This window comes from Mesorhizobium sp. B2-6-2, from assembly GCF_006440615.1.
GTDB lineage: Bacteria > Pseudomonadota > Alphaproteobacteria > Rhizobiales > Rhizobiaceae > Mesorhizobium.
The window spans coordinates 1-56651 of the sequence record NZ_VFUG01000021.1 but is presented as its reverse complement, the minus strand read 5'-3'; the positions used below and the strand labels follow the sequence as shown (position 1 = coordinate 56651).

Below are 56651 nucleotides of genomic sequence, written 5' to 3'. Positions count from 1 at the left end.
CAGGCGCTCGCAGCCAGCTTTCGGCAAGGGTGGGGCAATCGCATGAAGACAATTCTCTGTTATGGCGACTCGCTGACCTGGGGCTACGACGCCGCCAATCTCGGCCGCCATGCGCTCGAGGACCGTTGGCCGAGCGTGCTTGGGGCTGAACTCGGCAACGACGTCGAAGTCATCGCCGAAGGCCTCAACGGCCGCACCACCGCCTTCGACGACCATCTGGCCGGCGCCGATCGCAATGGCGCTCGCATTCTGCCGACGATCCTGACCAGCCATGCGCCGCTCGATCTCGTTATCGTCATGCTCGGCTCCAACGACATGAAGCCTTGGATTCACGGCAATCCGGTCGCGGCCAAGCAGGGCATCCAGCGGCTGATCGATATCGTGCGCGGCCATGACTATCCGTTCGAATGGCCGGCGCCGCAGATCCTCATTGTCGCGCCGCCTGTCGTGACACGCACCGACAACGCCGAATTCAAGGAAATGTTCGCCGGCGGTGACGACGCCTCCAAGCGACTTGCGGCCCAATATTCGGCGCTGGCCGACGAGGCCGGCTGCGGCTTCTTCGACGCCGGCACGGTCGCTACCACCACGCCGCTCGACGGCGTCCATCTCGATGCCGAGAACACGCGAAACATCGGCAAGGCTCTGGCGCCGCTCGTGCGCGTCATGCTCTCGCTCTAACCCTCAGAAAGATCAGGGAGAAAACCCGTGGCTGAATCCTACGACGTCATCATCATCGGCTCAGGCCCCGGCGGCTATGTCACGGCGGTGCGTTCCGCCCAGCTCGGCTTCAAGACGGCGATCGTCGAGCGCGAGCATCTTGGCGGCATCTGCCTGAATTGGGGCTGCATTCCGACCAAGGCGCTGCTGCGCTCGGCCGAGATCATGCATTATTCGGATCATCTGAAGGATTACGGGCTGAAGCTTGAAGCGGGTAAAATCATCCCCGACACGGCCGCCGTGGTCGACCGCTCGCGAAAAGTCTCGCTACGGCTGAACACCGGCGTCGGCTTCCTGATGAAGAAGAACAAGGTCGACGTCATCTGGGGCGAGGCGAAGCTTTCCAAGGCTCCTGCCGGTGACAAGCCGGGCGAGGTCGTCGTCTCGAAGACCGCGAAGAAGGCGATGGAGCCGCAGCCGCCGGTGCCGAAAGGCGTCAAGGGCGAGGGCACCTACACGGCCAAGCACATCATCCTGGCGACCGGCGCCAGGCCGCGCGCGCTGCCCGGCATCGAGCCGGACGGCAAGCTGATCTGGACCTATTTCGAGGCCATGGTGCCGAAGGAAATGCCGAAGTCGCTGCTGGTCATGGGCTCGGGTGCCATCGGCATCGAATTCGCCTCCTTCTACCGCACCATGGGCGCCGATGTGACGGTGGTCGAGCTGCTGCCGGCGGTGATGCCGGTCGAGGACGCCGAGGTCTCGAAATTCGCGCAAAAACAGTTCGAGAAGCAAGGCATGCAGATCCTCCTCGAGGCCAAGGTGACCAAAGTCGAAAAGGGCGTCAATTCGGTCACCGCGCATGTCGAGATGAAGGACGGCAAGGTCGAGAAGATCACCGCCGACCGCATGATCTCGGCCGTCGGCGTGCAGGGCAACATCGAGAATCTCGGCCTTGAAGCGCTTGGTGTGAAGACGGATCGCGGCTGCGTAGTCGTCGACGGCTACGGCAAGACCAATGTGCCCGGCATCTACGCGATCGGCGACGTCGCCGGCCCGCCTATGCTCGCCCACAAGGCCGAGCATGAAGGTGTGGTCTGCGTCGAGAAGATAGCCAATTTCCCGGGCGTGCACCCCGTCGACAAGTTGAAGATCCCCGGCTGCACCTATTGCAGCCCGCAGGTCGCTTCCGTCGGCCTGACCGAGGCGAAGGCCAAGGCGGAAGGCAAGGATATCCGCGTCGGCCGCTTCCCGTTCAGCGCCAACGGCAAGGCCATCGCGCTCGGCGAGGACCAAGGCTTCGTCAAGACCATTTTCGACAAGAAGACCGGCCAGCTGCTCGGCGCGCATATGGTCGGCGCCGAGGTGACCGAGCTCATCCAGGGTTTTGTCGTGGCGATGAACCTGGAGACCACCGAGGAAGAGCTGATGCATACGATCTTCCCGCATCCGACACTGTCGGAGATGATGAAGGAGAGCGTGCTCGACGCCTATGGCCGCGTTTTGAACGCATGATGAGTCACCAATCGGTGATCAGTCATCACCCGGTGATCGATGGCCAATCCGTGCTAACGTTGTCGGGCGAGACTCACACGCGGCAGCCGGAGAAAGCTGACGGCAAGGCGGTTCGTATCCGGATGCATTTTCACCTGATCGAGGAGGAATTGGCACATGCATATGAATGGTGTCGGCTGGATCGCAGCCATCATCGTCGGCGGCTTGGCGGGCTGGCTGGCCGAGATGGTCATGAAGAGCAACACCGGTATCTTCATGAACATCATCATGGGGATCGTCGGTGCGATAGTGCTGAACGCGATCCTGCAGGCTCTCAACATCCAGTCGTTCGGCGTCGGCTGGGTCGCCTATCTGATCACCGGCTTCATCGGCGCCTGCCTGCTGATCTTCGTCGGACGGCTCGTGCGTCGCTGACCCGAAGCCGCCGTTATGCGAAAATGGCCGTGGCGGCATGCGCTGCCGCGGCCTTTTTCTTTGTCCCGAAAAGTCCTAGATGACGCAAGACAGGCGGCAGGCGAAATCGCGGCCGCGAAGGGTTTGAGATGGTCACAGTCGTAGACACGATCGCCAACCGGCCGCGCCCGCGGCATCCCGAAAAGGCGCACCGGCCCGACCAGGAGGTGCTGCGCAAGCCCGACTGGATCCGCGTCAAAGCGCCGGTTTCCAAGGGCTATGCCGAAACGCGCGAGATCGTGAAGTCGCACAAGCTGGTGACGGTGTGCGAGGAGGCCGGTTGCCCCAACATCGGCGAATGCTGGGACAAGAAGCACGCCACCTTCATGATCATGGGCGAGATATGCACGCGCGCCTGCGCCTTCTGCAATGTCGCGACCGGCATCCCGACCGCGCTCGACCAGGATGAGCCGGTGCGCGTGGCGCAGGCCGTCAAGCAGATGGGGTTGAGCCACGTCGTCATCACCTCCGTCGACCGCGACGATCTTGACGACGGCGGCGCGCAGCATTTCGCCGACGTCATCCGCGCCATCCGCAAGGCAACGCCTTCGACGACGATCGAGATCCTGACGCCCGACTTCCTGCGCAAGGACGGCGCGCTGGAGATCGTCGTCGCGGCCAAGCCCGACGTCTTCAACCACAATCTTGAAACCGTGCCGTCGAATTACCTGACGGTTCGCCCCGGCGCGCGTTATTTCCACTCGATCCGGCTTTTGCAGCGGGTCAAGGAACTCGATCCGTCGATCTTCACCAAATCCGGCATCATGGTCGGGCTCGGCGAGGAGCGGAACGAGGTGCTGCAGTTGATGGACGATCTGCGTTCGGCCAATGTCGACTTCATGACCATCGGCCAGTATCTGCAGCCTTCCAAGAAGCACCATCCGGTGATCCGCTTCATCCCGCCGGACGAGTTCAAATCCTACGAGACCATTGGCAAGACGAAGGGTTTCCTGCTGATGGCGTCGAGCCCGCTGACGCGCTCCTCGCACCATGCCGGCGAGGATTTCGCCAGGCTGCGCGCGGCGCGCGAGGCGCAGCTCGCGAAGGCCAGCTGACCTTCGATGCCGAAATTCGAGGCGACACGCCGCGTCGCGCATACGCCCGACGAGATGTTCGCGCTGGTGGCGGACATCGAGGCCTACCCGCAATTCCTGCCGCTCTGCGAATCGCTCACCGTACGCTCGCGCAAGGAGCGTGACGGCCGCACCATCCTGGTTGCCGATATGAGCATCGGCTACAAGGCCATCCGCGAGACCTTCACGACTCAGGTGCTGTTGAAGCCCGACGAGAAAGCGATCGACGTCAAATACATAGACGGCCCGTTCAAATATCTCAGCAACATATGGCGCTTCGATCCCGCGACCAGCGGCTGCGAGGTGCATTTCTTCATCGACTACGAGTTCAAGAGCCGAATCCTCGGCGCGGTGATGGGTACGATGTTCGACCGCGCCTTCCGCATGTTCTCGGAAGCCTTCGAGAAACGGGCAAACGTGATTTACGGTGTAAAGCCCGTCTAACGTTCGCCGAGCGCGCGCAAGCCGAGTTGCAGCGCGTGCCTCACCGTCTCGTGCCGGATGAATTCGCGGCCCTTGTGACCGAACAGCTGCCGCTCGGCGATTACCGGTTGTCCGGCAAGCGCTATCCCGAACCAGACAAGGCCGACCGGCTTGTCGGCCGAGCCGCCGCTGGGGCCGGCAATGCCGGTGACGGCGAGCGACAGACTTGCCTGCGAATGCGTCAGCGCCCCCGCCGCCATTTCCAGAACCGTCTCGCGCGAGACTGCGCCATGCGCGTCGAGCGTGGCAGCGGAGACGCCGAGCATCTCCATCTTGGCTTCGTTGGAATAGGTGACGAAGCCGCGATCGACCACGGCGGAAGACCCGGCGATATCGGTGAGCGCCGCGATGATCAGGCCGCCGGTGCAGCTTTCGGCCGTGGCCAGCATGATGCCGCGCTGTTGGCAGGCCTGGAGCAGGGCATTTGCGAGTTCGGCGTTGCTCATGCCGGCACCTCGCCCGGATAGACGACGCTGGCGGTGGCGATCGCGGCGATACCTTCGCCGCGCCCGACAAAGCCGAGCTTCTCGTTGGTTGTCGCCTTGATCGAAATGCGCTCGGGCGCGATGCCGAGCATGGCTGCGAGCGCTTGCGTCATTGCCGCGCGATGCGGCCCGACGCGCGGCGCCTCGCAGATCAGCGTGATGTCGGCATTGGCGATACGGCCGCCGCGCTCGCGCACCAGCCTTGCCGCGTGCTCAACGAAGATCTTCGAGGCAGCACCCTTCCATTGCGGGTCCGATGGCGGGAAATGCGTGCCGATATCGCCGGCGCCGCAGGTGGCGAGCAGCGCATCGGTCAGCGCATGCAGCCCGACATCGGCGTCCGAATGGCCGGAGAGTTTTCGATCATATGGAATGGCGACGCCGCAGAGCGTTACATGGTCGCCGGGCTCGAACGCGTGCACGTCATAGCCATTGCCGGTGCGAATATCCGGGAAGCGCTGCTGCGCGCTCGAGAGCCGCTGGTCGGCCAATGCAATGTCCCTTGCCCAGGTGAGTTTGACGTTGTCCGGCGATCCGGGAACGATCCTGACCGGTATCTGCGCCCATTCGGCGATCGCCGCATCGTCGGTGAACTCCGTCTTGCCCAGACGATGCGCCTTCTCGTGCGCGGCAAGCAACGGCCAGAACGGAAAGCCCTGCGGCGTCTGCGCGGCATGGAGGCCGGCTCTCGACACCGTCTCGTCGATCATGCCGGCGGCCGATTCCCGCTTCAGCGTGTCGGCGACAGGCAGCGCCGGCAACGCGCCCTGGCGCTCGCCGATGGCTTCGATGGTGCGGTCGATCAGCCCGGCGTCGACGAAGGGTCGCACGGCGTCATGCACCAGCACTTTCGCCGGTGCCTGGTCCCTCAGCGCCAGGAGGCCGAGCCGGACGGATGCCTGGCGTGAAGGGCCGCCGATAACGGCGACAAGACGATTGCCATGCGCTTCGGCCGCGCGTTGGAAAAGGTCGGCGTCGTCGGCATGGATGGCGACGACCACGGGACCGATCATCGGATGGGAGAGGAAGATATCCAGCGTATGCGCGATGACGGCACGGCCGCCGATACGCTGATATTGCTTCGGACCGTCGGCCTGTCCGGCGCGCGCGCCGCGGCCGGCGGCAACGATCACCACCCCGATCCCGCCGTTCAGGCCTGCCGCTTGCTTTTCGCTTGCCTCGCTCATTCCGATCGGTCCTAGAGCCGGATGATTTCAGGTCGATTCGACCTGAAATCTGAATCCGTCTCTAATCAAAGAAGTAGAGCATGATGTCGGCCGAAAACCGCTCACACTTTTCGGCATCATGCTCTAGTCGGGGTGATGGCCGAAGGCCAGCTTTTTCCAAAATGCGCCTTAATGTGACGTCATTGCGCGTTGCACAATGCCACACTTCTGGCTAGAGAATGTGCAACGATCGAGCATGCTTGGTTTTTGTGCATGGCTGAACTGACCACATTGGCATCGCCTCTTGATGTCGCCGGCGTGAAAATCCGTAATCGGGTTTTCCTGGCGCCGATGTCGGGCATCACCGACGAGCCGTTCCGGCAGCGCGCGCACGCGCATGGCGCGGGATTGGTCGTTTCGGAAATGGTGGCGAGCGGCGAACTGGCCAAGGGCAGGGCAGGCTGCGACCTTCGCATCCGTCATTCCGGCCTGCCGGTGCATATGGTGCAGCTTGCCGGCCGCGAGGCCGTGCACATGGCCGAGGGCGCGCGAATCGCGGCGGGCGAGGGCGCCGATATCATCGACATCAATATGGGCTGCCCGGCGAAGAAGGTGACCGGCGGCTATGCCGGCTCGGCGCTGATGCGCGACCTCGACCATGCGCTGTCGCTGATCGAGGCGGTGGTCGGCGCCGTTTCGGTGCCGGTGACCGTCAAAATGCGGCTCGGCTGGGACGAAAGCGCGCTCAACGCGCCGATGCTGGCGCGGCGCGCCGAACAGGCCGGCGTCAGCATGGTGACCGTGCATGGCCGCACGCGCTGCCAATTCTATCAGGGCAAGGCCGACTGGCGCGCCATCGCGCGCGTCAAGCAAGCCGTCTCGATCCCGGTGGTGGCCAATGGCGATGTCGGTTCGCCGGAAGAGGCGGCGACAATCCTCGAACAGTCCGGCGCCGACGCGGTGATGATCGGCCGCGCACATTACGGCGCCCCCTGGGTCGCGGGCAGCATTGCGGCTGCCGGAACTGACGCATCCGCTCAAGGCATTCCGCACACGCCGCAGGCGCTCGCCGACTATGTCGTCTCGCATTACGAGGACATGCTCTCGCTCTACGGCATAGAAAGCGGCCTGCGCCAGGCGCGCAAGCATCTCGGCTGGTATCTCGACCGCCATGCTCCCGATGTTTCAGCCGAGCGGCGCAAACGCATTCTCACGTCCTTCGAGCCGGATGAAGTCGTGGCCGAATTGTGCCGCGTCTTCGCCGATGGCGCGCAACCGACCAGCCTGCGGAGCGCGGCATGAAGGCGGACGTGCCACAGCAGCCCGATATGGCCGATGCCGCCAACATCGTGCTCAACACCATCCGCCGCCCGGTGATCATGGTCGATCCGGATGGCTTCATCACATTCGCCAACGCCGATGCCGAGGACTTCTTCCGCTCCAGCGCGAATATGCTTGCCCGCAACACGCTGTCCAAGCTGGTGCCCTTCGGCAGCCCGCTGCTGACGCTGGTCGACCAAGTGCGCGAACGCCGCGCGCCGGTCAACGAATACCGCGTCGACGTCTCGTCGCCGCGGCTAGGCATCGAAAAGATGGTCGATCTCTATGTCGCGCCGGTGCCGGAATTTCCGGGCTCGGTCGTCGTCATGTTCCAGGAACGGTCGATGGCCGACAAGATCGACCGCCAGATGACGCATCGCGGTGCGGCGCGCTCCGTCACCGGTCTTGCCGCGATGCTGGCGCATGAGATCAAGAACCCGCTCTCCGGCATCCGCGGCGCCGCCCAGTTGCTCGAGCTTTCCGCCTCCGATGAAGATCGCGCGCTGACCCGCCTGATCACCGACGAGACCGACCGCATCGTCTCGCTGGTCGACCGCATGGAAGTGTTCTCCGACGAGCGGCCGATCGAACGCTATCCGGTCAACATCCATGTCGTGCTCGACCATGTGAAGGCGATTGCCAAGAATGGTTTCGCAAGACGGATCAAGATCTTGGAGGAATATGATCCATCATTGCCTCCGGTCTTCGCCAACCGCGACCAGCTGATCCAGGTCTTCCTCAACCTGGTCAAGAACGCCGCCGAGGCGATCGGCGCCGATCCGCAAGGTGAGATCGCGCTCTCGACGGCCTTCCGCCCAGGCATCCGCGTCTCGGTGCCGGGAACCCAGGACCGGGTCTCGTTGCCGCTGGAATTCTGCGTGCATGACAATGGTCCCGGCGTTTCCGAGGACATCCTGCCGATCCTGTTCGATCCGTTCATCACCACCAAGCCGAACGGCTCCGGACTTGGCCTTGCGCTGGTCGCCAAGATCGTCGGCGAGCATGGCGGCATCATCGAATGCGATTCGACGCCGCGCGGGACGACATTTCGCATCCTGCTTCCAGCCTGGAAGGAGGCCGCACCAAGCGCCGGCGATGAAGCTGAAGGAGACCGCACATGACCGCTCGCGGCAATATTCTCGTCGCCGATGACGATGCGGCCATCCGCACCGTGCTCAACCAGGCGCTGTCGCGGGTCGGCCACGAGGTGCGCGTCACCTCCAATGCCTCGACGCTGTGGCGTTGGGTGGCTGCGGGCGAGGGCGATCTCGTCATCACCGATGTGGTGATGCCCGACGAAAACGCCTTCGACATGCTGCCGCGCATCAAAAAGGCACGGCCCGAGCTGCCGGTCATCGTCATGAGCGCCCAGAACACGTTCATGACCGCTATCCGCGCCTCCGAGACCGGCGCCTACGAATATCTGCCGAAGCCGTTCGACCTGACGGAGCTGCTCAACATCGTCAGCCGGGCGCTGGCCGAGCCGAAGCGGCCGAAGCTCGATGCCCGCGCGGAAGACCAGCCGGAGACAATGCCGCTGGTCGGCCGATCCGCCGCCATGCAGGATATCTACCGCATGCTGGCGCGCATGATGCAGACCGACCTCACTGTCATGATCAGCGGCGAGTCCGGCACCGGCAAGGAGCTGGTAGCGCGCGCGCTGCACGAATATGGCCGCCGTCGCGGCGGCCCGTTCGTGGCCATCAACATGGCGGCGATCCCGCGCGACCTGATCGAATCGGAACTGTTCGGCCACGAGAAGGGCGCCTTCACCGGGGCACAGAACCGCTCCAGCGGCCGGTTCGAACAGGCCGAGGGCGGCACGCTGTTCCTCGACGAGATCGGCGACATGCCGATGGAAGCGCAGACCCGGCTGCTGCGCGTGCTGCAGCAGGGCGAATACACCACGGTCGGCGGCCGCACGCCGATCAAGACCGACGTCCGCATCGTCGCGGCCACCAACAAGGACCTGCGCACGCTCATCAACCAGGGCCTGTTCCGCGAGGACCTGTTCTATCGTCTCAACGTCGTGCCGCTGCGACTGCCGGCGCTGCGCGAGCGTTCCGAGGACATTCCCGACCTGGTGCGGCATTTCTTCAAGCAGGGCGCCAGCGAGGGCCTGCAGACCAAGCGCATATCCTCCGGCGGCATCGAGCTCATGAAACGCTATCCTTGGCCAGGCAATGTGCGCGAGCTTGAAAACCTGGTGCGCCGGCTGGCCGCCCTCTACTCGCAGGACGAGATTTCGTCGGAAATCATTGAATCGGAGCTGAAAACCGGCGAAAGGCCGGTCGTGCCCGATGGCGGCGCGCTCATCCCCGACGATCTGTCGATCGGCCAGGCTGTCGAGCATTTCCTGCAGCGCTACTTCGCCTCCTTCGCCGGCGAATTGCCGCCGGCCGGGCTCTACCAGCGCATTCTTGCCGAGGTCGAGTATCCGCTGGTGCTGGCTTCGATGACGGCGACGCGCGGCAACCAGATCAAGGCGGCGGAGCTTTTGGGGCTCAACCGCAACACGCTGCGCAAGAAGATCCGCGAGCTCGGCGTCAACGTCTACAAATCGGCCAGGCAGCCGTAACGTCACCTCGTCCCGTCGGTGAATTTTGTCTGGGAAAGATTATCTTCCCGGCCACACTTGTTGCATAATCGCCACAATGCGTTGCATACATCCGACGCGATGACCGACTCTGTACCGCGACATGGCAGCTGAGGCTCCGACCCTGACCCAACCGCTTTTCAACCAGACCGGCACGCGTGACGGGCGACGGTTGCTGGCGTTGCCCGGCGTGGTCGCCATTGCCGGCGCGGTGATCACCGCGGCCATCTCGTTTGCGATCCTGGTCGGCGCGACGCCGATCGCGCCGACCGCCGACGCGACCTGGGCCCTGATCGCGGCCAATGCCGTCTTTGTGCTGTTCCTCATCGCCTTGATCGCGCGCGAGGTGCGACGCATCGTACTGGCGCGGCGCCATGGCAGGGCTGCCTCGCGGCTGCATGTGCGTATCGTCGCCATGTTCGCTCTGGTCGCCGCCATCCCGGCCATCATGGTGGCGATCATCGCCTCGATCACGCTCGACATCGGCCTCGACCGCTGGTTTGAAATCCGCACCAAGACGATCGTCAACTCGTCGCTGTCGATCGCTGACGCCTATGTGCAGGAGAACGCGCGCAACCTGCAGGGCACGACATTGTCGATGGCATACGATCTCGATGCCTCGCGCACGCTTTACGGTCTCGACAAGGGCGGTTTCCTCGATCTGTTGAACAAGGAAGCCGTGGGGCGCGGACTGGCGCATGCGGCCCTGATCAAGCCGGACGGCTCGTTCGTCATGAACGCCAAGACCGACGCCGATTTCCCCATGCCCGAGCCGCCCTCGGGCGCCGTCGACACCGCGGCCGACGGCAAGCCGGTGCTGATAGAACCGCGCACCCGCAACATCATGGGCGCCATCATCAAGCTGCGCGAGATCGAAGGGCTTTATCTGTACACGATCCGGCTGGTCGATCCCGACGTGATCAAGGCGCGCCAGATCGTCAGGGGCAACACCGACGAATACCGCAATCTGCAGGACAATCGCCGGACCTCGCAGGTCGCCTTCGCGTTGCCTTATCTGTCGCTCACGCTGATCATCACGCTCTCGGCGATCTGGACCGGCATCGCGGTCGCCGACCGGATCGTGCGGCCGATCCGGCAGCTGATCGGCGCCGCCGACGAGGTGGCGACCGGCAATCTCGACGTTGCCGTTCCAGTACGCCAGTCCGATGGCGACGTCGCCTCGCTCGGCGAGACCTTCAACAACATGATCCTGGAGCTCAAGTCGCAACGCAACGAGCTGCTCTCGGCCAAGGATCTGATCGACGAGCGCCGGCGTTTCTCCGAGGCGGTGCTTGCCGGCGTCACCGCCGGCGTCATCGGCGTCGACCCCTACGGCATCATCACCATCGTCAATCGCTCGGCCGAGACCATGCTGACGATTTCGGCGAATGCGACGCTCGGCCAGAACCTTTCGACGGTCCTGCCGCTTGTCGGTCGCGTGTTCGAGATCGGGCGCCAGTCCGGCAAGCCGGTCTATCGCGAGCAGGTGACCTTCTTCCGCACCGGTCTGGAGCGCACGTTCAATGTCCAGGTGACGGTCGAGTCCGGCGACGACGGCGAGGAAGAGAAATCCTATGTGGTGACGGTCGACGACATCACCGATCTCGTCCAGGCGCAGCGTTCGTCGGCCTGGGCCGATGTGGCGCGGCGCATCGCGCATGAGATCAAGAACCCGCTGACGCCGATCCAGCTTTCGGCCGAGCGCATCAGGCGCCGCTACGGCAAGGTCATCACCGAGGACCGCGAGGTCTTCGACCAGTGCACCGATACCATCATCCGCCAGGTCGAGGACATCGGCCGCATGGTCGACGAATTCTCGGCCTTTGCCCGCATGCCGAAGCCGGAGATGAAGGCGATCGACCTTCGTGAGTCGTTGCGCGAGGCGTCCTTCCTGGTCGAGGTCAGCCGCTCGGACATTGCCTTCCAGCGCGATTTCGGCAGCGAGCCGTTGAAAGGCACTTTCGACAGCCGCCTGATGGCTCAGGCCTTCGGCAACGTCATCAAGAACGCGGCCGAGGCGATCGACGGACTTGATGCGCAGGACCGTTCGGGCGGCACAATCCGGATTCAGGCCGGACGGCAAGATGGCGCCATACGAATCGACGTTATCGATAACGGCAAGGGGCTGCCGCGCGAGAATCGCCAAAGGCTTCTCGAGCCCTATATGACGACGCGCGAGAAGGGCACCGGGCTTGGCCTCGCTATCGTCAAAAAGATCGTGGAGGACCATGGCGGCCGTCTCGAATTGCACGACGCGCCAGCGGATTTCCATGGCGGCCGGGGCGCGATGATCTCGATCATCCTGCCCCCGGCCACGATCGTAGCCGCGCCGCCACGCGGTGAAGGTCGAAGCGAACACGAACGAGAAACTGAAAAGGTCGGTAATGGCGTCTGACATTCTCATCGTCGATGACGAGGAAGACATCCGCGAACTTGTCGCCGGTATATTGAGCGACGAGGGTCACGAAACCCGCACGGCCCATGATGCCGACAGCGCGCTTGCGGCGATTGCCGATCGCGCGCCGCGGCTGATTTTCCTCGATATCTGGCTGCAGGGCTCGCGCCTCGATGGCCTGGCGCTGCTCGACGAGATCAAGACCATGCATCCGAACATGCCGGTGGTCATGATCTCCGGCCACGGCAACATCGAAACGGCGGTGTCGGCCATCCGGCGCGGCGCGTATGATTTCATCGAGAAGCCGTTCAAGGCCGATCGCCTCATCCTGATCGCCGAGCGCGCGCTGGAGACGTCCAAGCTGCGGCGCGAGGTCTCCGACCTCAAGCAGCGCAGCGGCGAGACCTTCGACCTGATCGGCATGTCGTCGGCGATGAGCCAGCTGCGGCAGACCATCGAGCGCGTCGCGCCGACCAACAGCCGCGTCATGATCATCGGCCCCTCCGGCTCAGGCAAGGAACTGACGGCGCGGGCCATCCACACGCTGTCGTCGCGCAAGTCCGGTCCGTTCGTCACGCTGAGCGCGGCCACCATCACGCCCGAGCGCATGGAGATCGAGCTGTTCGGCACCGAATCGAACGGCACCGAGCGCAAGGTCGGCGCGCTGGAGGAGGCGCATCGCGGCATCCTCTACATCGACGAAGTCGCCGATATGCCGCGCGAAACGCAAAACAAGATCCTGCGCGTGCTGGTCGAGCAGCAATTCGAGCGGGTAGGCGGCACCAAGCGCGTCAAGGTCGATGTCCGCATCATTTCCTCGACCTCGCAGAACCTGGAAGCAATGATTGCGGACGGCCGCTTCCGCGAGGACCTTTACCATCGCCTGGCCGTTGTCCCGGTCATGGTGCCGGGGCTCGCCGAGCGGCGCGAGGACATTCCCTACCTCGTCGACAACTTCATGAAGCAGATTGCGCGCCAGGCCGGCATAAGGCCGCGCCGCATCGGTGACGATGCGCTGGCCGTGCTGCAGGCGCACAACTGGCCGGGCAATGTTCGCCAATTGCGCAACAATGTCGAGCGACTGATGATCCTGGCGCGCGGCGAAGAGGCCGATGCGCCGATCACCGCCGACCTTCTGCCGTCCGAGATCGGCGATGTCATGCCGCGCACGCCCAACCAGTCGGACCAGCACATCATGGCCCTGCCGCTGCGCGAGGCCCGCGAGCAATTCGAGAAGGACTACTTGATCGCCCAGATCAACCGCTTCGGCGGCAACATCTCGAAGACCGCCGAGTTCATCGGCATGGAACGATCGGCACTCCACCGCAAGCTGAAGTCGCTGGGTGTGTAGCGAGCGCTTGGCCCACGCGATTGTTCATTACGGCAGGGGCGGAATCGCCTAAGAAAGCCGGACATTTCCCTGAGGATTCCCATGCCGCGCATTGCCTATGTCAACGGGCGCTATGTCGTCCATGCTCAAGCCAGCGTCCATATCGAGGATCGCGGCTACCAGTTCGCGGACGGCGTCTATGAGGTTTGCGAGGTGGCGCGCGGCCATATCGTCGACATGCCGCGCCATCTTGCCAGGCTCAAGCGCTCGCTGAAGGAACTTTCGATCGCCTGGCCGGTCACCGAAAGCGTCCTGCCGATGCTGCTGCGCGAGGTGGTCAATCGCAACGGCGTGGTCGACGGCCTCGTCTATGTGCAGGTGACGCGCGGCGTCGCCAGCCGCGAGTTCGTATTTCCGCCCGCGGGCACAAGGCCTTCCCTGGTCATAACCGCCAGAAAAGCCGATCCGGCCGCGGCGGCGAAGCGGGTGGAGACCGGCATCAAGATCATCACAGTTCCCGAGAATCGCTGGGACCGCGTCGACATCAAGAGCACCGGCCTCTTGCCCAATGTGCTCGCCAAGCAGAAAGCCAAGGAAGCCGGCGCCCAGGAAGCGTGGTTCGTCGACACCGACGGCAACGTCAAGGAAGGCGGCTCGTCCAACGCCTGGATCGTTACCAGGGATGGCGTCCTTGTGACCCGGCCGGCCGAGCATGGCATCCTGCGCGGCATCACTCGCACGACGCTTTTCGATGTCGCCGCCAAGCTTGGCCTCAAGATCGAGGAACGCGGGTTTTCGGTCGCCGAAGCCAAGGCGGCCAGGGAAGCATTCATCAGTTCGGCGACCACCATCGCGATGCCGGTGATCGAAATCGACGGCGCGCCGATCGCAAATGGCCATCCCGGTTCGATGACACTTTCGTTGCGGCAGGCCTTTTTTGACATTGCGGAAAAAAGTCCAGCCTGATAACCGCACAACTGGAAGTAACCTCAACTATCTCATTCTGCTTGCCATTATGTCGGCAAGAGGGGGTTTGCGCGCTTGACAGGTGCCTCGTAATTTGGCGCATTGGCCCGTAAACCGAAGGGGATCGGCGAAAGACAAGAAAAATGGCGGAACGATCGCAAAACCTTCAGGACCTGTTCCTGAATTCAGTTCGCAAGAGCAAAAATCCACTTACCATCTTCCTCATCAACGGCGTGAAGCTGACCGGCGTCGTCACTTCGTTCGACAATTTTTGTGTGTTGTTGCGGCGCGACGGGCACTCCCAGCTCGTCTACAAGCACGCTATTTCCACGATCATGCCGAGCCAGCCGGTTCAGATGTTCGATGGCGAGGAAAGCCAGGGCGCCTGATTGGCACGTGATAAGGACGCGGACCGCAGCGTTCGCGGAAAACAAGGACATCAACTCGGGCCGGAATCCAAGGATCCGACCCGCGCAGTTGTCATTGTGCCGGTGCTTACCCGCCAGCCGCGCGGCGACGATGAGTCGAGCCGTCCGCGCCTGAGCCGTTCGGCAGATGCACGCCATGACGAAGCGGTCGGGCTTGCCAGCGCCATCGATCTCAACCCGGTTCACACCGCGGTGGTGACCGTTGCCGATCCGCGGCCGGCCACGCTGCTCGGCAGCGGCAAGGTTGCTGAATTTGCTGAAATCGTGAAGGAGCGCAAGGCGGAGCTGGTCATCGTCGACCATCCGCTGACGCCGGTGCAGCAGCGTAATCTCGAAAAGGAACTGAACGCCAAGGTGCTCGACCGCACCGGGCTCATCCTCGAGATCTTCGGCGAGCGGGCGCGCACCAAGGAAGGCACGCTGCAGGTCGAGCTTGCGCATCTCAACTACCAAAAGGGTCGTCTGGTGCGGAGCTGGACCCACCTCGAGCGGCAGCGCGGCGGCGCCGGCTTCCTCGGCGGTCCGGGCGAAACCCAGATCGAATCCGACCGGCGCATCCTGCAGGACAAGATCACCAAGCTGAAACACGAGCTGGAGACGGTTCGGCGCACGCGCGACCTGCACCGCGCCAAGCGCAAGAAGGTGCCGTTCCCGGTGGTGGCGATCGTCGGCTACACCAATGCCGGCAAGTCGACGCTGTTCAACCGGCTGACCGGGGCAGGGGTGCTGGCCGAGGACATGCTGTTCGCGACGCTCGATCCGACGCTGCGGCGCGTGCGGCTGCCGCACGGCACGCCGGTTATCCTATCGGATACGGTGGGCTTTATCTCCGACCTGCCGACGCATCTGGTGGCGGCCTTCCGGGCAACGCTGGAAGAAGTCGTCGAGGCGGATCTGGTGCTGCATCTGCGCGACATCTCCGATCCCGATACGGCGGCCCAGGCCGAGGACGTGGAACGCATTCTTGGCGATCTCGGCGTCGATGCCGCCGACGCGAACCGCGTGATCGAGGTCTGGAACAAGATCGACCTGCTCGACGAAGGCAATCGCGAGCGCCTGCTTGCCGAGAGCGCCAGCGGCAAGGCGCCGCCGATCTCTATATCGGCGGTCACCGGCGAAGGGATCGACGCGCTTAAAGCGCTCATCGAGACGCGCGTGTCGGGCGAGCTGGAAACGATGACTGTGACGTTGAGCCCTGCCCAGCTTGGCCAGGTCGACTGGCTCTACCGCAACGGCGATGTCGTTTCGCGCACTGACAATGAAGACGGCAGCGTCACGCTCTCGCTGACAGCCACACACAGCGCCAGGCAAGAGATAGAGAACCGCCTGCATCGCAGGAGCCATAGCTAACCGGCTGATTACTTGGTGCCTTTGGCCTGCTGCCAGAGCGCTTCCATCTCGTCGAGCGTTGCCTTCTCCAACGACTTGCCCGAGGCCTCCAGAGCCTGTTCGACATAGTGGAATCGCGAACGGAACTTTTCGTTGGTGCCGCTGAGCGCGGCTTCGGAATCGAGCTTGAGGTGGCGGCCGAGATTGACGATAGCAAACAGCATGTCGCCGAACTCGTCCTTGATGGGAGCGGCGTCACCGGTGGCGAGCGCCTCGCGCAATTCCCCGATCTCTTCCTCTATCTTGTCGAGGATGGGAGCTGCCTCGCTCCAGTCGAAGCCGACGCGCGCCGCCTTCTCCTGCAGCTTGAGTGCGCGCGTCAGGGCAGGGAGCGCGACCGGAACGCTGTCGAGATAGCCCTTGCCGTGATCCTCCGGGTCGAGACCACGGACGATGCGGGCATCGCGCTTCTCGGCTTTTTCAACCGCCTTGATCTTCTCCCACATGCCTTTGGCCATGCCGGCGCTGCGCGCCTTCTCGTCGCCGAAGACGTGCGGATGGCGGCGGATCATCTTGGTGGTGATGGCCTCGACGACATCGCCGAAAGCGAACTCGCCGATCTCCTCAGCCATCTGCGCGTGATAGACGACCTGCAGCAGCAGGTCGCCGAGCTCATCGCGCAGATCGTCGAGATCGCCGCGCGCGATCGCATCGGCCACTTCATAGGCTTCCTCGATCGTGTAGGGCGCGATGGTTGCGAAATTCTGCTCGATATCCCACGGGCAGCCGGTCTTCGGCACCCTGAGCGCCGCCATGATCTCGATCAGCCGGGAAATGTCCTTGGAGGGCTTCATGATTTGAGTCTATCCCGCGGCCAGCGTCCGACCAATCCTGGCCGGACACCGAAACGAGTTGTCCACAGCCTCAGTCGAGCACCGAGACGATCGCCTTGGCGAGATCGTCCATGCCGTCCTCCGGCAGGCCGGCCACGTTGATGCGGCTGTCGCCGACCATATAGACGGCGTGCTCGGCGCGAAGGCGTTCGACTTGCGCCTCGGTCAACCCAAGCCTCGAAAACATGCCGCGATGGCTGGCGACGAAATCGAAGCGGTCGGAATTGGACTGCCGGCGCAACGCTTCGGCGAAGGCGACGCGCAGCCGAAGCATGCGCAGCCGCATCTCCTCGAGCTCCGTCTCCCAGTCCTTCCTCAGGGCAACGTCTTCGAGCACCATCCGCACCGCCGCCGCGCCGTGATCCGGCGGCATCGAATACAGCGCGCGCGCTGCCGCCAGCATCTGGCTCATCGCCACATCCGCCTGCGCGCCGTCCTTGGCCATGATCATCGCGGCGCCCACGCGGTCGCGATAGACGGCGAAATTCTTCGAGCAGCTCGAGGCGACGACCATTTCCGGCACCTTGCCGGCAAGCAGCCGCAGACCGGCGGCGTCGGCATCGAGGCCCTCGCCAAAACCCTGATAGGCGATGTCGACGAAAGGCAGCAAGCCGCGATCCAGCAGGACATCGGCGACCTGGGCCCACTGCGCGATATCGAGATTGGCGCCGGTCGGGTTGTGGCAGCAGCCATGCAGCAGCACGACGTCGCCGCTGTTGGCAACTTTCAGCGCCGCCAGCATCTCGTCGAAGCGGACTGCGCCCGATGCGGTATCGAAATAGGGATAGTCGCGAACCTGCAAACCAGCGGCGCGCATCACCGGCAGATGGTTCGGCCAGGTCGGATCGGACAGCCAAACCGTCGCGCCGGGGCGCGTGCGCTGCACGAGCTCGGCCACCAGCCTGAGCGCGCCGGAGCCGCCCGGCGCCTGTGCCGCGCGGATGCGCGAAAGGTCGGCCTTCTCGCCAAAGGCAAGCTTGATCATGGCCGCATTGAAGCCGGTGTCGCCGGCAAGGCCCAGATAGGTTTTGGTGTCCTGGCTCGCCAGCAACCGTTTCTCGGCCTCGCGCACGGCACGCATCACCGGCGTCTTGCCGTCGATGTCCTTGTAGACGCCGACGCCGAGGTCGACTTTGCCGGGCCGTGGGTCGTTCCGATAGAGGCCGATCAGGGCAAGGATTTTGTCGGCGGGCGCGGGCTGCAGGGTCTCGAACATCGAAAGGACTCCAATGGCGGCGGAGTGATACGCAAATCGATCCCGCCGCGCCAGCGGTTTCCGCTGTGGCGGCGACACGAAAAGAAATGCCGGGCAGGGGATTAAAACCCCTACATGCTCCGTAAACAGGGCATGAAACGGTCGATGGCACGCTTCGATATCGCCGGGCAGTTGGGCTCGCTGCGGCGCTATGCGCGCTCGCTGACGCGCGACAGCACTGAGGCCGAGGATCTCGTCCATGACGCGCTGGTGCGCGCTTATGAGCGGCGCGCGACCTTCCGGTCAAGCGGCAATCTGCGCGCCTGGCTGCTGGCGATCGTGCACAACATCTTCATCGACCGCATGCGCTCGCGCCGCTCCGAGGCGGCGCGCATCGAACAGGCGGGCCTCGTTGCCGACCAGAGCATGCCGGCGTCGCAGGACCATTCGGTTCGCCTGTCGCAGGTCCGGGAAGCGTTTCTTTCGCTGCCGGAGGAACAGTGCTCCGCGCTCCATCTCGTCGCCATCGAAGGGCTTTCCTATCAGGAGGCCGCCGAAGTCATCGGCGTGCCGCTCGGAACGCTGATGTCGCGCATCGGCCGCGCGCGCGCCGCGCTGCGCGAGATGGAAGAGGGCGCGGCGCCGAAAGCCAGGCCTCATCTCAGGATCGTGGGAGACGATCAATGACCGCTATTGTCGACCCCGTGACCGATGCCGACCTCGACGCCTATGTCGACGATCAGCTGGATGTCGCCCGCCGCATCGAGGTCGAGGCGCACCTCGCCGCGCGCCCGGAAGTGGCGGCGCGCGTGATGTCCGATCTGAGGACGCGCGACGAACTGCGCGTCGCGCTTGCTGGCCCTGTCGGCAGGGCGCGTCCGGCCACGACAGAAGCGGCGCGCCGGCTGGAAAGAGGCCTTGCCAGGGGACGCATCCTTGCCGTGCTGCAGCGGGCGGCCGCAGCGGCCGTGCTGGTCGCGGCAGGCTGGCTGGCCAACGGCGCTTTCGGGCCGATCGCCGTGACCAAGGTGGTCGCCTCGACGCAGCCGCCGGCCTATGTCGAGGATGCGGTCCGGGCGCACAGGACGACCTTGGTGCGCGAGACGATGCCGTCGCAGCAAGAGGCGCCGGGCTACGATCCCGACGAGATCCGCGCCGCGACCGCGATCGTCATGCCGTCGCTGCCCGACGACTGGAAGATTCGCGACGTCCAGGTCTATCCCTCGCAATTCGGGCCGAGCGTCGAGGTAGCGGTCGAGACCAAGGACCTCGGTCTTGTCTCGTTGTTCGCCATCAGGCCGGGCAGGTTCGATGTGGTGAAGCCGACGATCGCGCCCTCCGACGACATCTCAACCGCGTATTTCCAGATCGGCGAGGTCGCCTATGCGGTGGTCGGACGCGGCGACGCCGGCAGCCTCGACCGTGCCGCCGAGAAACTCGCCAGAACTCTCTACTGAAAACAAACCCTCTACCGAGAACCAAGGAGAAACCGAATGAACAGCCCCAATCTGGGATACCGAATGGGCACCGGCGTCCAGGCCGGAGCCGTCTATGACGAGGGCCTGCGCAAGCACATGCTGCGCGTCTACAACTATATGGGCCTCGGTCTCGTCGTCACCGGCCTCGTCGCCTTCTTCGTGGCCTCGACGCCGGCGCTCTATGTGCCGATCTTCTCCAGCCCGCTGAAATGGGTGGTGATGCTGGCGCCGCTCGCCTTCGTCATGCTGTTCTCGTTCAGGATGCAGACCATGTCGGCCGCGAGCGCGCAGGCAATGTTCTGGGCCTTCTGCGCGGTCATGGGCCTGTCGCTCGCCTCGGTGTTCCTGGTCTTCACCTCGACCAGCATCGCGCGCACCTTCTTCATCGCCGCCACGATGTTCGGCGCCACCAGCCTCTACGGCTACACGACCAGGCGCGACCTGACGCAGTTCTCGTCCTTCCTGGTCATGGGCCTGATCGGCGTGGTCATCGCCAGCCTCGTCAACCTGTTCCTCGGCTCGACCGCCCTGCAGTTCGCCATCTCGGTGATCGGCATCGCCGTCTTCATCGGCCTCACCGCCTGGGACACGCAGACGATCAAGGAGCAATATGCCGAGAACTTCGATGCGGAATCGCAGCAGAAGCTTGCCGTCTTCGGCGCCTTCTCGCTCTATCTGAACTTCATCAACATCTTCCAGCTGCTGCTGAATTTCACCGGCGAGCGCGAATAGGCCGGACCGCAGCAGGCAACACGACCGACCTCGGCACGGCCGGAGGGAAACCTCCGGCCGTTTTTTCGACTGCGCACCAAGCGCCCACGACCAAGGCGATCTGCCTGCCGCGCTTGAGTTCACGCACGGCCTTTTGCTAGCCTGCCGGCCAAACCAGCCAGCCGCGAGGACGCAATGGACCAGCTGACGCTTCACGCTGACGGCATTTCGGCGACCATCGACGGCACCGAGCTTCTGTGGCAGGCCGGCCGACATGGCAGCGGCCAGAACATTGATGCCGGACAATGTAGCCACGGGCGGCGGCCGCGTCGGGTCGGCCAGACTCAAGGACTGTTCTATTGCCGTTTCAGGAAGTCGACCATCAACGACGCGGCTTGGTTGGCATGCGTTTCCAGCAGGAAATGAGGCCCGTCGAGGATGTGTGCTTCCATCCTCGGCAGGGCCTCCATCCATGACAGCGTCTCTGCCAGGTCCAAGAACGTGTCATGCCGACCACAGCATCAGGGCGCGAGGCTGCCGGCGCTGCAAATAGTCGGCGATCGCGTCCGAAGCGTTCCAAGCCGGAAATGACGTCCTTGAGGTTGGCAAGGAAAACGGACTGTTCATCAGCCGGAAGACGGCTTGAATCACCCCTCTGTTGCCACATCAGAAAGTCGCATAAGATAGATTATGGAACTAAGCATTTGGGCGCCGACCCGAGAATTGCCTCGGCTTTCGTCATTGACGACATACGCTGTGGACTGGCTGTGCGCGCCACTTCGCGAATTCGGGCTACCGGCTAAACCATAAATGGCGAGCTGCGATGCCAACTGAGCAGTTGCCGCTATCGCTCTGACTCGTAAGGAATTTCGATCACCATGCCGTCATAGGCCGGCGCCACGTGCTCCGGCGTTTCGGCCATCACGGCGGCATAATCCAGCGGCACATGCATATGGGTCAGCACGGCGTTCCTCGGCGTCAGCTTTTCGATCCACTCCAGCGCCTGGCCGAGCGATAGATGGCTGGGATGGGTGTTGTACTGCAGCGCATCGATGACCAGCGTGTCGAGGCCGCGCAAACGCTCAATGGTGGCGTCCGGGAAGCCGCTGATATCAGGGCAATAGGCAAGCCCGCCGATGCGGAAGCCGAGCGAGATGATGTCGCCATGGAACTGCGGCAGCGGCTCAAGGGTGAGGGCGCCCCCCTCGCCTTCGATCACGACCGGCCTGGCGTGATCGATGATGTGAGCCTTGACGATCGGCGGATAGGAACTGCCTGGCGGCGTCTCGAAGCAATAGCCGAACGCCTGGCGCAGCCGCAGCGTGGTCGGCTCGTCGGCATGGATGTCGATGCAATGGCGTTGCTCGAGCACATAGCCGCGCAGATCGTCGATGCCGTGGATGTGGTCGGCATGCGGATGCGTGTAGACGACTGCGTCGATGCGCTTGACCGAGGCCAGCAGCATCTGCTCGCGGAAATCCGGCCCAGTATCGATGACGACCGTGGTGCGCGCGCCGTTGGCGGCAATCCGCTCGACCAGCGCGGCCGTGCGCATGCGCCGGTTCTTCGGGTTCTTGGGGTCGCAATTGCCCCAATCTCCGGTGATGCGCGGCGTGCCGGGCGATGAGCCGCAGCCAAGAACAGTAAAGCGCAGCCGGTCGCTCATGCCTCAGCCCGCAGCCGTTTCGGGACGCGGCATCTTGGTGAACAGCCTGAAGAAGTTCCCGGTGGTGATATCGGCGATCTCGGCCTCGCTGACGCCGATGGTCTCGGCGAGCACCCTGGCCGTGTTCGCCACATAGGCCGGTTCGTTGCGTTTGCCGCGATGCGGGACCGGCGCAAGGTAGGGCGCGTCGGTTTCGACCAGCAGCCGGTCGCGCGGGACGTCGGCGGCGATGGCGCGCAGCTCGGCGGAGTTCTTGAAGGTCAGGATGCCAGAGAAGGAGACATAGCCGCCCAGCGCCACGCCGACTTCAGCCAGCCTGCGTCCGGACGAAAAACAGTGCAGGATGAAGGGGAAGGCACCCTTCCCTGTTTCGTTCTCGAGGATCGACGCCATGTCGTCGTCGGCGTCGCGCGAATGGATGACCAGCGGCAGGCCGGTCCGGCGCGCAGCCGCGATATGGGTGCGAAAACCCTGCGCCTGCGCATCGCGCGGCGCCTTGTCATAGTAATAGTCGAGCCCGGCTTCGCCGATCGCCACCACCTTGGGATGGCCGGAAAGCCGCACCAGCTCGTCAGTGGTGACGTCGAGCTCTTCCGCCGCATTGTGCGGATGGGTGCCGACAGAGCAATAGACCTCATTGAAAGATTCAGCGATTTCAATGACCTGCTGAAATCGTCTCACGCGCGTTGAGATCGTCACCATGCGCCCGATCCCGGCGGCGAGAGCGCGGGCGACGATGGCCGTCCGCTCCTCGGCGAAGTCCGGAAAGTCGAGATGGCAATGGCTGTCGACCAGCATCAGCTATTGCCATCCTGCTCGACATAGCGCGGAAACACGCCCTCCGGCGCAGGCAAGGCAGTGCCTGGCTCCAGCGCGTGGTCGGCATGGACGTGCTCGAAAGCGCGGCTCTCAGCAGGCACTGCCAACAGGTCGAGCAGCTTGGCGGCCGATCCGGGAATGAAGGGTTGGCAAAGCAGCGTCACCCGGCGCACCAGCTCGGCCGTCGTCCACAGCACGGTTTCCATGCGCTCCGGATTGGTCTTGCGCAGCGCCCACGGCTCTTGAGAGGCGAAATAGCGGTCTGCTTCGGCAACAACACCGAAGATCGCCGCCAGCGCCAGATGGATGCCCTGCTCCGCCATCGCCCGGCGCGAAACGGCCAGCGCTTCGACCGCCTGGTCGAGGATCGCCGTGTCGGCCTCGGCAAGGTCGCCGCGCGCCGGCACCTTGCCGCCGCAGTTCTTGGCAATCATCGACAGCGAGCGCTGCGCCAGATTGCCGAGGCCGTTGGCAAGATCGGCATTGGTGCGGTTGACGATCGCCTCATGGCTGTAATTGCCGTCCTGGCCGAATGGCACCTCGCGCAGAAAGAAATAGCGCACCTGGTCAACGCCGTAATGCTCGACCATCGTGAACGGGTCGATGACGTTGCCGACCGACTTCGACATCTTCTCGCCGCGGTTGAAAAGGAAGCCATGGCCGAAGACGCGCTTCGGCAACGGGATTCCCGCCGACATCAGGAAGGCCGGCCAATAGACGGCGTGGAAGCGCACAATGTCCTTGCCGATGATGTGCGCATCGGCAGGCCAAAACCGCCATTTCTCATCGTTTTCATTGGGATAACCGACGCCGGTGATGTAGTTGGTCAAGGCGTCGACCCACACATACATCACGTGTTTTTCGTCGCCCGGCACCGGCACGCCCCAGTCGAAAGTGGTGCGCGAGACCGACAGATCCTTCAGCCCCGATTTGACGAAGCTCATCACCTCGTTGCGGCGCTCGGCCGGACCGATGAAATCGGGCTGGCTCTCGTAAAGCGCGATCAGCCTGTCCTGGTAGGCCGACAGCCGGAAGAAATAGCTTTCTTCCTCGACCCATTCCACCGGCGTGCCCTGCGGCCCGTAGCGGACATTGTCGGGGCGAACCTCGGTCTCCTCCTCGCCGTAATAGGCCTCGTCGCGCACCGAATACCAACCGGCATAGCCGCCCTTGTAGATGTCGCCATTGGCGGCCATCGCCTTCCAGATCGCCTGGGAGGATGCATAGTGCCGCTCCTCGGTGGTGCGGATGAAATCGTCGTTGGAAGCGTTGAGCGCGGTGGCCATGCGCCTGAACTCGGCCGAGTTGCGGTCGGCGAGCTCGCGCGCCGCGATGCCTTCCTTGCGCGCTGTTTGCAGCATCTTGATGCCGTGCTCGTCGGTGCCGGTCAGGAAGTAGACGTCCTTGCCGTCCAGCCGCTGGAAGCGGGCTAGCGCGTCGGTGGCGATCAGCTCATAGGCATGGCCGATATGCGGCTTGCCGTTCGGGTAGGAGATCGCGGTGGTGATGTAGAATGTATCGCGTGACATCAATGAACCGTCATGAATATCTGAATGTGAGTTGTGGCGGTGGATATCGCATCGGAACGTCGATTGCCATCCCGAGGCCAATGCATGCCGCCCAAAACTGGGCCAACGGCATGCATCGAACGAGCCGTCACATTCGCATCGCAGAATTCAGGCGGTCGATCATGGTCAGGGCGTGCTGCTTCTTGTCGAGGTTGTAGGTCTCAGCCTCAGATATCGTGTTCAGCGCCTCGTGCCAAGCCTCGGACAGGGTTTTGGCCCGGGCGAGATCGCCGGCCAGCGCGGCGTCACTGGCGGCGGTCGAAAGCAGGTCGAGCGCTCGGCGGTTGAAGATGTCGAACTGGATCGCCTGGTCGCGTCCCGCCACGGCTTCGGCAAGGCGATGGGCGCCGGCAATGTCGGGCTTCCTGGCCGCCACCAGTGCGTCGAGCGCGCCTGCGATCTCCAGCCCTCCATATTGGGTGAGCAGGATCGCGTTGCGGGCGCTGCCCCCTGCCCGCTCGGCCAGCGCTGCGCGCGCGCCCGGATCCTCCGGCGGCGGCGGCTCGACATTTTCCAGCACCGCCATCAGCTCGTCGGCGGCCAAAGGCGCCAGCCGCACCATCTGGCAGCGCGAGCGGATCGTCGGCAACAGGCTGCCCGGCGCGTGCACCACCAGAATGAACAGGGTGCGCGCCGGCGGCTCTTCGAGATTCTTGAGCAAGGCATTGGCGGCGTTAGTGTTCATGTCGTCGGCCGGATCGACGATGACGACCCGGTAGCTGCCGTCATGCGAGGTCATCGACAGGAAGCGGCTGACCTTGCGGATCTCGTCGACGGTCAGCACCGTCTTGAAGCTCTTGGTCTTCTCGTTGGCCGGACGGGTGAGATGCAGCACCGAAGGATGCGCGCCGGTGGCAATCTGGCGAAACAGCGAGGAGGCCGGATCGGGAACGGCAAGCGTATCGGGCGCCGTCTTGAAATCCGGATATCTCAGAAGATGGTGCGCCATGTGGAACGCCAGCGTCGCCTTGCCGATACCCTGCGGCCCGGCGAAAATCAGCGCATGCGGCAGCTTGCCGGCGCGGTAGGCGCTGGCAAGCATCCCTGCCGCCGATGCGTGGCCGATCAGCCGCGGCGTTTCGGCAGGCTCGGGTACGCCGTCCAGCGTGTCGTGCTGTTCGGGGGCGATACGTTCGAAGATCATGCCGGCGCCGTCTCGATCCTTTGCGCCGGCATCCGCTCTTCCAGCGCCGCGAAGACGGCGGCGGTGACGACGTTCTCCACCGTGTCGGGATCGGCGGAAGCGTCGATGACGATGCAGCGCTCCGGCTCCGCCGCGGCGATGGCCAGGAAAGCCTCGCGCCGCCGCCGGTGGATGGCCAGGGTCTCCTTCTCGAAGCGGTCGGCGGCGTCACCGGCGCCACGCCGCGCGGCGGCCCGCTTCAGGCCTTCAGCGGGATCGATGTCGAAGATCAGCGTCATGTCGGGCATCATGCCGTTGATGGCCACGGCCTCCAGCGCCTTCATGAAATCGGCATCAAGCCCGCCGGTGACGCCTTGGTAGACGCGCGAGGAATCGATGAACCGGTCGCACAGCACGATCGAGCCGCGCTCGACCGCGGGCCGGATGACCTGCTCGACGTGGTCGGAGCGCGCGGCGGCGAACAGGATCGCCTCCATCTTCGGGCCGAACGGCTCGGCCGCCCCGGACAGAAGCACATGCCTTACGGCTTCGGCGCCGGGCGATCCACCCGGTTCGCGGCTGACCAGGACCTCGTATTTCTTGGCGCGCATGCGCCGCGCCAGCCGCTCGATCTGCGTCGACTTGCCTGCTCCTTCGCCGCCCTCGAAGGTGATGAAAAATCCACTCGCCAATCGAGATTGCCTCTGCTCGCGCTGGCCGCTGTCATAGCTCCCGTCCGACAAAAGGTCCACGAACTTGCCCGATCACAAATGTTTCTGCCGCAGCCAGCCGACAGCGAGTTCCTTGGCCGCGTCCAACGCGCGCTGCGGCAGCGTGCCCACCTTCACCGATTCTGCGGCATAGAGCGGCGTCTGCTGGCTCAGCGTCTCGCCTATCCAAACGCGCAATTCCCCGACCGGTTGCCCCTCCTCGACCGGTGCCGACACCGGACCCTGGTAGACGATCCTGGCGGTCAGCTTGTCGCGGTTGGCTATCGGCAGAAAGATGTCTACCGGACCTTTCGCTTTCAAGGCCAGGCCGGATTTGGCGCCGCCGAAAACCTGCGCTTCGCCAACCACCTCGTCCTTGGCGAAGATCTCGGTCTTCTGGAATGACCGCGAGCCCCATTCGAGCAGCTTGCGCGCCTCTTCGGAGCGCTCGCGGTCATTGGCCAGTCCGCTGAGGGCGGCGATCACGCGCGTGCCGTTGTGGCCGACGGTGCCGACCAGGCCGAAGCCCGCCTGCTCGCTGGCGCCGGCCACGAAGCCGTCGGCTTCGATGCCCATGGCGATCAGCGGATTGCGGTTCCTCTGCGAGATCTTGTTCCAGGTGAAGTCCGGCTGGCCGTAATAGTGGAAGAACTCCGGATAGTCGCGCCACAGATGCAGCGCCAGCATCGTCAGCTCCCGCACCGTCGTCTGCTGCCCGTCGGCCGGCAGGCCGGTCGAATTGACGAAGGTCGATTTCGAGAGGCCGAGCTGGCGGGCGCGATCGGTCATCTGCGCGGCGAAATTCGCTTCCGAGCCCGCCAGTCCCTCGGCAAGCACGATACAGCCGTCATTGGCGGCCTGCACCGTGACGCCCTGGATCAAATCCTCGACGCGGACCTCGGATTTGAGCTTGGCGAACATGGTCGAGGTACCGGACGGCGCGCCGCCGGTGCGCCAGGCGTTTTCGCTGACGACGAAACTGTCGTCGAGCGTGATCCGCTTCGACTTGATGGCATTGAAGACCATCTCCATCGTCATCAGCTTGGCCATCGAGGCCGGCGGGATCGGCTTGTCGGGGTCCTTGGCGAAGAGCACGGTGCCGGTGTCGGCATCGATCATGAACGCCTGCGCCGCCTTGGTCTCGAAGAGCTGCGCGCTGGCCGGGGCGGCGCAAAGCAACGCCAGCGCCAATCCCAGAAGGCTGGCGAAAGGCGGAAAGATGCGGAACTGCATGAAATGTCGACCCGATCTGAGCAACCCGGAAAGCGTAGAGCCGCTCCAGAATGCGCAAAGACTACCCCGCGGCCAAGCTATCAGGGTTTTTTCGGCCGGATCAACGGGCAGCGCGAATTTGATCAGTTACGCACAACCAGCGCGTCCGGGGCGCCATGCGACCAGGCTGCCTGGAGCAGGTCGTCGACGCTGCCATGGCCGTCCGGATAGACATTGACCGCATACCAGTCATTGCCGTCGAGCTCGGTGCGCTGGATCTCGGTCCGGCCGAACGGCTCGAGCGCTGCTGCCACGCGCTTTGCCTTCACGGCCTCGTCGAAGGAACCGGCAGCGACGTAGTCGGACGCAGGCGTCTGTAGCTCTCGGTTCGATTTCTTCCATGAACGCAGGATATCAGCCGCCGACATGCCGCCGGAATCGAGCGCGGCAAAGACATCGGCGCGCTCTACCCGCTCATCCGCGTAAGACAGGGAGGCCATGGCGAAGGGCGAGTTCGGCGGAAGCGTGAAATCCGGCCGTTCCGGCACGATCGGACCGAAATCCGGCAGCGCGACATCGCTGGCGCCCGGGACGGCGAATGCGGCCGGCTGCACGGCCGGCTGATCCGAAAGCCCCGGCTGCGCTGCAAAGGCCTGCCCCGAATTGGTCAACTCGCCCGGAAACGGCGCGGCCGCCGGAGACGCCGCCACCGGCACGCTCGGCGACGGGCCGTTCATGGCCACCATCACGCCGCTCGGCAGGCCGTCCGAAGGATCCGGCCGGTTGTTGCCGGGATGGTAGGAGGCCACCAGGTACTGGTCGTCATCGCCGTCGAGCGGCGCGCGGCCGACATATTCCACTTTCACCCTGGCCGTGCCGACCTTGTCATAGTCGAGCATCTGCGCCGCGCGTTCGGAGACGTCGATGATGCGACCTTCGTGGTAGGGGCCGCGATCGTTGACGCGCACGATCACCGAGCTGCCGGTCTCCAGATTGGTGACGCGGGCATAGCTCGGCAGCGGCATCGTCGGATGCGCTGCCGTCAGATGCGTCATGTCATAGACTTCGCCATTGGCGGTCAGGCGGCCATGAAACGCATCGCCGTACCAGGAAGCCAGGCCGACCTTGGCGTAGCCCTTGTCTTCCTTGGGATAGTACCATTTGCCGCGCACTTGATAGGGCTTGCCGAGCTGGTCGCGGCCGCCGCCGCGCCGCATGAACTGGACACGCGGGCTCGCCTTCACGCCATATTCGGATTCGGCGAAATATTCCTTGGAGCGGCCCTTCTTGTAGACCATCCCCTTCGGTTCGGGTTGCGAGGCGCAGGCAGCCAGCAGTAGGCCCGAAAGGGCGCACAGGGCGAAAGCAGAAGCGCGACGAAGACGCGGGCGCGTCAGGGTCTGCATGTCTCGATTGTCCCCTACCGTGCTGTCACCAGACGGGACCAGAAGTCGCCCGCCAGGCCAACACCTTGATCCCCAATCTCTTTTGCACAGGAATTGCTTATCACGATGTTAATCGATTATGGCCGCAACAGGGCGAGATTATGGCGAGACATAGGAACTGGGCGATGATCAAGCGGCCGTCGCGCCATAACGGTCGCTTCAAAGCATCACCACGGCCACGACTGTCGGGCGTGGAGGCCGGCCCGACCGGGTTGCCGGTCTGTTATCGCGGGATCGACCCGTTGGCGGCGACCTGCGAGAGCTTCTCGCGCTTCGTCAAAACAGGTTTCTCATAGATTTTCTTCATAATCTTCCCTCTTTGAGATATTTGCAGATGCCAATTGGCAGCGTGTTGGCTGCATTGTCAATGCATGCACCGGCTATCCGCCACCTCCAAACAACATTGGGCCATTCCTACGATTGACAGATCTTTGCACGGCGCACTAGAGCATGGGCGCTTGCGTTCCTGCCGGCAGGGCTTTGCTGTCGGCAGGACGAAGCGCCTCGTGAAGATCACGATGGAGGGATGGCCGAGCGGTTTAAGGCACCGGTCTTGAAAACCGGCGTGGGCGCAAGTTCACCGTGGGTTCGAATCCCACTCCCTCCGCCACAAACCAATTGATTTTCGGGATGCGACGGGATGCAACAGGTCGTCGAGCACGTGACGCCAACCCTCTCGGCAATCCGAACATCTGCTACCGGACCGATCGCATCGCCCCGTAGAGAGGGTGTTTGGCATCCGGTGGGTAAGTTACTCTTTGAGAGAATATGATCTTCCAAGGCGTCGTTGCGGGATTTTCGGGCGCATCCGGGAATTTCAAATGCGTATCGAAATAGAAGACGAGAAGACGGTAGAAATCCGCCCTGACAATAAATTCATCAATATCTTTTTTGTATAACTTCTTGTCGCCATACATGTCTGGGTGCTCATGAAGCGCGATAATATTCGGTTCAAAAGCTGCGCCTCCTTTTGAAGAGTGCAGGACGATCCAGTGGACTATCTTGTTGCGCCTGTCATCAATGCCACTAAGTGCCTTCGCGAGGGACAACCAAAACGCGTCGTATTCCTCACCATAGGAAAGCGCTATTAGCTTCCCGATTGTATGAATTCTCGCCCTGTTATTGAGGATGGCTGAGAACGCGACAAACCCAAACTTATGACTTTTGGCCCCCAGCAGATGGACAAATAGGAGCCCGAGCATTCTTTCGAGGTCGGCATAGGTATTGATTGCGGTCGCACGCGATAAATTGAAATCGTTTGAGGCTTTGTGCCTTTTTGCAGCCTCATCCTCGCCGGTCGGTTCGTGAACCAATTTGCCCCTGTTTGAATGTTTGCTGCTCAGCAGCAGCCTTGTTATCGTGGCTATGGAATCGAAGAGTTTAAAAACCAATCAGACCAAGCATCAGTAGCCAGCGATTCGAAAAGTTCCAAATCATCAGCGGGATAGCGACGAACTGCTACGTGCGCGTCGTTGTCCGGTTCCGGTTCATGGACTACCCGGATCTGGTGACCGCGTACTTTGCACGCGGAACGAATTTCGCTCACTTTGCCCTTGGTGAATCCACTCTTCGGCGTCACTCTAAGCGCGCTATTCCTGATCGCCTGCACCGCCGCTGCAAGGGAGTTGGGTTGAGCCACAAAATACTCAATCCAAGTTGCCGAAAGATAGGGTTCACCCTCCCGGAGTGCGAAGACTTCCGGCATCACCCCGATGACATCGTCCGTGCCGTCAGCTTTCCGCAGCTTGGAGAATGGCACGTACCGAAGAATATGATGGTCTTCCGCAATCCTATCGTCCGCCATCTGAGAACCATTGCTGCGGACTATAGGCTTCTAACACCATCGGAAGACGAACAATTTTGGTCTGGCCGGCAGCAGTTTCACAACCAGCATCGGTTTTCGTCGAAACAACCCAGCGGATCCAGTCATTCGGTTTGCAGATAATTGTGAGCCGGTTATCCCCAGTCGTCCACGTCGCAACCAAGTTCCCGTCGCTTGTTGCTGCAAGTCCTGGTCGTCGAGCCTTAAGGAAGATTAGCATTCGCACGAAGGTCAAAGATGACCCTGAAATGATCGGCTTGTCATCCTCGTGCCACTCTTCCAGCTCCAAGAGACTGTCAACCTGCTTAAAAAGTAGGTTCCTCCACTCCGGCGACAAAAGATGCATCGCAACCGTGTTCGTGGTGACTTTGAAAACTGCTTTCGAATTTTCAAGAAGGGTGCTCAGGTGTTTGTCATTGCCCTTGGGCTTTATCGCGCCCAATGGCTGGAGTGAACGCTTAAACGCGTTCGAGACGGTATCATTCAAGCTAGTAGAATAAACCCCTGCTCCCGGGCTTACTGGAAGTTCCGATGGGGTGTTAGGAGCGATGATTGTATTGTTGATCGATACCGTCATCGAAACAATTTCCGTGCCTGATCGGTTATGCAGAGTTCAAAGATGGTATTCTTCAACGTGCGAGCTTCGTCTAGAATCGGAAGAATATCGGCAGCTTTGGAGGGTATGTCGCGAGTTCGATAAACGTCAATATCTAACAAAATGGACGTATGGTTTAGCAGTGGCGGCTCTAGCACAAGCGTTGAGGTAATGTTGCAATCCCAATTTGGGTTCGCGGTTGGCATTGAAGCCTGCACTAAAAAGCCTGACATTGGGCGATCGGCGATCATCGGGACGTTGGGTTGGACCCTTAGATAGTCACGAATGTCGATGTGTTCGATGCCAGCCGTTGGAATATCTATCCGGTTAACATAGCGCACCCCGGCACGCCTGATATTTTTGCCCGTCTGGCCCTTGGACCAAACGCGCCAATTCCTTGCCACGCGGTCGTTTAAATATTCCCACCCCGGGTAAGGAGCGAGTCGCGCTACGAGCATGCTATTGTGAGCGAAAATGACGATGTCGGCTTGATCATCAGATGTCCGGCGGAACCGATCTGGCGATGGGTCCGAGTGAAAGGTAGGAATGCCGCCCGAAGTGTCAACGCTGACGTCAAAAGCCTTTTCGACCGTTTCGTTTTTGTAATCATCGGCTACCTTGCGCGACATCGCTTGAAGGTCGTCAAACGAAACATTCACAGCCGAAACGAACTCCACGACAGCTTCGACGATTGGCGGTCGGCTGTAGGATTTCACCAAGTTTCCCCCTCCTTTGGCATGTCCTGGTGCCTTCTATAGCGGCGAGGTTAGCGCCGGTCGAGCGTACCGGGCGCACAAAGTTCACCTATTCAGGTATCCGCTGCTCAGCGCCCCAGGGCGGGCATCATCCTCCGGTCCTATGGATGGCATCGCCGACGCAGTGAACCCCTTTTGCGGCTACATTGTCGTTGAGGCCGAGACGATAGAAGCTGCCGCCCGCCTCTTCGAGAATCCGCATTTCTCGGTCTTTCCAAGAGACGGCGTGGACATCATGCTCTTCCTCACCGGGTGACGAACCGTTTGCAGACGGTGCATTCATTGGAAGCGAAGCGGCGCTGGCGACCGACAGTTGGTAAAGTACCGTTTATTTGATTTATCGGACAAAATATGCTGCTTGTCGCGCCCATGAAAAAGCTCTGCCTGATGGTTCTGGCGTCGCTGGCGCCGGTCTTGCCGGCCAAGGCGATGGACAATGCGTTGCGCGCCGGCCTGATGAAACTCGATCCGCAGACTCGCCTCGAGCAGCGCTGTGACGCCGAGGTGCTCGACCGGATCAGCCACGACGATCGCAACTACAAGGCCGACCGCGTCGTGGCCTACGCCTTCGCCACGCCGCAGATGAGCGCCGATGCCATCAAGAGCTCGGGCGCCGCCTTCCGCAGCAATGGCCAATGGTACCGGCTGAAGTTCAAATGCCAGACCGCGCCGGACCATATGCAGGTGCTGCAGTTCCGCTACAGGATCGGCGACGAAATCCCGGAATCCGACTGGGCCAAATATAATCTCTACGACTAGAGCAATTCCAGGGAAAGTGCCTAGCGGTTTCCCGTCTGGAATTGCGTCAAAACAAAGAGATAGAGCGGTTCGCCGTTTCCGTGAAACGATGAAAACGCTCTAGTTTTCGGCCTCGCCAGCTTGCCGGCGACTCCCTAAATCCTTGAGGCTTGCGCTGCCGGCCTTGTTTTCCGGCGATGTCCAACCCTTCGTCTTGACGCCGAGGGACCGTGCCTTTAGGCCCGTCCGGGTAAAGGGCTACGCTCATTTCAGGCAAGGATTTCTAGTCGATGGAAATATTCACTGCCGCAGGCCTTTCGGCTCTCCTCCAGGTCGTCGCAATCGATCTCGCGCTTGCCGGCGACAACGCTATTGTGATCGGCCTCGCGGCAGCCGGCCTTCCCGTCGATCAGCGCAAGCGCGCCATCCTGGTCGGCATCGCGGCAGCCACTGTCCTGCGCATCGTCTTTGCCCTGATCACGCAATGGCTGCTGAGCATCGGCCCGATGCTGCTCATCGCCGGCGGGCTCCTGCTTCTGTGGGTATGCTGGAAGATGTGGCGCGAGCTGCGCGTCAGCCACGAGGATGAGCGCGACGCGACAGAAGCGCTGTCGAACGGCGATTATAACAAGGACGGCAAAATCGCCGGCAAAGGCCCGCGCAAGACCTTCTCTCAGGCTGCCTGGCAGATCGTCATCGCCGACGTCTCGATGTCGCTTGACAACGTGCTCGCCGTCGCCGGCGCAGCCATGAAGCATCCCACGGTGCTGATCATCGGGCTGGTCCTTTCGATCGCGCTGATGGGCTTTGCCGCATCCTTCGTCGCGCGCCTGCTGCACAAGTACCGCTGGATCGCCTATGTCGGCCTGCTGATCATCCTCTATGTCGCGGTGAACATGCTTCTGGGAGGCGCCGTGCAGCAGTTTCCCGACCATTTTGCTTTCCTGGCGCCCTGGTTCGGATCGGACGGCCACTGACGTTCTTTCAAGGCGAGCATCTGCCGCATCGCCTCTTGTCGTGGCCGGCTGGCAGGTTTGCTTCTGTGCCGAAGCGTGCTATTGCGCCGCGCGAAATGGCTCAAAGCCGCGCGCCCTAGATCGATCTTCGGAGCCTGAGGCTCCTCGATCTCGCCCTCATCTCTTGGAAAACAAATTTATGTCCGCCCCACGCGTCAGTTTCGTCAGTCTTGGATGTCCGAAGGCGCTCGTCGATTCCGAGCGCATCATCACGCGGCTCCGCGCCGAAGGCTACGAGATCGCACGCAAGCATGATGGCGCCGACCTCGTCGTCGTCAACACTTGCGGCTTTCTCGATTCCGCCCGCGACGAGTCGCTCAACGCCATCGGCTCCGCCCTTTCCGAGAACGGCCGCGTCATCGTCACCGGCTGCCTCGGCGCAGAGCCGGAGGTCATCCGCGAAAAGCATCCCAACGTGTTGGCGATCACCGGTCCGCAGGCCTATGAAAGCGTGATGGCCGCGGTGCACGAGGCGGTCCCGCCCAGCCACGATCCCTATGTCGACCTGCTGCCGCCGCAGGGCGTGAAGCTGACGCCGCGCCACTACGCCTATTTGAAGATTTCCGAGGGCTGCAATAACCGCTGCACTTTCTGCATCATTCCGGCGCTGCGCGGCGATCTCGTCTCGCGCCCGGCCGCGGACGTGCTGCGCGAAGCCGAAAAGCTCGCCAAGGCCGGCGTCAAGGAGATCCTGGTCATCTCGCAGGACACCAGCGCCTACGGCATCGACATCAAGTACCAGACGTCGATGTTCGGCGATCGCGAGGTGCGGGCGAAATTCCTCGACCTCGCCGACGAGCTCGGCAAGCTCGGCATCTGGATACGCATGCATTATGTTTACCCCTACCCGCACGTCGCCGACGTCATTCCGCTGATGGCGGAGGGAAAGATCCTCCCCTATCTCGACATTCCCTTCCAGCACGCGTCGCCACAGGTGCTGAAGAACATGCGACGCCCCGCGCACGGCGAAAAGACGCTGGACCGCATCCGTGGCTGGCGTGAGGTCTGCCCGGACCTCGCCATCCGCTCGACCTTCATCGTCGGCTTCCCCGGCGAGACCGAGGACGATTTCGAGATGCTGCTCGACTGGCTGGACGAAGCCAGAATCGACCGCGCCGGTTGCTTCAAATACGAGCCGGTCAAGGGCGCGCGCTCCAACGATCTCGGGCTGGAGCAGGTGCCGCAGGAGGTCAAGGAAGCGCGCTGGCACCGCTTCATGCAGCGCCAACAGAAAATTTCGACTGCGCAGTTGGCCAAGAAAGTCGGCAAGCGCCTGCCGGTGCTGATCGACGAGGCGCATGGCACATCCGGCAAAGGCCGTACCAAATACGACGCGCCGGAGATCGACGGCTCCGTGCACATCCATTCGCGGCGGCCGCTGCGCGCCGGCGAGATCGTCACCATCAAGATCGACCGCGCCGACGCTTACGATCTTTACGGCTCAGCGGTCTGACAGCCCGCGCGTACCCACGCAGCTTAAAAAAGGGCGCCTGTGGCGCCCTTTTCGTTTCGGTTCAGCGATTTGCCGCTTACTGCGGCAGCTTGTCGTCGATGCCCTTGACGTAGAAATTCATGCCGAGCAGCGTGCCGTCATCGGCGACCTCGCCGTCCTTCAGCCAAGGCGAACCATCCTGCTTGGAGACAGGTCCGGTGAAGGGGTTCCAGCCGCCGGCGATCTTCTTCTCGGTCGCCTCGGCCATCGCCTTCACGTCGTCGGCCATGTTGGTGTAGGGGGCGAGCTTGACCGCGCCGTCCTTGATGCCGAGCCACACATTGTCCGGCTTCCAGGTGCCGTCGAGCGCCGCCTGGACGCGGCTGATGTAATACGGGCCCCATTCGTCGGTCAGCGATGTCAGCTGCGCGTGCGGTGCGAACTTGATCATGTCGGACGACTGGCCGAAGCCGTGCAGCTTGCGTTCCTCGGCGACCTGCAGCGCAGCGGTCGAGTCGGTGTGCTGGACGATGATGTCGGCGCCCTGGTCGAACAGCGCCTTGGCGGCGTCGGCTTCCTTGCCGGGGTCGAACCAGGAATTCACCCACACGATCTTCACCTTGAAGTCGGGATTGACCGACTGCGCGCCGAGCATGAAGGAGTTGATGCCCATCACCACTTCCGGGATCGGGAAGGAAACGATGTAGCCGGCGAGGCCCTTCTTCGATTCCTTGGCCGCGATCTGGCCGAGCACATAGCGGCCTTCATAGAAGCGGGCGTTGTAGATGCCGAGATTGTCGCCGGTCTTGAAGCCGGTGGCATGCTCGAACATCACCTTGGGAAACTTCTTGGCGACCTTCACTTCGGCATCCATGAAGCCGAAGGAGGTGCCGAAGATGATCTTGCACTTCTCGCGTGCCAGGCGCTCGAAAGCGCGGTCGGCGTCCGGGCCTTCCGAGACGTTTTCGAGATAGGCGGTCTCGACCTTGTCGCCGAGCGCCTTCTCGACTTCGAGCCGGCCCTGGTCGTGCTGATAGGAATAGCCGAAGTCGCCGATCGGACCCGTATAGACCCAGCAGGCCTTGAGCTTGTCGGCGGCTTGGGCGGTTGCCGCCAGGGACAGGGCCGCGGCCGTGGTCATCAACGCAATAAGCAGTTTTTTCATTGTGTTACCTCTCTGAGTTAAGCCTTGGAGCTTCCCGTCTTTTTGTTGTTGTCAACGATCCGGAACAAATGGCTGCCCCAATGAAGCCGGCGTGTTCATCATCGTCAGCCGCTTGTTGCGCGAGATTAGAACGAGAACCGCGACGGTTGCCAGATAGGGCAGCGAAGAAAGAAACTGCGAAGGCACCGGAATGCCAAAAGCCTGTGCATGAAGCTGGCCGATCCACACCGCGCCGAAGATATAGGCGCCGGCCAGCACCCGCCACGGACGCCAGGAAGCGAACACCACCAGCGCCAGCGCGATCCAGCCGCGACCCGCGCTCATGTTTTCCACCCATTGCGGCGTGTAGACCAGCGACAGGTGGCCGCCGGCAAGGCCGGCGCAGGCGCCGCCGAAGATCACGGCGAGATAGCGGTAGCGGATGACCTTGATGCCGAGCGCATGCGCCGACGTATGGCTGTCGCCGATCGAGCGAAGCGTCAGACCCGTGCGCGTCCTGAACAGGAACCACATCACCGCCGCGGTCAGCGCGATCGAGATGTAGAAGACCGGGTCCTGGCCGAAGACCAGCTTGCCGACCACCGGGATCGAGCTGATCCCCGGGATGTCTAAATTCGGCAATCTCACGCCCGGCTGGCCCACGAAGCTGGTGCCGATCATGCCGGAGAGACCGAGGCCGAGCAGCGTCAGCGACAGGCCGGTGGCCACCTGGTTGGTCGCGAGAGACAGCGTCATGACGGCGAACAGCAGCGAGAACAGCGCGCCGACGATGATCGCGGCAAGCAGGCCGATCCACGGCGATCCGGTGAGGTAACCGGCGCCGAAGCCGCCGACGGCACCCATGATCATCATGCCCTCGACGCCGAGATTGAGCACGCCGGAGCGCTCGACAACCAGCTCGCCGATCGCCGCGATCAGGAGCGGCGTCGCCGCGGTCGCGATGGTCAAAAGGATGTTGACGGTGATGTCCATCAGCGAGCCTCCTCGAGCTTGGGCGCCGCTTCGAGCTGCGCCGCGCCGTTCGGCTTCGTTAGCGCCATGCCGATCAGGCGAATGCGGTAGTGGATGAGCGTGTCGCAGCCGAGCACGAAGAACAAAAGCATGCCCTGGAACACGCGCGCCACCTTGTCGGAAATGCCGAGCGCGCTCTGCACCGCTTCGCCGCCGAGATAGGTCAGCGCCAGCACCAGGCCCGCCGCGACGATACCCAGCGGATTGAGGCGCCCAAGGAAGGCGACGATGATGGCGGTGAAGCCGTAGCCGGGCGAGATCACCGGCTGCAACTGGCCAATGGCGCCGGAGACCTCGGAGATGCCTGCCAGACCGGCCAGCGCGCCGGACAGAAGGAAAGCGAAGAACACCATGCGGCTGAAGCCGAAGCCGGCAAAGCGCCCTGCCCTTGGGCTTGAACCCAGCACGCGCACCTCGAAGCCTTTCAGCATGCGGCTCATCATCAGCCAGACCAGCACGGCGGCAACCAAGGCGAAGACAAAGCCCCAATTGGCTCGGCCGGCGTCGGGCATCAGCTCGGGCAGCACCGCCGAGTCGCCGAACTGGATCGTCTGCGGGAAGCCATGGCCTTGCGGATCGCGCCACGGGCCGCGCACCAGCCAGTCTAGGAAAAGCTGCGCGACATAGACCAGCATCAGGCTGGTCAGGATCTCGTTGGTGCTGAATCGGGTCTTCAAAAGCGCCGGGATCGATGCGTAAAAGGCGCCGCCGACCATACCGAGCAGAAGCATCAGCGGGATCACCAGCGGGCCTTCGAACTGCGGGAACAGCACCGGGATGATCGAACCGAAGATCGCGCCGAAAATGAACTGGCCTTCGGCGCCGATGTTCCAGATATTGGCCCTGTAGCAGACCGAAAGGCCCACCGCGATCAGGATCAGCGGCGCTGCCTTGATCGCCAGCTCATGCAACTGCCAGACCTGGCTGACCGGCTCGACGAAATAGATCTCGAAGGCGTTGAGCGGATTGACGCCGAGCAAGGCGAACATGATGGCGCCGGCAATGATCGTCAGCGCGAAGGCGATGAAGGGCGACAGCATCGAGAACAGCGCCGAGCGCTGCGGGCGTTTGACGAGTTCGATGCGCATCATGCCACCTCCATCCTGTGTTCGGCGTGGCCGGGCTCGGCGCCGCCCATCAACAGGCCGATCCTCTCGAAAGTCGCCTCGGCAATCGGCAGCGGCGTCGACAATTCGCCGTTGTGCATGACGGCGATCGCGTCCGACAGCTCGAACAATTCGTCGAGATCCTGGCTGATGACCAGGACAGCGGAGCCGCTGCGGGCGAGCTCGATCAAAGCCTGGCGAATGTGAGCGGCAGCACCGGCGTCGACGCCCCAGGTCGGCTGGTTGACGACCATGACGCTCGGCTTGCGGTCGAGCTCGCGACCGACGATGAATTTCTGCAGATTGCCGCCCGACAGCGCGGCGGCTTCCGGATCCGGCGCGCTCTTGCGCACGTCCATGGCGGTGATGATGCGCTGGGCGGCGCTGTAAACGGCGCTGTTCTTGACCATGCCGCCCGAGCCGACGAACGACTTGCCGTCGGTGGCATGGCGCGAGAGCAGCAGGTTCTCCGAAAGCTTCATGCGAGGTGCTGCGCCATGGCCGAGGCGCTCTTCCGGCACGAAGGCGGCGCCCATCAGCCGCCGGCCGGTGATCGACAGGCCACCGGCGTCCTTGCCGCGGATGCGCACGGAACCGGTATCCTGCTGCAGCACCTCGCCGGAGACGGATTCGAAGAACTCGCCCTGGCCGTTGCCGGCCACACCCGCGATGCCGATCACTTCGCCGGCACGCACGGTGAGGTTGATGTTCTTGAGCGGGATGGCGAAGGGCGTCGCCGGCTTGCGGTTGAGGCTGCGGATTTCCAGTAGCGCCGGCGCCGTTTCGATGCCTTCGGCCGGCGCGCGAACCACGGCCTTCACCTCGCTTCCGACCATCATGCGGGCAAGCGATGCGGCCGTCTCCTCACGCGGGTTGCAATGACCGACAACCTTGCCGTGGCGAAGCACCGTGGCGCGGTCGCAGATGCGTTTGACCTCTTCCAGCCGGTGCGAGATGTAGAGGATCGACTTGCCTTCGGCGCGCAAGCGCTCCAGCGTCTCGAACAGCTTGTCGGCTTCCTGTGGCGTCAGCACCGAGGTCGGCTCGTCGAGAATGATGAGCTGCGGTGTCTGCAAGAGGCAGCGGATGATCTCGATGCGCTGGCGTTCGCCGACCGAAAGGTCTCCGACCAGCGACTCCGGATCGAGCGGCAGGCCGTAGCTGTAGGACAATGCCCTCGCCTTCGCGGCGATGCTGCTGATTGGCGAGCCGTCATTGAGCGAAAGCGCGATGTTCTCGGCCGCGGTCAGCGCTTCGAACAGCGAGAAATGCTGGAACACCATGCCGATGCCGAGCTTCTTGGCCGCGCCCGGGCTGGTGATCTTGACCGGCTTGCCGTCCCAGAAGATCTCGCCCGAGTTCGGCTCGAGTGATCCGAACAGCATCTTGACCAGCGTCGACTTGCCGGCGCCGTTCTCGCCGAGCAGCGCGTGGATCTCGCCTTTTGCGATATTGAGATCGACGTGATCGCACGCCGTCAGCGTGCCGAATATCTTGGTTAGGCCGCGAACCTCGAGCAGGTTCGCCCTGTCATGATTTGCACTCACAGTGCCTCCCATCCGGTTTCCCAGACATGTTCTGTGTTCCCGAAAGCATGGTATGCGCGGCCGGCTCCAGTCGGAAAGCAGCACCCGACTTGAAAGAGCTTCAAGAATTTCAGCGGAAACTCAAGGGCTAAGATAGATCCGTGGGGAACGACAGCAAATCAACAGCGCTTTTCAGGCAATCCGTGCCTTCGGGCGCGGCAAGTCGCTGAAAAACAGGGCAGCCGGCTAGGTGTGGGTGCTGAAAAGTGTAAAGCGACGTCCCGCCCCGGAATTGCGATAGAGTGGTACGCCGCTTCCGCGAAGCGCTCTATGGAATGAGGACGGTCGTTCCCGTCGTCTTGCGGGCCTCGAGATCCGCTTGCGCCTTTGCAGCATCCTTCAGCGCATAGCGCTGGTTGATCTTGATCGCGACGGCGCCGCTCTTGACCACGTCGAAAAGCGCTTCGGCCGACTTCACCAGATCCTCGCGCCTGGCATTGTAGACGAAAAGCGTCGGCCGGGTCGCATAGAGCGAGCCCTTCTGCGCCAGCAGCGACATCGAAAAAGGCGGGATCGGCCCGGACGACTGGCCGAAGCTCACGAACATGCCGAGCGGCCGCAGGCAATCGAGCGATGCCGGAAACGTGTCGGCGCCGACGGAATCGTAGACGACGTCGCATTTCTTCCCGCCCGTCAGCGCCTCGACGCCGGCGACGAAATCCTGCTCTTTGTAGTTGATGACGTGATCGAAGCCATGCGCCCGCGCAAGTTCGATCTTGTCGGCGGAGCTCGCGGTGCCGATCACGGTCGCGCCGAGATGCTTTGCCCATTGCCCGAGGATCAGGCCGACGCCGCCGGCGGCTGCGTGGTAGAGGATCGTGTCACCGGCCTTGACGGGAAAGGTGCGGCGCAAGAGGTATTCGGCCGTCATTCCCTTCAGCATCATCGCCGCCGCTTGCTCGTCGCCGATACCGTCCGGCACTTTGACCACACGGTCGGCCGCGATCACCCGTTGCTCAGCGTAAGCCCCGACATTGACGGCATAGGCGATGCGGTCGCCGGGCTTTAGCCAGTCGACGCCGGGGCCGAGCGCCAGCACGACGCCCGCTGCCTCGCCGCCTGGGATCAGCGGAAAACCGCCAAGTGGCGGATAAAGCCCGGAGCGATAGTAGACGTCGATGAAGTTAAGACCGATTGCCGTGTGCCGGATCAGGATCTGGCCTTCTCCCGGCTGGCCGGGGTCGGCGTCTTCATAGGCCAGGACTTCGGGGCCGCCATGGGCGTGGATGCGGATTGCCTTGGACATCGCTCAGCTCTCTGAAGGGTAAGTGCACAAATCCGGAAACATGATTGCGAAAGGGAGAACCGATTTTCGGAAAATCATGCGCCGATATACAGCTAGGGCCAGGATGATCATTCAGCCAAAAATATCCTGATCCAGGATCAGGACTTCTTGGCGCCCAGATTGGGAAACATCTGCATGATGCCTCCGATGCTGGCGAGATAGAGGCCGCTGATGGTGATGCCGATCTTGGTGAAGTTGCTGACCTGCTCTCCCAGCACGCCGATCTTGTCATAGAAGGCGGCAAGTGCTGCCTGCGCCAGCGCCAGCGCGCCGAAGGCGCACCACAAAAGCGTCATAAAGAGATTGACCGGTCTCAGCCGCACGACACGCACCGGATGGATGAAGTTGATCGGCATGAAAGTCAAAATGCCGGCAACCACCACCACGGCGAAAGATACCCATTGCCCAGGCTCGATGACGAAGAGCGTGAACACCACCATGTTCCAGACGACGGGAAACCCTTTGAAGAAGTTCTCCTTCGTCTTCATGCCGGTGTCGGCGTAGTAGATCGCGCTGGAGACGACGATGATGGCCGCCGACAGGAAGGACAGGTTCTCGCCCATGAAGCCGCGCTGATAGAGCGCGAAGGCCGGAATGAGCACGTAGGTCACGTAGTCGATAATGTTGTCGAGGAGCTCGCCCGACCATGTCGGCAGGATTTCCTTGACCTCGAGCTTCCTGGCGATCGGGCCGTCGATACCATCGACGAAAAGTGCCAGCCCCAGCCACCAGAACATCGCCGTCCAGCGTTGCTCGCTCGCCGCGACCAGCGACAGGAAGGCAAGGAACGATCCCGACGCGGTGAGCAGATGCACGGAGAACGCGCGCGCCTGCGGCCACGTCACCTTCTTCTTCGGCAATGGGATCCGTTGCGCGATCTTCTTGGCTGCCTTGCCGGCCCTTGTGTTCTTGCTCACGGTCCCCGCCAGTCCAGCTTGCAGATTTCGGCCGAGCGGCCGGCGAAATTCCAGTTGCGGCCGAAGGCGCGCATCTTGCTCTTGTCGGACTTCGCCACGATGATTTCCGGCGCGATCCAATATTCCGAATTGGCGATCACCGTATCTTTCTCACGGTCCTTGCCGGGAATGGGCGTCACCGCGCCGTCGATGATCTTGGGAATCTGGAAGACGCGCGTCTTGTCGCGCGTCTCGTAGGTGATCGGCACCTGCTCGACGCCGAGGAATTTCCCGACGAGGATCGAAAGCAGCGAGGTGGTGCCGCCGGCCTTGCCGGTGAAAATCTTGGTCAGCGCCTTCACCGCATAGATCGACGCGCGCTTGTCGATGAACAGGCCGGCCGTCCAGTTGCCGCGGCTCATATATCCGGGAATTTCCATGATCAGGCCGAGATTGAGGCCCGACAGTTCGACCTCGCCGAAATGGCCCGCATCGATGCGGAAGCCCGCCCATGTCTGGCAATAGCCCTCCGTCGGCGGATGGCTGCCAAGCGACAGCACGCAGGGACAGAAAACCGTGCAATTGCAGGAGAGTACCAGCTCCCCTTTCATTGCCCAGCTTTGGTCGGTCATCGAATTCTCCCTCATGCCGAAACTAATAGCAGGGCAGCCGCCCACACAAGCAGTATCGCACCGGCAATCCGGCTGGCCACCCTGCCGGCGGTCTGTTTTTCGATCAGCGTGAACAGGCCGATCAGCGCCATCCAGAAGACGTTCATGGCGCCTACGGCAAACATCACCAGCATCAGCGCCCAGCAGCAACCGAGGCACCAGACGCCCTGTTCCAGGCCGAGGCGGAAGATGCGGCCTGGTTTCGCGCTCCACCTGGCGAACAGGATCGAGAACGGATTGCGGCACTTTTCCAGGCATGCCTGTTTCAGGCCGCTGAATTGATAGAGGCCGGCGACGAGCAGCGCAGCGGCGCCGGCAACGCCGATGGCGGGGTCGAGCATCCGGCCGGAACCGGCAAAGGCGTACACCGCCAGCGTCAGCGTGCTGAAGCCCACGGATGCGGCAAGCCATGTGGCGAGGTATCCGGCGACAAGCACCAGCGGATGAACGACTGGTTCGCCTTTGATCCTCGCCGTGTCGGCGATTTCGCAATAGGTGCGGATCAGCGGCGCCGCCGAGGGCAACATCGTCGCCATGGCCATCAGGAACCACATCAGCACAAGCGCCGGCGCTTGCAGGCCGGCCAGGCCGGCAAGCGGCGCCGGCGCGAGGCAAAGAGCGAAGAACCGGTCGAGAAAATCCGGCAACGGCAGGCCCGGCAGATTTTTCAGCAGCATATCGCCGGGGGCGCCGACGGGGCTGCCTTCAGCGCCGCGTATCGCCATTGCGCCGAGAAGCAACCAGGCAAGGGCGATGCCGATACCGATCGTGAGCATGACCGCGAGGCGCGGGCTGCGCGCCACGCCAGCCGTGGCGCGGCCGGCGCGGTCGAGATGGCTGAAATCATGCTGCTCGCCGCTCATGGCAATCGAATGGGCTGAATCGCCGCGTTGATCAAGCCGGTCAGTCTGCCCTATATCCGGACAAAGGCCCGACGGGTCGCCTCGTATTGTGGAAGCCTGGCGTGGAGCACAACGACAAAGCTCGCATCCTGGTTGCCGGCAGCGGTCCGGCCGGTTTGATCGCAGCACTCGGCTTCGCCGAGGCCGGCTTCGAAGTGACGCTGGTCGGCCCTGAGGCCAACACCGCCGACGGCCGCACCACCGCCCTCATGAATCCTGCCCTGAAAGTCCTTGAACGACTGGGCATCCTTGCCGAACTGAGGCCGCAGGCCGCGGCGCTCAAGGTGATGCGCATCGTCGACGCCACAAGGCGGCTGATCCGCAGTCCAACCGTGACCTTCCGCGCCAGCGAGATCGGCGAGGAACAGTTCGGGCTCAATCTGCCGAACAAGGCCCTCATCACCATTCTTGCCAAGGCGGTTTCAGTTCATGATGGCATTCATTGGCTGAAATCCACTGTCGGGTCCTGGCGCCTGGAGGCCGATCGGGCCCATGCCCGGCTGGCCGATGGCAGCGAAATCTCTGCATCGCTTGCTGTCGCCGCTGACGGACGCCTGTCGCTGGCGCGGGAAGCCGCCGGCATTCGCGCCTTTGCGCGTCCCTATCCGCAGTCGGCGCTTGTGCTCAATTTCGGCCATCGCAGCGAGCACGGCTTCGTTTCAACCGAGTTCCATACCGAGACAGGGCCGTTCACGCAGGTGCCGCTGCCCGGCAGGCGCTCGAGCCTTGTGTGGGTGGTGAGGCCGGAGACCGCGCGGGAGCTTGCCGCGCTCGACGATGCAACCTTGTCGGGGCGTGTCGAGGAGCAGATGCAATCGATGCTTGGCCGGGTCTCGGTCGAGCCGGGCCGGCAGGTCTATCCTTTGTCGGCGGCCTCGCCCGGCCGCTTCGCGCAAAACCGCGTGGCGCTGGTCGGCGAGGCAGCGCATGTGTTTCCGCCGATCGGCGCGCAAGGCCTCAACCTCGGCATCAGGGATATCGACGATCTGATTGGAATTGCGAGTGAAAACAGCAATGATCCTGGATCGCGCCGAAGCCTGGCCGCCTATGACACGAGGCGCCGGCCCGACATTTGGGCGCGCAGCGGCGCGGTGAACCTGCTCAACATGTCGCTCTTGTCCGATATGCTGCCGGCGCAGCTGGCGCGCAGCGCCGGCCTTAATGCGCTTGGCGGCTTCGCGCCGCTGCGCGCCTTCTTCATGCGCGAGGGGCTGCGGCCGGGCAGCGGCTTTCGCGCCATTGCCGGCGGCCTAAGAAAAGAGGTCGGCCGGTAGTATTCCCAGGCCGATGACGTCGGACTTTTTTCGCTCAGGCGGGAAAACTCCCGCGCGGGCTAACCCGTTGCTTCAGCCAAGATCAAGGACTTGGCTATTGAACTGCGGCGGCGTCTGCGCCAAATAGGCACCAGCCGAAAGTCGGGGTCGATTTTTGGCCGCGTGACGTGTAAATTCAAGGCCTTAGGCGCCTTGTGCGCAGCCACGACAGGCGCCTCGGAACCTAAGTGGTGAACGTGATGAAAACGGCCAAATTCTCGATCGGGCAAGTGGTTCGCCACAGGCTGTTTCCATTCCGCGGCGTGATCTTTGACGTCGATCCCGAATTCGCCAACACGGAGGAATGGTACGAGGCTATTCCCGCCGACGTGCGTCCGCGCAAGGACCAGCCTTTCTACCATCTTCTGGCGGAAAATTCAGAGACTGAGTACATCGCCTATGTGTCCGAGCAGAACCTGCTCGAGGACCGGTCAGGCGAGCCGGTGCGGCATCCGCAGATCGGCGAGATGTTCGACAAGCTGCCGGACGGCCGCTACGAGCCGAAGCGCCAGTCGAAGCACTGAAGCGCTAACGAACATCGCCCAGGGCGCGCGCGGCGCGGGGCAATAAAAAAGCGGGGCATTTGCCCCGCTTTTTGTTTTCCGAGAAATGCGCCTGCGCGATCAGTTCGCGGTCTTGGCCTTGTCCTGCTCGTCCTTGAGCTTCTTGGCGAAGTCCTGATTGTTCTTGGCGACGAAGTCCTGCAGCTTCTTCTGCCGGTCCTCGATGTCCGATTGCTGCAGCGGCGGGCCGTCATAGGCGCCGCTGAAGCCGGTGAGCGCGATCTTGATCGGGTTCGGCTGGTTCTGGAAGTTGATCGAGGTGAGCGTGATGCCCTGCCCCTTCTTGAAGGAAGCGACGAGCTGGTCGCTCAGCGGCACTTCCGCCACGCAACGATCCGGGAAGCAGATCACATAGTCGAGCTTCTGCGCCTTGCCGGCATCGATCTGCAGCGCAATTCCGGGAGGCACGAGGCGGCCGGTCGGTACCGTGACCTGGAAGACCTTGCGGTTCACCTTGCCCTTGAGCTCGATCAGGCTGACGCCGGTGACGAGCTGGCCGTTGCCGGCCGTGACGATGTTCTGCACATTGCAAATGTCAACGTCTTCCTGCTTGGTGCAGGCCTTGAACCAGCCCTGCGGGATCTGCGGCTGCTGTTGGGCCGAGGCGGTGAAAAGCCCGGCGCCCAGAACGCCGACCACGCCTGCGGCCAGCACCGAAAGGCGGTACGCGTTGATCGTCATATGGTGCACTTTCCTCTCAAATGATCCCGGGGACCGGCTTCTTCGTGCCGTGTGGTCCAGCTACCTGTTGCCCAAATGAGGCAACAGGATGACTTCGGAGCGCGTGTTACACTGCCAGCGGCATCGAATCCAGCCCGGTTTCCGCGATTTCTTCGCGGTTCGATGTCCAGGGCAAGCATCGATCGGCGCTGGAGCGGCGGAACCCGATTCCTATTGGCGCGCCGATTCAATCGGATTGCGAAATGCTCTAGGGTGCATGGCGAATCACAAAGCCGCCCGGCAAGGAGACGGTCATGGACCGCGTTCTCGTCCGGCTGATCGCCGCGACCTCGTTTCTGGCTCTTTCGCTCCTTCCGGCACAGTCGGAGCCGAAGCACGGCTTAGCCATGCAAGGCGAGCCGGCGCTGCCGCCCGATTATCAGCATTTCGACTACGTCAATCCGGACGCGCCGAAAGGCGGCAGCGTCACCTATTGCGTCGTCGGTTCCTTCGACAACCTCAATCCCTTTATCCTGAAAAGCCTGCGCACCACGGCGCGCGGGATGATCGATACGGTTTACGGCAATCTCGTCTTCGAGCCGCTGATGCAGCGCAATTATGACGAGCCCTTCAGCCTCTACGGGCTGCTTGCCGACAGTGCCGACATGGACCCGGAGCGAAAGAGCATCGAGTTCCATCTGAACCCCAATGCAAAATGGTCGGACGGCCAGCCGGTGACGCCGGAGGACGTGCTGTTCACCTACGACGTCTTCGCCGCGAAGGGCCGCCCGCCCTACAGCGACCGCATGAGCATGATCGCCAAGCTGGAGAAGACCGGCGATCACAGCGTGAAGTTCACCTTCAACGACAAGGCCAATCGCGAATTCCCGCTGATCGTCGCGCTGACGCCGATCGTCCCCAAGCACGCCTTCGACAAGGACACGTTCGATAAGACCACGCTGAAGCCGCTGATCGGCAGCGGGCCCTACACCGTGGACAAGGTGCTGCCGGGGCAGCGTATCGTCTTCAAGCGGAATCCGGATTACTGGGGCAAAGACATTCCGTCGAAGCGCGGCTTCGACAATTTCGATCGGGTCACGATCGAGTATTTTCTCAACGCCAACGCCAAGACGGAAGCGTTCAAGAAAGGAATTTGCGCTCTCGATGACGAGACCGATCCGGTCAAGCGTGAGCGCGACATCGACTTTCCAGCCTTCCGAAAGGGGGATGTGAAGGAGGAATATTTCAACACCGGCATTCCCCCGGTTGTGACCGGCTTCCTGTTCAACACCCGGCTGCCGAAATTCGCCGACCCGGTCGTGCGGCGCGCGCTTGGCATGCTTTACGACTTCGAATGGGCGAACAAGAACCTGTTCGGCGGCAAGTTCAACCGCACCATGAGCTATTGGCAGAATTCGGACCTGTCCGCGCTTGGCCACCCGGCCGACGATCGTGAAAAGTCGCTGCTTGCGCCCTACCCCGGCCGCGTGCCGCCGGATGTGATGGACGGCACTTGGCGCCCACCCGTGACAGATGGTTCGGGCCAGGATCGCAAGGTGCTCAAAACCGCTTTCGAATTGCTGAAGAGCGCCGGCTTCCATGTGCAGGACGGCAAGATGCTCGATCCGCAGGGAAACCCTTTTGGTTTCCAGATCCTGACCTCATCGCAGGATGAGGAGCGGCTGGCGGCTGTCTACCAGCGCACGCTGGAAAAGATCGGTATCGACGTCGGCATCCGCATCCTCGACGGCGACCAGATCCAGTCGCGCAAGCAGCGTTTCGACTTCGAGGTTCTGATCGGGACGAGCGGCTTCAGCAATTCGCTGTCGCCCGGCAGCGAGCAGGTCGGCCGCTGGGGATCGGTCGCCGCGAAGACGGAAGGATCGTTCAACCTCGCCGGCGTCGCCGATCCGGCGATCGACGCCGCGATCGACGCGATGCTGAACGCCCGCGCCAAGGAAGACTATGTCGCCGCGGTGCGCGTGCTCGACCGGCTGCTGATCTCAGGCGGCTACATGGTGCCGATGCAGTACAACACCCAGCAATGGGTCGCTTACTGGAGCTATCTGGAACATCCGCAAAAGACCCCCATATTCGGCTATCAGCTGCCGACCTGGTGGCGAAAGCCCAACTGAGGCAGGCCCGACCGGCTGAGACCAAACAGGAGACGAGCATGAGCGCCGAGAACACCATCACCGTCGATGTTGTGTCCGATGTCGTCTGCCCCTGGTGCTTTATCGGCCAGAAGCGGCTGGACAAGGCCATCGCTTCCGCAAGCGACATTGACGTGCGTGTGCGCTGGCGGCCATTCCAGCTCGATCCGACCATCCCGCCAGCCGGCATGGATCGCCGCCAATACATGCTCGGCAAGTTCGGCAGCGAGGAGCGCATCCATCAGATCCACGCGCGCATCGAGCCGCTCGGCGAAGCCGAGGGCATCAGCTTTGCCTTTGGCGCCATCAAGGTCGCGCCGAACACGCTCGACGCGCACCGCGTCATCCGCTGGGCGGGCGCAGCCGGCGAGGACGTGCAGAACCGGCTGGTGCGCCGCCTCTTCCAGCTGAATTTCGAGGAAGGCGTGAACATCGGCGACCATGCCGTGTTGGTTACGGCCGCCGGCGAGGCGGGCATGGATGCGTCGGTGGTCGAGACGCTGCTGCCGACCGACGCCGACGTTGAGGCCGTCCGCAACGAGATCGCCACCGCTTCGCGCATGGGCATCACCGGCGTGCCCTGCTTCCTGCTCGAAGGCAAATATGCCGTGATGGGCGCGCAGGATGCCGACACGCTTGCCGACGCCATCCGCCAGGTGGCCCAGGCCAAGGCGCGCGGCGAGCTCGAAACCGCGAACTGAATGTTCCGTCAGCGCGATCCGTAGCCGCCGACCTGACCGCAGCGCGCTTTCCTGAAAATTGTACTCTTGTTTCGCGGTCGCCTTGGCTTTGCTCAGGAAGAAGCTGTTGCCGTAGCCAAGCTTGGTCAGATCGCCGCAACAGCCCTGATCGCCGGTATTCTTGGTCGGCCATGTCCGTTTCGGCAGCGGCGAGATCGCCATCGACAGATACGACGCTGCCAGCAAGACCATTTCCGGCCATTTCAGCGCCTCCGGAAAAGACGAATCGGGTAAACCCTGAGTAGCTCACGGACGGCAAATTTTTGGTCATTCCGGTCACCGCCAGTAGCCATCGTGGCCTGTGGACACCTCTTTTTCATTCACAAACCCGTGTTTTCCACTTCCCTTAGGGAAGGTTGCCGCCGGCTGGCACAAACAGCTCTAACAAACTGAAATAAAAGATGAAATCGCCGCGAGTGGCGACCTCCCGGCGCAGCCTTTCTGTTGCCCTCATGCCACGGCGGGTAACCCTGTTCACATTCGCCGGCAGAAAATTAATGGAAAATGATCAATTGGTGTTACCCTGTGTAACAAAACTAAGAAAGGTTTGGGCGGGATCGTGACTGGGGTCGGTAGACCGCAACGAACAGTACCGGAGCAAACATCCAACGAGGCGAAGACCTCGTCACTGACGCCGGTATCGTCGATGCGCACATTCTGGGGGCTGATGCGAGCCTACTGGTTCTCCGACCGGTGGAAGGAAGCCTGGACCCTCACATTCGTTATCGCGCTGCTAACGGCGTTGTCCAGCAAGGCTGGCGTCTGGTTCGCCTTGGCATTGGGCGAGCTGGGCAATTCGATCGCCTTCCTCCACGACGCCGCCAACAGCCACCCGTTGCAGACCATTCTGACCAATGCCGGCGTATTGGTGCTGCTGGTCGTGCTGAAGGATGCCGGCTTCACCGGCGTGCGCAATCTCGTTTCAACGACCTTGCACCGCAAATGGCGGGGCTGGCTGAACAGCCAGTTCAACCAGGCGCTGCTCGACGGCAACCATACCCATTTTCATGCGCAGCACGGCTCGGCGGCCGGCGGCATCGTCGCTCCGGACAACATCGACCAGCGCATCCAGGAATCGATCAAGGACATGACCGGCGGCGCCATCGGGCTTGCCATGGGCGTGCTGGGTGTCGCGACTTCGCTCTATTTCATCGGCGAGAACCTGATCGGGTCCTCGGTCGAGGTCAAGGGCCTAGAATTCCTCGGCGGCTACGGCACCGCGGTGCTGGCTTTCCTCGCCGTCGCCATCTACGTGCCGCTGAACACCTGGATCGCCGTCAAGCTCGGGCGACTGCTCGAGCGGCTCAATGTGCGCATGCAGCAGGCCGAGGGCAGCTACCGCAGCGAACTGACGACGTTCCTGCGCCGCAGCTTCCACGTCGCCGCCTCGCATGGCGAGGGCGTGCAAAAGTCGATGCATGACAGGCTCTATGTCGACATCGACAAGACGTGGGGGCGACTCAATATCGTCAACACGAGCTACACGTCGTTCGAGCTGATCTACAATTTCGTCGGCGCCCGTATTGTTGCCTATTCACCAGGCCTCGTGTCGTTCATCCATAACCGTCTCGACTACAAAGGCTACATCACCGGCTCCGAAATGGTCGCCCAGTTGATCAGCCAGTGCTCGTGGTTCATCCATGTGATGCCGGCGATCGCGACGCTCAGGGCCAACAGCCAGCGCGTCACCGAACTCGCCGACGCCATCGAGAACGTCCAGCACCCGCGCGAATTCTATCAGCAGACCGGCCGCTCCGACTTCGGCTACGCCACCCAGAACCCGGTGTTCGGCCTGACCATCCAGAAGCTCGAGCTGGCGCATCAGGGCGAGGACGCGACGCCTTTCCTCAGCGCCGCCAATCTGCGCTTCCGCCGCGGCGAATGGACCTTCCTCAAGGGCGAGTCCGGCTGCGGCAAGACTTCGCTGATCAAGGCGATCAACGGCCTGTGGCCATATGGCCGCGGCACCATCGTCTTCCCGGAGGGCGTGACGAGCTTCTATGCCGCTCAGGAGGTCAAGCTGCAGCAGGTCTCGCTGAAGCAGCTCGTCTGCCTGCCGGGTTCCGAGAACGACCACAGCGACACGCAGGTCGCGGCGGCCCTGCACAAGGCCGGCCTCGGCGACTTCATCGGCCACCTGGCCGACGAGAGCCGCGAGGGCAAGATCTGGGACCAGGTGCTTTCGGGCGGCCAGAAGCAGAAGCTGGTGGTCGCGCGCATCATCCTGCAGCAGCCGGGACTGCTGTTCCTCGACGAAGCGACCGGCGCGCTCGATCCCGAAGGCAAGATCGCCTTCCATCAGGCGATCAAGGACAATTGCCCGAATGTCACCGTGATCAGCGTCATGCACGAGGCGGTGGCGCCGCGCTCGCTGTCCGGCGAGGAATTCTACCACAGCGTGGTTTCGATCGCCGACGGCATTGCCACCAAGAAGCCGCTTGCGCCCACCCTGCCGCGCGAGCTCACCACCATTCTCGCCCAGCCCCGGCCGGTCGAGGACAAGTGGCTGCGCTTCCGCCGGCTGAAGCAGAAATAGCAGTCCTACCAAGCCCTTGACCGGCGACCGTAGCCCGGCTTGGGCTGCTTTCGATCACAGTCTCGCGATCCGGCCTGCCCGCATCCCTTTTCGGCACCCTTCGCGATTGACTCGGTAAAAACCGCTCCTATGTTGCGCCCGCTCGCAGCATTCAAACGCGAACTCCGCGAGCAGAAAGGTCAGCCCGCCATGCCTGGCGACAGTCACAGTCGAACGCAACCGCCGTCCGCCCTGACGTGACCTGACGGCTCACGTCCTGCCGGACGGCAAGGAGTGAGCCATGAACGAATTCGCCCCCGTACTGGACGACGAAGCCATCGCCATCGCCCGTGTTCTTGCCAACGATCACGTCGCCGACGTCGTTGAAGCCCTCAACCACGAGCCCCGCGAGACGGCCATCGAGCTTCTCTGCGCCGTGCCGTTCGAGCGGCTGGTCGACATTTTCGACCAGCCGGAGCTCGAAGCAGCACCCGAGCTTGCCGAGGCCCTGCCGCGCCCGAAGGCGAGCAAGCTCCTGACCGCCATGTCGGTCGACCGCGCCGCCGACATCCTGCGCGAGCTGGACGAACCGGCCCGCTCGGAGCTGCTCGGCGCCTTGGCGCCGCCGCTGCGCGCGACGCTGTTGTCCATCCTGGGGTATCCGGAAGGCAGCGCCGCCTCGATCATGACGACGGAATTGGTCAGCGTGCCATCGGACTGGACCGTTGGGCGCACGCTCGACTACATCCGCAAGGTCGAGCGCAGCCGCGAAACCATCTACGCCATCTACATCGTCGACCCGGAGACGCATCTCCTGCTGCGGGCGACCGGATTGCGGCGGCTGATCACCGGCAATCCGGAGGATTCGATCCTGTCCGTGGCGCCCGATCGCATGCCGGTGGCGGTGACGCCGCTCACCGACCGCGAGACCCTGGCGCAGACAATCTCCAAATACGACCTGCTCGCCTTGCCTGTCGTCGACCACGGCAAGCTCCTCGGCATCGTCACCATCGACGACATCATCGACACGATGATCGAGGAGACGACCGAGGACGTGCACCGCTTCGGCGGCATGGAGGCGCTCGACGAGCCCTATATGAAGATGAGCTTCCTCGCCATGATCCAGAAGCGGGCCGGCTGGCTTTGCGCGCTGTTCCTCAGCGAGATGCTGACGGCCAACGCCATGCAGAGCTACGAGGGCGAGCTGGAGAAGGCGATCGTGCTGACGCTGTTCATCCCGCTGATCATGAGCTCCGGCGGCAACTCCGGCTCGCAGGCGACCTCGCTCGTCATCCGCGCGCTGGCGCTGCGCGAGATCGGGCTGCGCGACTGGTGGCGGGTGGCGCTGCGCGAGCTGCCGACCGGTCTGGTGCTCGGCTCGATCCTCGGCATCGTCGGCATCTGCCGCATCGCGCTCTGGCAGTATTTCGGCCTCTACGACTACGGCCCGCACTGGATGCTGATCGCGGCGACGGTAGGCGCGGCGCTGGTCGGCATCGTCACCTTCGGCTCGCTGTCGGGATCGATGCTGCCCTTCGCGCTGAAGCGCATCGGCTTCGACCCGGCGAGCGCCTCGGCGCCGTTCGTCGCCACGCTAGTCGATGTCACCGGGCTGATCATCTACTTCTCGGTGGCGCTTATAATCCTGCGCGGCACGCTTCTGTAGGAACATCTCGACGGCCACCGGCATCGCCGGCGGCCGTCGCATCCCGCGATCCGGTCAGACCCGTTCGCCGTTCTTCACGCGATAAGTCGGCTTGTACATCGTCACCAGTTCCTCGGCCGCGGTCGGATGCACGGCCATGGTGCGGTCGAAATCGTCCTTGGTCAGGCCAGCCTTCAGCGGAATGCCGAGAAGCTGCGCCATCTCGCCGGCATCGGGGCCTAGAATATGGGCGCCGATCACCTTCCTGGATACGCCGTCGACCACCAGCTTGATAAGCATCTTCTCGTCGCGGCCAGACAGCGTGTGGCGCATCGGACGGAAGGATGCGCGGTAGACCTCGACATCCGGATAGCGCTCGATCGCGTCGTCTTCCGACAGGCCGACGGTGCCGATCTCCGGCTGCGAGAATACCGCCGTCGGAATGGTGTCGTGGTCCGGCGCTGTCGGGTTGTCCTTGAAGGCCGTCTCGACGAAGCACATCGCCTCATGGATCGCCACCGGCGTCAGTTGCACGCGATGCGTGACGTCGCCGATCGCCCAGATGTTATCGACATTGGTGCGCGAATATTTGTCCACGACGATCGCGCCCGTCTTGCTGAGTTCGACGCCGACGCCTTCCAGGCCCATATTCTCGGTATTGGGGATACGCCCGATCGCCAGCATCACCTGGTCGACCGTCAGTGTCTCGCCAGTGGTGAGCTGCGCGTCCAGCTTGCCCTCCGGTGTCTTGCGCACCGATTCCGAAACCGCGTGGCAAAGAATCCTGATGCCTTTCCTCTCCATTGTCTCGTGCAGCGAGCGGCGCAGGTCCATGTCGAAGCGGCTCAGAATCTCCTGGCCGCGATAGACCAGCGTGGTGTCGACGCCCAGGCCGTGGAAAATGTTGGCGAATTCGACGGCGATGTAGCCGCCGCCCTCGATCATGATCGCCTTCGGCAGCTCCTTGAGATCGAAGGCCTCGTTGGAAAAGATGCAATATTCATGGCCCGGCAGCGCCGGATGCGGCGCCGGACGCCCGCCGGTGGCGATCAGGATCTGGTCGGCGCTGACCGTGCGGTCCTCGGCAACCAGATAGATGCTGTGCGTGTCGACGAGCACTGCGCGTGAATGGAAGGTCTCGCCGCCGGAGCCTTCTACATTCTTCTTGTAGATCGCTTCGAGCCGCGCGATCTCCTTGTCCTTGTTGGCGACCAGTGTCGGCCAGTCGAAGCTCGCCTCGGGCACCGTCCAGCCATAGCCGGCGGCATCGGCGAAATGCTCGGGAAATTGCGAAGCATAGACATAGAGCTTCTTCGGCACGCAGCCGCGAATGACGCAGGTGCCGCCGAAGCGGTATTCCTCAGCGATGGCCACGCGCTTGCCGAGAGCCGCCGCCACCCGGGCCGCCCTTACCCCGCCGGAGCCGCCGCCGATGACGAACAGATCATAGTCATAAGCGGCCATCGCTTGGGCTCCTGCGGATGAGAAAGACGGAGGTCAGAGGTAGGCTGCCAAGCGGCAAAAGAAAAGCCCGGGCAAACCCGGGCTTTGTGGTCCAGCCGCAGTCGGCGGATCGACACGATCAGTTCTGCGAATCGTCAGCCGGAGCCGAATTGTCTGCCGGAGCGGAACCATCGGCGGGTGCGGCGGCGGCCGGAGCCGGCGCTGCCGGCGCCGCTGCCTTGGCGGCGGCCGCAAGCGTCTCGCCGACCTGCTGGGCGAGATCGCGGGCAACGCCATTTTGCCAGATGTCGGCAGCCTTGACGAGGTCGCGCGTCACCGCAGGGCCGCTATCCAGCAGCTTCTTGCCGGCCTCGGAGCTGTAGAAGGCGGCGATATCGTTGAGGTCCTTCTCGGAGAACACCTTGGCATAGGCCATGGCCGCCTCCTTTTCCAAGTCGGCGCGCCGCGAGGCCATGCCAAGCGCCTTCTCGGTCACGGTCTTGCCGATCAGTTCCTGCATGTCGGGGTTTTTCTGGATGAGCTGCGACTCCAGCGCTCCGGCCGCCTGCGGCAGGATGTTGTCGAACGAGTCCGTGGCATGGATCGCCGCGACAGCCGCGCGAGCGGCCTTCAGATGCGATTCGCTGATGTCCTGCGCAAACACCGGTGACGACAGCGCAAGGACGGCCGAGGCCGCCAGAAGCGTCGAAAAGCGGCGAACTCGTTTAGGCAAAATCATAGTCGGTAGAACTCCCTGGTTTCAGGCTGCATGGACGGTTTCGATACCGTCGCCGCCGGCGATGATGGCCGTTGACGCCAGCCCGATGAATAGACCGTGCTCGACAACGCCTGGAACGGCGAAGAGAGCATTCGACAGCGCTCTTGTATCCGGAATGCGGCCAAAAGATGCATCGAGGATAAAGTGGCCGCCGTCTGTAACAAATGGCTGGCTTCCCGTCATCCTCAATGTAACCGGGCCGGAAAGGCCGAGACCTGCCGCGGCGGCGCGTACCGCGATTTCGGTGGCGCGCAGGCCGAATTTGTTGACCTCGATCGGCAGCGGGAACCGGCCGAGGGTTTCGACCATCTTGGATTTGTCGGCAATCACGATCATGCGCTCGGACGCCGCCGCGACGATCTTCTCGCGCAGCAGCGCGCCGCCGCCGCCCTTGATCAGGGTCAGCTCCGGGTCGACCTCGTCGGCGCCGTCGACGGTGAGGTCGAGCTCGGGTGTTTCTTCCAGTGTAGACAGCGGCACGCCGAGCTCGCGGCAGAGCGCTGCGGTGCGCTCGGAAGTCGGCACGCCGATGACCTTGAGGCCGGTCGCAACCTTCTCGGCCAGCAGCCGCACGAATTCTTCAGCCGTGGTGCCGGTGCCGATGCCGAGCCGCATGCCGCTGCCGACATAGGCGAGCGCTGCCCGCGCGGCCTCGACCTTCAACTGCCTTGCATCCATGGGGAGCCCCGATTTCGCCGGTTTCGCGCGCCTCCTAGCATTTTTGCCTGTCCCGTCAAAGGCTCGCCCTCAAAGGCTCTGTGGACCGATCGAGGCTTCTTGCTTGAACTTGGGCCAGCCTGTATCGGCTGCGGCAACGCAATTGCCGCAGGACCCACCCATGA

The 56651-nt window shown here is 62.9% G+C and carries 54 protein-coding genes and 1 tRNA gene; 28 read left to right on the top strand and 27 right to left on the bottom strand.

What is annotated here, in order from left to right:
• The first annotated feature begins 42 nt into the window (after positions 1-42).
• From FJ419_RS26810 to FJ419_RS26790, 5 genes are all read left to right on the top strand, one after another.
• Positions 43-681 (top strand): SGNH/GDSL hydrolase family protein, encoded by a 639-nt coding sequence (locus FJ419_RS26810; protein WP_140700296.1) that lies wholly within the window; start codon positions 43-45, stop codon positions 679-681.
• Between the two features lie 27 nt (positions 682-708).
• Complete coding sequence (gene lpdA / locus FJ419_RS26805; protein ID WP_140700294.1) at positions 709-2175, top strand: dihydrolipoyl dehydrogenase; 1467 nt, start codon at positions 709-711, stop codon at positions 2173-2175.
• Between the two features lie 156 nt (positions 2176-2331).
• Entirely contained in the window at positions 2332-2589 is a 258-nt protein-coding gene (locus tag FJ419_RS26800; protein ID WP_095765464.1) for a GlsB/YeaQ/YmgE family stress response membrane protein, read from the top strand.
• A 128-nt stretch (positions 2590-2717) separates the two neighbouring features.
• Positions 2718-3683 carry a lipoyl synthase gene (gene lipA / locus FJ419_RS26795; protein ID WP_140700292.1) on the top strand — a complete coding sequence of 322 codons (966 nt, stop codon included), beginning with the start codon at positions 2718-2720 and terminating at the stop codon, positions 3681-3683.
• Positions 3684-3689: 6 nt separating this feature from the next.
• A complete protein-coding gene (locus FJ419_RS26790) occupies positions 3690-4145 on the top strand; it encodes a type II toxin-antitoxin system RatA family toxin (protein ID WP_140700290.1) in 456 nt (151 codons plus the stop codon).
• Here FJ419_RS26790 and FJ419_RS26785 read toward each other — a convergent pair.
• Together FJ419_RS26785 and FJ419_RS26780 are read right to left on the bottom strand one after the other, a co-directional pair.
• Positions 4142-4630: a CinA family protein gene (locus FJ419_RS26785; RefSeq protein ID WP_140636719.1), complete on the bottom strand. Its 489-nt coding sequence runs from the start codon at positions 4628-4630 to the stop codon at positions 4142-4144. The two genes, FJ419_RS26790 and FJ419_RS26785, sit on opposite strands and share 4 nt — an antisense overlap.
• On the bottom strand, positions 4627-5856 hold the full coding sequence (locus tag FJ419_RS26780; RefSeq protein WP_140700288.1) for a bifunctional 2-C-methyl-D-erythritol 4-phosphate cytidylyltransferase/2-C-methyl-D-erythritol 2,4-cyclodiphosphate synthase: 1230 nt from the start codon (positions 5854-5856) through the stop codon (positions 4627-4629). Before FJ419_RS26780 ends, FJ419_RS26785 begins: the two co-directional genes overlap by 4 nt.
• Positions 5857-6108: 252 nt before the next feature.
• On the opposite strand from FJ419_RS26780, the gene dusB reads away from it, so the two are divergent.
• The 8 genes from dusB (at position 6109) to hflX (ending at position 16220) form a co-directional block, all read left to right on the top strand.
• Positions 6109-7137 carry a tRNA dihydrouridine synthase DusB gene (gene dusB, locus FJ419_RS26775; RefSeq protein ID WP_140700286.1) on the top strand — a complete coding sequence of 343 codons (1029 nt, stop codon included), beginning with the start codon at positions 6109-6111 and terminating at the stop codon, positions 7135-7137.
• The gene (locus FJ419_RS26770; RefSeq protein ID WP_140636713.1) at positions 7134-8276 is read left to right on the top strand and encodes a nitrogen regulation protein NR(II); all 1143 of its coding nucleotides are present in this window, start codon (positions 7134-7136) and stop codon (positions 8274-8276) included. Before dusB ends, FJ419_RS26770 begins: the two co-directional genes overlap by 4 nt.
• Positions 8273-9733, top strand: coding sequence for a nitrogen regulation protein NR(I) (gene ntrC / locus FJ419_RS26765; protein ID WP_140542911.1), 1461 nt, complete (start codon positions 8273-8275; stop codon positions 9731-9733). Before FJ419_RS26770 ends, ntrC begins: the two co-directional genes overlap by 4 nt.
• Positions 9734-9854: 121 nt before the next feature.
• Positions 9855-12146, top strand: a complete 2292-nt coding sequence (locus tag FJ419_RS26760) for a PAS domain-containing sensor histidine kinase (protein ID WP_140700284.1) — start codon at positions 9855-9857, stop codon at positions 12144-12146.
• Positions 12136-13497, top strand: a complete 1362-nt coding sequence (locus FJ419_RS26755) for a sigma-54 dependent transcriptional regulator (RefSeq protein WP_140700282.1) — start codon at positions 12136-12138, stop codon at positions 13495-13497. The genes FJ419_RS26760 and FJ419_RS26755 overlap by 11 nt, the downstream gene beginning before the upstream one ends.
• Positions 13498-13578: 81 nt before the next feature.
• Positions 13579-14442 carry a D-amino-acid transaminase gene (locus FJ419_RS26750; RefSeq protein ID WP_140700280.1) on the top strand — a complete coding sequence of 288 codons (864 nt, stop codon included), beginning with the start codon at positions 13579-13581 and terminating at the stop codon, positions 14440-14442.
• Positions 14443-14585: 143 nt separating this feature from the next.
• Complete coding sequence (gene hfq / locus FJ419_RS26745; protein ID WP_006202172.1) at positions 14586-14831, top strand: RNA chaperone Hfq; 246 nt, start codon at positions 14586-14588, stop codon at positions 14829-14831.
• On the top strand, positions 14832-16220 hold the full coding sequence (hflX, locus tag FJ419_RS26740; protein WP_140700278.1) for a GTPase HflX: 1389 nt from the start codon (positions 14832-14834) through the stop codon (positions 16218-16220).
• A gap of 8 nt (positions 16221-16228) precedes the next feature.
• Here hflX and mazG read toward each other — a convergent pair whose 3' ends face one another.
• Together mazG and FJ419_RS26730 are read right to left on the bottom strand one after the other, a co-directional pair.
• Positions 16229-17053 carry a nucleoside triphosphate pyrophosphohydrolase gene (mazG, locus tag FJ419_RS26735; RefSeq protein ID WP_140700276.1) on the bottom strand — a complete coding sequence of 275 codons (825 nt, stop codon included), beginning with the start codon at positions 17051-17053 and terminating at the stop codon, positions 16229-16231.
• 70 nt (positions 17054-17123) lie between these two features.
• On the bottom strand, positions 17124-18308 hold the full coding sequence (locus tag FJ419_RS26730; protein WP_140700274.1) for an amino acid aminotransferase: 1185 nt from the start codon (positions 18306-18308) through the stop codon (positions 17124-17126).
• Positions 18309-18452: 144 nt separating this feature from the next.
• On the opposite strand from FJ419_RS26730, the gene FJ419_RS26725 reads away from it, so the two are divergent.
• The 4 genes from FJ419_RS26725 to FJ419_RS30930 all read left to right on the top strand — a co-directional run bounded on the left by FJ419_RS26725 (position 18453) and on the right by FJ419_RS30930 (position 20902).
• Complete coding sequence (locus FJ419_RS26725) at positions 18453-18974, top strand: sigma-70 family RNA polymerase sigma factor (protein ID WP_246679403.1); 522 nt, start codon at positions 18453-18455, stop codon at positions 18972-18974.
• Positions 18971-19744: an anti-sigma factor gene (locus FJ419_RS26720; RefSeq protein ID WP_140700270.1), complete on the top strand. Its 774-nt coding sequence runs from the start codon at positions 18971-18973 to the stop codon at positions 19742-19744. Before FJ419_RS26725 ends, FJ419_RS26720 begins: the two co-directional genes overlap by 4 nt.
• Before the next feature lie 36 nt (positions 19745-19780).
• Entirely contained in the window at positions 19781-20497 is a 717-nt protein-coding gene (locus tag FJ419_RS26715) for a Bax inhibitor-1/YccA family protein (RefSeq protein ID WP_140700268.1), read from the top strand.
• 174 nt (positions 20498-20671) lie between these two features.
• Positions 20672-20902, top strand: a complete 231-nt coding sequence (locus FJ419_RS30930) for a hypothetical protein (RefSeq protein ID WP_181170820.1) — start codon at positions 20672-20674, stop codon at positions 20900-20902.
• 418 nt (positions 20903-21320) lie between these two features.
• Here the strand turns inward: FJ419_RS30930 and FJ419_RS26700 are convergent, their stop codons facing one another.
• From FJ419_RS26700 to FJ419_RS26670, 7 genes are all read right to left on the bottom strand, one after another.
• Positions 21321-22142: an MBL fold metallo-hydrolase gene (locus tag FJ419_RS26700; protein ID WP_140700266.1), complete on the bottom strand. Its 822-nt coding sequence runs from the start codon at positions 22140-22142 to the stop codon at positions 21321-21323.
• 3 nt (positions 22143-22145) lie between these two features.
• Entirely contained in the window at positions 22146-22940 is a 795-nt protein-coding gene (locus tag FJ419_RS26695; protein ID WP_140700264.1) for a TatD family hydrolase, read from the bottom strand.
• A complete protein-coding gene (gene metG / locus FJ419_RS26690; RefSeq protein ID WP_140700262.1) occupies positions 22940-24490 on the bottom strand; it encodes a methionine--tRNA ligase in 1551 nt (516 codons plus the stop codon). Before metG ends, FJ419_RS26695 begins: the two co-directional genes overlap by 1 nt.
• Before the next feature lie 127 nt (positions 24491-24617).
• Complete coding sequence (locus FJ419_RS26685; RefSeq protein ID WP_140700260.1) at positions 24618-25673, bottom strand: DNA polymerase III subunit delta'; 1056 nt, start codon at positions 25671-25673, stop codon at positions 24618-24620.
• Positions 25670-26344: a dTMP kinase gene (gene tmk / locus FJ419_RS26680; RefSeq protein WP_140636683.1), complete on the bottom strand. Its 675-nt coding sequence runs from the start codon at positions 26342-26344 to the stop codon at positions 25670-25672. Before tmk ends, FJ419_RS26685 begins: the two co-directional genes overlap by 4 nt.
• A 72-nt stretch (positions 26345-26416) precedes the next feature.
• A complete protein-coding gene (locus FJ419_RS26675; RefSeq protein WP_140700258.1) occupies positions 26417-27595 on the bottom strand; it encodes a D-alanyl-D-alanine carboxypeptidase family protein in 1179 nt (392 codons plus the stop codon).
• Positions 27596-27717: 122 nt separating this feature from the next.
• Complete coding sequence (locus FJ419_RS26670; protein ID WP_140700256.1) at positions 27718-28980, bottom strand: septal ring lytic transglycosylase RlpA family protein; 1263 nt, start codon at positions 28978-28980, stop codon at positions 27718-27720.
• Positions 28981-29539: 559 nt separating this feature from the next.
• On the opposite strand from FJ419_RS26670, the gene FJ419_RS26665 reads away from it, so the two are divergent.
• Positions 29540-29629 (top strand) — tRNA-Ser (locus FJ419_RS26665).
• A gap of 85 nt (positions 29630-29714) precedes the next feature.
• Here FJ419_RS26665 and FJ419_RS26660 read toward each other — a convergent pair.
• From FJ419_RS26660 to FJ419_RS26645, 4 genes are read right to left on the bottom strand one after another with little or no spacing between them, the layout of a single operon-like run.
• Entirely contained in the window at positions 29715-30332 is a 618-nt protein-coding gene (locus tag FJ419_RS26660) for a hypothetical protein (protein ID WP_140700253.1), read from the bottom strand.
• A 50-nt stretch (positions 30333-30382) separates the two neighbouring features.
• Positions 30383-30823, bottom strand: a complete 441-nt coding sequence (locus FJ419_RS26655) for a hypothetical protein (RefSeq protein WP_140700251.1) — start codon at positions 30821-30823, stop codon at positions 30383-30385.
• Complete coding sequence (locus FJ419_RS26650; RefSeq protein ID WP_140700249.1) at positions 30810-31418, bottom strand: hypothetical protein; 609 nt, start codon at positions 31416-31418, stop codon at positions 30810-30812. Before FJ419_RS26650 ends, FJ419_RS26655 begins: the two co-directional genes overlap by 14 nt.
• Positions 31415-32152: a TIGR04255 family protein gene (locus FJ419_RS26645; protein ID WP_181170819.1), complete on the bottom strand. Its 738-nt coding sequence runs from the start codon at positions 32150-32152 to the stop codon at positions 31415-31417. Before FJ419_RS26645 ends, FJ419_RS26650 begins: the two co-directional genes overlap by 4 nt.
• Positions 32153-32294: 142 nt before the next feature.
• Between FJ419_RS26645 and FJ419_RS30925 the strand changes: the two genes are divergently transcribed.
• The 4 genes from FJ419_RS30925 (at position 32295) to rimO (ending at position 35398) form a co-directional block, all read left to right on the top strand.
• Complete coding sequence (locus FJ419_RS30925; RefSeq protein ID WP_181170822.1) at positions 32295-32447, top strand: hypothetical protein; 153 nt, start codon at positions 32295-32297, stop codon at positions 32445-32447.
• A 95-nt stretch (positions 32448-32542) separates the two neighbouring features.
• The gene (locus tag FJ419_RS26640) at positions 32543-32950 is read left to right on the top strand and encodes a DUF930 domain-containing protein (protein ID WP_140700245.1); all 408 of its coding nucleotides are present in this window, start codon (positions 32543-32545) and stop codon (positions 32948-32950) included.
• A 269-nt stretch (positions 32951-33219) separates the two neighbouring features.
• Positions 33220-33906 (top strand): TerC family protein, encoded by a 687-nt coding sequence (locus FJ419_RS26635; RefSeq protein WP_095765435.1) that lies wholly within the window; start codon positions 33220-33222, stop codon positions 33904-33906.
• 178 nt (positions 33907-34084) lie between these two features.
• The gene (rimO, locus tag FJ419_RS26630) at positions 34085-35398 is read left to right on the top strand and encodes a 30S ribosomal protein S12 methylthiotransferase RimO (RefSeq protein ID WP_140700243.1); all 1314 of its coding nucleotides are present in this window, start codon (positions 34085-34087) and stop codon (positions 35396-35398) included.
• A gap of 76 nt (positions 35399-35474) precedes the next feature.
• On the opposite strand, the gene FJ419_RS26625 is transcribed toward rimO, so the two are convergent.
• The 8 genes from FJ419_RS26625 to FJ419_RS26590 form a co-directional block, all read right to left on the bottom strand.
• Positions 35475-36542, bottom strand: a complete 1068-nt coding sequence (locus FJ419_RS26625; protein WP_140700241.1) for a BMP family ABC transporter substrate-binding protein — start codon at positions 36540-36542, stop codon at positions 35475-35477.
• Positions 36543-36593: 51 nt separating this feature from the next.
• Positions 36594-37514 (bottom strand): ABC transporter permease, encoded by a 921-nt coding sequence (locus FJ419_RS26620; protein WP_140700239.1) that lies wholly within the window; start codon positions 37512-37514, stop codon positions 36594-36596.
• The gene (locus FJ419_RS26615; RefSeq protein ID WP_140700237.1) at positions 37514-38644 is read right to left on the bottom strand and encodes an ABC transporter permease; all 1131 of its coding nucleotides are present in this window, start codon (positions 38642-38644) and stop codon (positions 37514-37516) included. Before FJ419_RS26615 ends, FJ419_RS26620 begins: the two co-directional genes overlap by 1 nt.
• Complete coding sequence (locus tag FJ419_RS26610; RefSeq protein ID WP_181170818.1) at positions 38641-40218, bottom strand: ABC transporter ATP-binding protein; 1578 nt, start codon at positions 40216-40218, stop codon at positions 38641-38643. Before FJ419_RS26610 ends, FJ419_RS26615 begins: the two co-directional genes overlap by 4 nt.
• A gap of 295 nt (positions 40219-40513) precedes the next feature.
• On the bottom strand, positions 40514-41491 hold the full coding sequence (locus FJ419_RS26605; RefSeq protein WP_140700233.1) for a quinone oxidoreductase: 978 nt from the start codon (positions 41489-41491) through the stop codon (positions 40514-40516).
• A 137-nt stretch (positions 41492-41628) separates the two neighbouring features.
• On the bottom strand, positions 41629-42447 hold the full coding sequence (gene pcsA / locus FJ419_RS26600; protein ID WP_181170817.1) for a phosphatidylcholine synthase: 819 nt from the start codon (positions 42445-42447) through the stop codon (positions 41629-41631).
• Complete coding sequence (locus FJ419_RS26595; protein WP_140700231.1) at positions 42444-43058, bottom strand: DUF1326 domain-containing protein; 615 nt, start codon at positions 43056-43058, stop codon at positions 42444-42446. The genes pcsA and FJ419_RS26595 overlap by 4 nt, the downstream gene beginning before the upstream one ends.
• 11 nt (positions 43059-43069) lie before the next feature.
• Entirely contained in the window at positions 43070-43960 is an 891-nt protein-coding gene (locus FJ419_RS26590) for a DUF2182 domain-containing protein (protein WP_140700229.1), read from the bottom strand.
• A gap of 101 nt (positions 43961-44061) precedes the next feature.
• Between FJ419_RS26590 and FJ419_RS26585 the strand changes: the two genes are divergently transcribed.
• Together FJ419_RS26585 and hspQ are read left to right on the top strand one after the other, a co-directional pair.
• Entirely contained in the window at positions 44062-45273 is a 1212-nt protein-coding gene (locus tag FJ419_RS26585) for a UbiH/UbiF family hydroxylase (RefSeq protein ID WP_140700227.1), read from the top strand.
• 239 nt (positions 45274-45512) lie between these two features.
• Entirely contained in the window at positions 45513-45836 is a 324-nt protein-coding gene (gene hspQ, locus FJ419_RS26580) for a heat shock protein HspQ (protein WP_040983419.1), read from the top strand.
• 99 nt (positions 45837-45935) lie between these two features.
• Here the strand turns inward: hspQ and FJ419_RS26575 are convergent, their stop codons facing one another.
• Complete coding sequence (locus FJ419_RS26575; RefSeq protein WP_095765425.1) at positions 45936-46556, bottom strand: invasion associated locus B family protein; 621 nt, start codon at positions 46554-46556, stop codon at positions 45936-45938.
• A 293-nt stretch (positions 46557-46849) separates the two neighbouring features.
• On the opposite strand from FJ419_RS26575, the gene FJ419_RS26570 reads away from it, so the two are divergent.
• The 4 genes from FJ419_RS26570 to mgtE all read left to right on the top strand — a co-directional run bounded on the left by FJ419_RS26570 (position 46850) and on the right by mgtE (position 53609).
• A complete protein-coding gene (locus FJ419_RS26570) occupies positions 46850-48670 on the top strand; it encodes an extracellular solute-binding protein (RefSeq protein ID WP_140700225.1) in 1821 nt (606 codons plus the stop codon).
• 38 nt (positions 48671-48708) lie between these two features.
• Positions 48709-49389 carry a DsbA family protein gene (locus FJ419_RS26565; protein ID WP_140636660.1) on the top strand — a complete coding sequence of 227 codons (681 nt, stop codon included), beginning with the start codon at positions 48709-48711 and terminating at the stop codon, positions 49387-49389.
• A gap of 685 nt (positions 49390-50074) precedes the next feature.
• The gene (locus tag FJ419_RS26560) at positions 50075-51964 is read left to right on the top strand and encodes an ABC transporter ATP-binding protein/permease (RefSeq protein WP_181170816.1); all 1890 of its coding nucleotides are present in this window, start codon (positions 50075-50077) and stop codon (positions 51962-51964) included.
• Between the two features lie 280 nt (positions 51965-52244).
• Positions 52245-53609, top strand: coding sequence for a magnesium transporter (gene mgtE, locus FJ419_RS26555; RefSeq protein WP_140700223.1), 1365 nt, complete (start codon positions 52245-52247; stop codon positions 53607-53609).
• A gap of 54 nt (positions 53610-53663) precedes the next feature.
• Here mgtE and gor read toward each other — a convergent pair whose 3' ends face one another.
• The 3 genes from gor to rpiA form a co-directional block, all read right to left on the bottom strand.
• Complete coding sequence (gor, locus tag FJ419_RS26550) at positions 53664-55052, bottom strand: glutathione-disulfide reductase (RefSeq protein WP_140700222.1); 1389 nt, start codon at positions 55050-55052, stop codon at positions 53664-53666.
• Between the two features lie 118 nt (positions 55053-55170).
• Positions 55171-55770, bottom strand: coding sequence for a DUF2059 domain-containing protein (locus FJ419_RS26545; protein WP_140542460.1), 600 nt, complete (start codon positions 55768-55770; stop codon positions 55171-55173).
• Between the two features lie 21 nt (positions 55771-55791).
• On the bottom strand, positions 55792-56487 hold the full coding sequence (rpiA, locus tag FJ419_RS26540) for a ribose-5-phosphate isomerase RpiA (protein WP_140700221.1): 696 nt from the start codon (positions 56485-56487) through the stop codon (positions 55792-55794).
• Between the last annotated feature and the right edge of the window lie 164 nt (positions 56488-56651).

Coding starts and splice junctions, on each gene's coding strand:
- rpiA (WP_140700221.1), bottom strand. CDS start 56,487: ATGGATGCAAGGCAGTTGAAGGTCGAGGCCGCGCGGGCAGCGCTCGCC.
- FJ419_RS30925 (WP_181170822.1), top strand. CDS start 32,295: ATGGATGGCATCGCCGACGCAGTGAACCCCTTTTGCGGCTACATTGTC.
- FJ419_RS26640 (WP_140700245.1), top strand. CDS start 32,543: ATGCTGCTTGTCGCGCCCATGAAAAAGCTCTGCCTGATGGTTCTGGCG.
- FJ419_RS26785 (WP_140636719.1), bottom strand. CDS start 4,630: ATGAGCAACGCCGAACTCGCAAATGCCCTGCTCCAGGCCTGCCAACAG.
- FJ419_RS26625 (WP_140700241.1), bottom strand. CDS start 36,542: ATGAAAAAACTGCTTATTGCGTTGATGACCACGGCCGCGGCCCTGTCC.
- FJ419_RS26695 (WP_140700264.1), bottom strand. CDS start 22,940: ATGCTGGTCGACAGCCATTGCCATCTCGACTTTCCGGACTTCGCCGAG.
- rimO (WP_140700243.1), top strand. CDS start 34,085: ATGTCCGCCCCACGCGTCAGTTTCGTCAGTCTTGGATGTCCGAAGGCG.
- gor (WP_140700222.1), bottom strand. CDS start 55,052: ATGGCCGCTTATGACTATGATCTGTTCGTCATCGGCGGCGGCTCCGGC.
- FJ419_RS26725 (WP_246679403.1), top strand. CDS start 18,453: ATGGCACGCTTCGATATCGCCGGGCAGTTGGGCTCGCTGCGGCGCTAT.
- FJ419_RS26610 (WP_181170818.1), bottom strand. CDS start 40,218: ATGGGAGGCACTGTGAGTGCAAATCATGACAGGGCGAACCTGCTCGAG.
- lipA (WP_140700292.1), top strand. CDS start 2,718: ATGGTCACAGTCGTAGACACGATCGCCAACCGGCCGCGCCCGCGGCAT.
- FJ419_RS26750 (WP_140700280.1), top strand. CDS start 13,579: ATGCCGCGCATTGCCTATGTCAACGGGCGCTATGTCGTCCATGCTCAA.
- ntrC (WP_140542911.1), top strand. CDS start 8,273: ATGACCGCTCGCGGCAATATTCTCGTCGCCGATGACGATGCGGCCATC.
- FJ419_RS26655 (WP_140700251.1), bottom strand. CDS start 30,823: ATGGCGGACGATAGGATTGCGGAAGACCATCATATTCTTCGGTACGTG.
- FJ419_RS26810 (WP_140700296.1), top strand. CDS start 43: ATGAAGACAATTCTCTGTTATGGCGACTCGCTGACCTGGGGCTACGAC.
- FJ419_RS26650 (WP_140700249.1), bottom strand. CDS start 31,418: ATGACGGTATCGATCAACAATACAATCATCGCTCCTAACACCCCATCG.
- FJ419_RS26545 (WP_140542460.1), bottom strand. CDS start 55,770: ATGATTTTGCCTAAACGAGTTCGCCGCTTTTCGACGCTTCTGGCGGCC.
- FJ419_RS26575 (WP_095765425.1), bottom strand. CDS start 46,556: ATGACGATCAACGCGTACCGCCTTTCGGTGCTGGCCGCAGGCGTGGTC.
- FJ419_RS26590 (WP_140700229.1), bottom strand. CDS start 43,960: ATGAGCGGCGAGCAGCATGATTTCAGCCATCTCGACCGCGCCGGCCGC.
- FJ419_RS26605 (WP_140700233.1), bottom strand. CDS start 41,491: ATGTCCAAGGCAATCCGCATCCACGCCCATGGCGGCCCCGAAGTCCTG.
- FJ419_RS26720 (WP_140700270.1), top strand. CDS start 18,971: ATGACCGCTATTGTCGACCCCGTGACCGATGCCGACCTCGACGCCTAT.
- FJ419_RS26675 (WP_140700258.1), bottom strand. CDS start 27,595: ATGCAGTTCCGCATCTTTCCGCCTTTCGCCAGCCTTCTGGGATTGGCG.
- FJ419_RS26565 (WP_140636660.1), top strand. CDS start 48,709: ATGAGCGCCGAGAACACCATCACCGTCGATGTTGTGTCCGATGTCGTC.
- FJ419_RS26730 (WP_140700274.1), bottom strand. CDS start 18,308: ATGTTCGAGACCCTGCAGCCCGCGCCCGCCGACAAAATCCTTGCCCTG.
- FJ419_RS26755 (WP_140700282.1), top strand. CDS start 12,136: ATGGCGTCTGACATTCTCATCGTCGATGACGAGGAAGACATCCGCGAA.
- FJ419_RS26760 (WP_140700284.1), top strand. CDS start 9,855: ATGGCAGCTGAGGCTCCGACCCTGACCCAACCGCTTTTCAACCAGACC.
- mazG (WP_140700276.1), bottom strand. CDS start 17,053: ATGAAGCCCTCCAAGGACATTTCCCGGCTGATCGAGATCATGGCGGCG.
- FJ419_RS26780 (WP_140700288.1), bottom strand. CDS start 5,856: ATGAGCGAGGCAAGCGAAAAGCAAGCGGCAGGCCTGAACGGCGGGATC.
- FJ419_RS26620 (WP_140700239.1), bottom strand. CDS start 37,514: ATGGACATCACCGTCAACATCCTTTTGACCATCGCGACCGCGGCGACG.
- FJ419_RS26770 (WP_140636713.1), top strand. CDS start 7,134: ATGAAGGCGGACGTGCCACAGCAGCCCGATATGGCCGATGCCGCCAAC.
- FJ419_RS30930 (WP_181170820.1), top strand. CDS start 20,672: ATGGACCAGCTGACGCTTCACGCTGACGGCATTTCGGCGACCATCGAC.
- FJ419_RS26715 (WP_140700268.1), top strand. CDS start 19,781: ATGAACAGCCCCAATCTGGGATACCGAATGGGCACCGGCGTCCAGGCC.
- FJ419_RS26560 (WP_181170816.1), top strand. CDS start 50,075: ATGCGCACATTCTGGGGGCTGATGCGAGCCTACTGGTTCTCCGACCGG.
- FJ419_RS26670 (WP_140700256.1), bottom strand. CDS start 28,980: ATGCAGACCCTGACGCGCCCGCGTCTTCGTCGCGCTTCTGCTTTCGCC.
- FJ419_RS26700 (WP_140700266.1), bottom strand. CDS start 22,142: ATGAGCGACCGGCTGCGCTTTACTGTTCTTGGCTGCGGCTCATCGCCC.
- FJ419_RS26635 (WP_095765435.1), top strand. CDS start 33,220: ATGGAAATATTCACTGCCGCAGGCCTTTCGGCTCTCCTCCAGGTCGTC.
- FJ419_RS26790 (WP_140700290.1), top strand. CDS start 3,690: ATGCCGAAATTCGAGGCGACACGCCGCGTCGCGCATACGCCCGACGAG.
- FJ419_RS26615 (WP_140700237.1), bottom strand. CDS start 38,644: ATGATGCGCATCGAACTCGTCAAACGCCCGCAGCGCTCGGCGCTGTTC.
- FJ419_RS26800 (WP_095765464.1), top strand. CDS start 2,332: ATGCATATGAATGGTGTCGGCTGGATCGCAGCCATCATCGTCGGCGGC.
- dusB (WP_140700286.1), top strand. CDS start 6,109: ATGGCTGAACTGACCACATTGGCATCGCCTCTTGATGTCGCCGGCGTG.
- FJ419_RS26595 (WP_140700231.1), bottom strand. CDS start 43,058: ATGACCGACCAAAGCTGGGCAATGAAAGGGGAGCTGGTACTCTCCTGC.
- FJ419_RS26685 (WP_140700260.1), bottom strand. CDS start 25,673: ATGATCTTCGAACGTATCGCCCCCGAACAGCACGACACGCTGGACGGC.
- FJ419_RS26570 (WP_140700225.1), top strand. CDS start 46,850: ATGGACCGCGTTCTCGTCCGGCTGATCGCCGCGACCTCGTTTCTGGCT.
- mgtE (WP_140700223.1), top strand. CDS start 52,245: ATGAACGAATTCGCCCCCGTACTGGACGACGAAGCCATCGCCATCGCC.
- hspQ (WP_040983419.1), top strand. CDS start 45,513: ATGAAAACGGCCAAATTCTCGATCGGGCAAGTGGTTCGCCACAGGCTG.
- metG (WP_140700262.1), bottom strand. CDS start 24,490: ATGTCACGCGATACATTCTACATCACCACCGCGATCTCCTACCCGAAC.
- hfq (WP_006202172.1), top strand. CDS start 14,586: ATGGCGGAACGATCGCAAAACCTTCAGGACCTGTTCCTGAATTCAGTT.